This is a genomic window from Streptomyces sp. NPDC059355, assembly GCF_042752335.1.
Classification (GTDB): domain Bacteria; phylum Actinomycetota; class Actinomycetes; order Streptomycetales; family Streptomycetaceae; genus Streptomyces.
Genome location: NZ_JBHYXN010000020.1, coordinates 1 through 53,106 on the forward strand (window position 1 = coordinate 1; position 53,106 = coordinate 53,106).

Below are 53,106 nucleotides of genomic sequence, written 5' to 3' on the forward strand. Positions count from 1 at the left end.
AATCGACGCGGAGCGTCGGTGACCGACGACAACGCGGCGAGCGTGCGTGCCAGGCCCCGCCGGCCAGACGGGACTTTGACGACACGACCTAGGGCCCATGGTGGAGATTCCGGACGGGCTGGTGCGGGCGCAGATCGGGTACGAAGGGGACGCGGGGCGGGAGTTCATCGCCGCACTGCCCGCGCGGGCGGCGGAGTTCCTGGAGCGCTGGGACCTGCGGCGCACCGGGCCCGGGATGCACGGGGTGACGGCCCTGGTGCTGCCGGTGGAGCGGGCGGACGGGTCGGCGGCCGTGCTGAAGCTGGGGCGGGTGGACGAGGAGAGCGCCGGGGAGCCGCTCGCGCTCCGCGCGTGGGACGGGCGGGGCAGCGTACGGCTGTTGGCGCACGACGCGGCGACCGGCGCGCTGCTGCTGGAGCGGCTCGACGAGCGGCGGCCGCTGTCGGAGCTGGCGGAGCGGGATGCGCGGCAGGCGGTACGGGTGGTGGGGGAGTTGCTGGCGCGGCTCACACAGGTGCGGGCTCCGGCCGGAGTGCGGGGGCTCGGGGGTGTGGCCGCGGAAATGCTGGAGTCCGTACCGGCGGCGCTGGAGCGGGTGGCGCCGGGGCGGGAGCGGGGGCTGGTGGCGGACTGCGCGGCGGCGCTGGCGGAGGTGGCGGGCGAGCCGGGGGACCGCTTGCTGCACTGGGATCTGCACTACGGCAACGTCCTGGCGGGCGGGCGGGAGCCGTGGCTGGCCATCGACCCGAAGCCGCTGGCGGGCGATCCGGGTTTCGAGCTGCTTCCGGCGATCCGGAACGAGTTCGCGGTGAACGAGGTGCGGTGGCGTTTCGACGCCCTGACGGCGGCGCTCGCCCGGGACCGGGCCCGGGCCCGCGCGTGGACGCTGGGCCGGGTGCTGCAGAACTGCCTGTGGGACGTGGAGGAGGGGGAGCAGGAGCTGGACGAGGAGCAACTGCTGGTGGCGGAGGCCCTGCTGGGCCGCCGGTGACGCTGCGGGCCCGGCCTGATCGGCAATCACCCCCTAGGCTGCCGGCATGATCCGTAGCGCTGTCGTCGAAGACGTTCCCGTCATCCACGCCATGATCCGCGAGCTCGCGGAGTACGAGAAGGTGCCGCACGAGGCGCGGGCGACGCGGGAGCAGTTGAGGGAGGCGCTGTTCGGGGAGCGGCCGGCGGCGTTCGCGCACATCGCGCAGACGCAGGACGGGGAGGCCGTCGGGTTCTCGGTCTGGTTCCTGAACTTCTCGACGTGGCGCGGGGTGCACGGGATCTACCTGGAGGACCTGTACGTACGGCCCGGCGCGCGCGGCGGCGGGTACGGGAAGGCGCTGCTGGCGGAGCTGGCGCGGATCTGCGTGGAGCGCGGGTACGAGCGCCTGGAGTGGGCGGTCCTCGACTGGAATCTATCTGCCATCGACTTCTATCGATCAGTCGGAGCGGTGTCAATGGACGAGTGGACCGTGAACCGCCTGACGGACGACGCCCTCCGTAAGCTGGGCGGGGCGGAGTAGCCGCCTGACACCCGTCCGGGACCGCGAGACGGCGGCACCGGACGGGTGCGCCGTCCGGCTACCCGACGGCCGGGACCGGGTGCTCCGGGGAGTCGAGCCAGGCACGGGCGGTGCCGTTGGGGCTCACTGTGAGTCCGAACCGCTCGAAGTCCGGGCGGCCCCGGTCGTCCCACCAGGCATGGGCGGCCGTGAGTTCGCTCCACAACTCCCGCGGGCCGGACTGGTAGACCTCGAACTCCTCCGCGCCGGGAACGAAGTCGATCGACGCCCAGGAGGTGACCTGGGTGTCCCGGAGCCAGAGCGTGTAGCGCCCGCCGTCGAGTTTCTCCGGGTAAGGGAACATGCCTTCCGTCTGAAGCCCGATGGCGAACATGGGGAGCCAGCCGGCCGCATCCTCAGGGGAAAGGGAGGTGGTCGCCCGGCGGCCATCGGCCGGCCACGGCTCTCCGCCCAAGTATGTTTTCACGTGCCTCCGGTAAGCGCGTTGCTGCCGGAGCCGCATGAAGGCGGAGGACCCGACGAACGGGCCGGACACGCTTCCGTCCTCCTGGACGGTCAGGCGGACCACGGCCTCCCCGCCGTACTCCGTGGCGTACGGGGAGACGATGATCCCGCCGGGCCGGGTCTGCCGGATGATGTCCGCCGGGATGTCCCGCAGGGAAGCCGTGATCAGTACCCGGTCGTACGACGCGCACGCCGCCCAGCCCTGAGAGCCGTCACCGACCACGGCCACTGGGTTGTACCCGGCGGCGTCCAGGCGGGCTCGGGCCGTGGCCGCGTTCTCCGGGTCGAACTCGATGGTGGTGACGTTCTCCGAGCCGGCCCGTTCGGACAGCAGGGCCGCGTTCCAGCCGGTGCCCGTGCCTACTTCCAGGACCTTGGAGCCCGCCTGGACGTCCAGGGTCGCCAGCATGGAGAACACCATGGCGGGCTGGGAGTTGCTGCACGTCGGGATGTTCCCCCGCTCGGGGCCTGTGTGGCTTCCGTCGTCCCACTGGGTGGTCAGGGAGGTGTCCGAGTAGACCGCGCGGAACCACGCGTCCGGGTCGGTCCGGCGGTCGATGCTCGCCACAGGTCCGCCGTCGGCCGGGCCGACGCCGGGCCAGATCACATCCGGGACGAACGACTCCCGGAGCACCGCTCGGTACGCGGGGAGCCAGTCGGAGGTCAGGGCCCCGGAGTCCATGAGCCGGGAGGCCAGCCCCTGGGGGCGGGCCTCCGTCGTGGCGCGTTCGGTCACTTGGTGCTGCTGCCCTTCGTGTCGCTGTGACCGGAGTCCTGTCCCTCCGAGCCGCCTCCGCCGTGACCGGCGCCCGACTGGCCGTCGTCCTGCTGGCTTCCGCCCTGACCCGAGCCCGTGCCGCCGCCGTGCTGTCCGCCCATGAACGTGCTCCTTCTCGTGATGGATGAGTGGTGCTGTGGCTCGCTCCGGCCGAACGGTGTACCGGTCACCGCGGCGGAGTTAGTGAGGGTGGGGGCCAACCCGGCCCCGCCGTGCGCCGGCTTCATGGCGACGCCGGGGCGGACATTGCCCAGCCTCACCAGAGCCGGGCCGGGCGGTGGCGGGTCGATCCCCAGGGACGGGAGAACGATTCCGGCAGCCATCAGCGATTCGCGCAGCGACTCCACGACCGTTCCCGGGGTCACTGCCTCCAGTTCGTGCGAGCTGTCCATGAGAGGGACGCTAGGGCTGAGCACCTGGCTCTGTGGGGGCTGATTCGCCGGGATTCTCGGGCCGGTTCGTGATCTTCCGGGAGATTCTCAGGGGCTGTCGAGAGCCCGCCGGGCGCGGGCGATCACGCGGTGGGCGTCCGCACCGTAGACCGCGGAATCGCAGAGTGCCTGCCAGACCTTCCGGTAGACCCCCACGCTGTCCGCGTCGTCCAGCCAGAGTTCCGCGTGCCAGTCCTCCGCGATCACCAGACGGTCGTCGTACAGCCAGAACCCGTTGGCCGGCGGGATCTTCAGGGAGGCGCCGAACGGGACGATGCCCAAGTGGACGGTGTCCAGCCCGAGGACGCCCGCCAGGCGGTCGAGCTGGGCGGCCAGCACGAGAGGAGGGCACACGAGCGCCCGGAGCGCGGCCTCCCACATCACGATGTGGAACGTGCGCCCCGGCTCGTACAGCATCTCCTGGCGCTTCACGCGGGCCCGTACGGCTTCCTCGGTGTCCCGGAGGGACTGGTGGAGGTCGGCGTAGCGGGTGAAGACGTGGCGGGCGTACTCGGCGGTCTGGAGCATGCCGGCGACTATGGAGCTCTCCCAGCCCCGAACCGTCCTGGAGCGCTCGTACTCCGCAGTGAGCGTGTCCTGAACGGGCCTGTGGCCCGCGGCCAGTTGCCTGCGCCACGCACGGGAGCGGGACTCCAGACTCCGCAGCCTGGTGATCAGTTCCTCGGCTGCCCCAGGGTGCTCCGTGCCGCTGGCCCAGGCCAGCAGATCATCCGTCGTCGCCGTCTGCCGCCCGGTTTCCAGCTTGCTGACCTTGGACTGGGTCCAGCCGAGCCGAACCGCCAACTGGCGGCCCGTGAGACGCCGATCGGTGCGCAGCTCGCGAAGCCGCGCACCGAGGGCAATCCTTGCCTGTTGGAAGTCGGTGCTCACCCGGCGGACGGCATCTGGTCCGCGAAGGTGTCGTACGGAACCGCGTGATGCCAGGCGGCGTCCCGCACCTGGCAGGCACGCGAGACTTCGACGGGGTCGGTAATCAGCTCGACTTCGGTCAGCTGGTCCTCGTCGTCGAAGTGCAGATAGGCGATGACCCGGGAGTCGAACAGCCAGAAGTCGTCAGCCGGGAGCCGGAGACGCTCGGCATCGGATCGCCACAGGTTCCGAATGTCCTCCCCCACCGCGTTGTTCCGGCGCGCGTTGTCCAGCAGGTACCGCTGGCCGACCGTCGGCGGGTTGTCGACGATGCGCACACGCTCGAACCGTTTGCCCAGCGAAGTCTGTTCTCGGCGCGTCACGCACCAGGGGTCGTCCAGGTCCCAGGCGGGGTCTTCCCCGGTGATGAATCGCCGGTAGGTGTCGGTTTCCTCGTCGGAGGCATACCGGCGCCGGGATTCCAGCCGCCACGCGTTGTGCTCGCACGTCACGAACATGGTCTCGAACTCGTCGAAGCTGATCACCACGGGGGCCTTCTCCGCTTCCTTGGGAGCGAAATCCGCCAGCAGCACGCGCGGGACGATCACGAAGCCCTCCCCGTCCATGACGTTCCGAAGGTGGGCGATGTCGTCAGGATCGGTCACCACGTCGCCCTGTACGAGGACCTCCCCGCTGTCGAGGTCCTCGTACAGGGTCGGGCACCCGCTGTTGCCGGAGTTGGTACCGATGAACCGGAGTCGCCGCGCCATTGCCGTTCCCCTCCACCAGTGGACACGTTCCGACCAGGATGGGACGTGGGCAGCTTCCCTGTCCTGCATGATTCGCAATGATTCTCGGGACCGACGCAAACAGGCCCCTTACTCCCCGGCCCATGCCGAGGAGCAGGGGGCCAGGTCGATCAGACGTTTCCAGGGTGCGGACGCTCCGGCCGGCGGACGGACAGGGGGACCATGGCCGCTCCACCAGCAGGGTCTACGTCATGTTCCCCAGCCATTGCGCCAGCTCCGGAAGTCCACACAACCCCGACACTCACCCGGTGGCAGCTCCCGAATCGGTTCCACCCACCAACTGGTGCCAGGCGTGACCGCACCCGTCGGCGCAGAACCGCTCCCGGCGACGCTCGTCCGCCACCCCCAAGAGCGCGACCAACAGCCGAAATGACTTCACACGCTCGTCCTGCGGCAGATTGATGATCTTTCCCAGCTGCACGTTCAGCTGCCCACGCGTGATCAGCACCGCCGGGGTATACGTCGGCCGAAGACCGGCACGTCGCACGCTCCCCGGCCCGTCCTCCTCCGTTGCGCGGGCTTGCATGCAGTGTCCGCACAGATCCCGCAGAACCTCGAACTGGCTCTTGGCCGGTAGAGCTTCAAACCACTCGATGCCCTGCTCGATCGGACGCAACTCCTGGGCGAGCATGTTCAGCATGACCGCGCGCTCGTCCATCTGTGCCCTCCCTGCGATTCGGCCGAGGCGAGTCGCCCCCGTGGTCCATCCCCCATTGCAGTCCGCACAAGGCAGGTCAGGCGGTCCGTGTACCGGCTGGCGAACGAGGCGCTGAGGCGGCTCGGCTCGGGGTCGGACCCGGCACCGGAGTCGGCACTCGGCCCGGCGCGGGGCTGAGGTCGCTGCGCCGAGCCGGGGTGCGGCGTCAGACGGTGATCTTCGCCGTGAAGGAGTCGAGGTTGGCCCGGGTGCGCTCGATCTTCTCGGCGAGCGTGAGCGTCTCCTCGTACCGGCCCGCCCGCAGCTTCGGCTGCCGCTTGCCCCGGACGTAGAGGGAGCAGGCGAGGTCGGAGCAGACGTAGATGCCGACGGTGTTGCCCTCGCGGCCGCGGGCCCCGGCGAGGGGGGCGACCAGGAGGGAGACGCCGGAGGCGGCGTGCCCGGTGAGGCAGATCTGGCAGACGCTGGACTTGAGGGCGCTGGTGCGGCTCGTGCCCGGGACGCGCAGGCTGATGCCGAGGGGGGTGCCGTCGGCGTCCTGGCGTACGAGGTGGGCCCGCAGCGGCGCGCCGGGGTCGACCCAGCCGAGGAAGTCGAGCTCTTCCCAGGGGAGTTCGCCGAAGTCCAGCGGGAGCTTGAGGCGTGCCGCCTCGCCCTTCGTGCAGTTCACGAAGGACGAACGGATCTGTTTTTCGGTAAGCGGGTCCACGTCGGTGGACGGTACGTGGCGATACGGGCCGCTGTCATCCGGTATTCCCGGCAGGGGTCCGGCGCAGGCGGCGGCGTCCTTCAGGGTTCGAGGACGACCTTGCCGGTGGTGGCGCGGGTCTCCAGGGCGTGGTGGGCGGCGGCCGCGTCGGCGAGCGGGTAGCGCTGGAGGGCGGGCCGGAGCCGGCCGGCGGCGGCTTCGGCGAGGGCGCGGGTTTCGAGCAGGCGCAGGGGGTTCTCGCCGCCGGCCCGCCGGAGCATGGCCGGGCCGAGGACGTTCTCGGTGGTGACGCCGCGGGCGGCGAGGCGGGCGCGGTCGGCGTCGGTGAGCGGGATGGGGCCCCCGGACCAGCCGAAGACGAGGTGGAGGCCGCCGGGGGCGAGGAGGTCGAGGGCGGCGTGGGCGATGGGGCCGCCGACGGAGTCGAAGAGGACGGTGGCGCCGGCCGGGTGGCGTTCGCGTACGGCCTCCGGCCAGTCGGGGGCGGTGTAGTCGAGGGCGAGGTGGGCGCCGTTCGCGGCGGCCAGGGCCGTTTTGGCGGGGCCGCCGGCGAGGGCGACGACGGTGGCGCCGGCGTTCAGGGCGTACTGGACGAGCAGGGTGCCGATGCCGCCGGCGGCGGCGGGGACGAGGACGGTGGAGTCCGGGCCGAGGTCGGCGAACCGGAGGATCCCCAGGGTGGTGCGGCCGGTGCCGATCATGGCGACGGCCTGGGCGGGGTCGAGGCCGGCCGGTACGGGGTGCAGGCGGTCGGCGTCGGCGACGGCGTACTCGGCGTAGCCGCCGGGGGCGAAGCCGAGGTGGACGACGACCTGGCGGCCGAGCCAGGCGGGGTCGGTGCCGGGGCCGAGGGCGTCGACGGTGCCGGCGACCTCGCGGCCGGGGATCGTCGGGAGCTCGGGGAGGGCGTGGACGGGGCTCGGCACGCCCTGGCGCAGGGCGGTGTCGAGGAGGTGGACCCCGGCGGCGGCCACGGCGATGCGGACCTGGCCGGGTGCGGGGACGGGGATTTCGGTGCGTTCGGGGGTGAGGTTCCCGGCGGGGCCGAAGGCGTGGAGGCGGATGGCGCGCATCGTCTGCGGGGTCTGCGGGGTCTGCGGGCTCTGCGGGCTCTGTGCGGTCTGCAAGGTCTGCGTGGTGTCCATGGCGACAGGCTCTGACCTCAAGTGTGGTTGAGGTCAAGGCTCCGGCGGGCGATGTCAGTGGGGCGGGGGACGATGGGTGGATGGCAGCCAAGGGACAGCGGCGGGAGACGGTGAAGGCGGCGCGGCGGCCGGAGGTGCGGCTGCCGGAGCTGAGCGTGTGGGAGGGCGGTGAGCTGGAGCCGGACGGGGACTACGACGGGCTGGAGTTCGCGGACCTGGATCTGGTGGGGCAGGAGGGGATCGGGGCCCGGTTCATGGACTGCGCGCTGCGGCGGTGCGCGCTGGACGGGACGGGGCTGGCCAAGGCCCGGATCCTGGACTCGGTGCTGGAGGGGGTCCGGGGGGTGGGGACGGACCTGTCCGGGGCTTCGCTGCGGGACGTGGAGCTGGTGGAGGCACGGCTCGGCGGCGTGCAGCTGCACGGGGCCGTGCTGGAGCGGGTGGTGTTCCGCGGCGGCAAGATCGACTACCTGAACCTGCGGAAGGCGCGGCTCAAGGACGTGGTCTTCGACGGGTGCGTGCTGGTGGAGGCGGACTTCGCGGGAGCGGTGCTGGAGCGGGTGGAGTTCCGCGGGTGCGCGCTGCGGGGGGCCGATTTCACGGGGGCGCGGATGGCTGACGTGGACCTGCGGGGGGCCGCGGAGCTGGACATCGCGCGCGGGGTGGAAGCGCTGTCCGGTGCGGTGATCAGCCCGCCGCAGCTCTTCGACCTGGCCCCGGCCCTGGCGGCCCAGCTGGGCATCCGCGTGCTCTCGTAGCCTCCCGGAAGGGGCGCGTCCGGCCGCCGGGCTCGGCCCGGACCCGGCGGGCTACGCCGGGACTCGGGGGAAGCGGGACTGGAGGGTCCAGATGGTGGGGTTGTCCGCGAGGGCGTCGTGCATGTCGGTCAGGTCCGCGATCACGTCGTGCAGGAAGTCGCGGGCCTCGCGGCGCAGCAGGCGGTGGCTGAAGGTCAGCGGCTCCTCCTCCGCCGGCATCCAGTCGGCCTCGATGTCCACCCAGCCGAAGCGCCGCTCGAAGAGCATGCGGTCGGTGGACTCGGTGAAGTCGAGTTCGGCGTACTGGCGGTTGGCCGAGCGGCTGCCGCGCGGGTCCTGGTCGAGCTGCTCGACGATGTCGCAGAGCGCCCAGGCGAAGTCCAGTACGGGAACCCATCCCCAGCCTGTGGACACTTCCCGGTCCTTGACGGTGTCGGCGAGGTAGACGTCCCCGCAGAACAGGTCGTGGCGCAGGGAGTGGACGTCCGCCGAGCGGTAGTCGGTCTGCGGGGGGTCCGGGAAGCGCCGGGAGAGGGAGTAGCCGATGTCGAGCACGTACCCGATGGTGTCACGGGTGCGGCCCGACGGTGTCACCGGTGCGCGGCGGTCCCTGTCCCGGCGGTGGCCGTGCGGCCGCGTCAGCGGACGTTGACGGCGGTCCAGGCGGCGGCGACGCGCCCGTACTCCGCACTGGCCGGCCCGTAGAGGTCGGCGGCGGCCATGAGGGTGGCCGTGCGGGCGCGGGCGTAGTTGGTGGTGGAGGTCATGTAGGTGCTCAGGGCCCGGTACCAGATGCGGACGGCCTTGTCCTGGCCGATGCCGAGCAGCTTCGACCCGTCGTACGTGGGGGAGTCGTACGCGATCTTGTTGATCTCCTTGGGGCCGCTGCCCTCGGCGAGGAGGTAGAAGAAGTGCCGGGCGGGCCCGGAGGCGGCGTACGCGTCCAGCGTGCCGATGTCGCGTGACCAGTAGTCGCGGGAGTGGCCGTCGAGGCTGGGGTGGTCCATGCGGCGCAGGGGGCCGTCGGCGAAGACGCGCTCGCCGATGAAGTAGTCGCCGACGTCGGTGGTGTTGTCGGCGAAGAACTCGATCGCGGTGCCGAGGATGTCGGCGGAGCCCTCGTTGAGGCCGCCCGGCTCGCCGGCGGAGCCGAGGCCGGCGGTGGAGGCGATCACGCCGTGGGTGAGCTCGTGGCCGACGATGTCGAGGGTGGCGAGGGTCTTGCCGGTGACGGGGTCGTCGCCGTAGTTGGCGCAGAAGCAGCTCGGGTCGAAGAAGGCGTTGGGGTAGTTGCTGCCGTAGTGCACGCGCGAGGTGACGCCGGTGCCGTCGCCGCGGATGCCGTTGCGGCCGAGGACGCCCTTGTAGAAGTCCCAGGTGACGGCGGTGGCGTAGTGGGCGTCCACGCCCGCGGACTGGCGGTTGGCGGGGGTGCCGGTGCCGCCCCAGTCGTTGTCGGGGTCGGTGAAGAGGGTGCCGCCGCCGGTCTGGTTCATGGCGTCGAGGGTGCGCTGGTTGCCGCGGCCGGGGTCGCGGAGCTGGTAGGCGCTGCCGGTGAAGTAGGTGCTGAGGGGGACGGTGCCGGCGTGCTGGCTGTGGCCCGTGCCGGCGGCGGCGCCGGGACCGGGCCCGATTCCCGTCCCGATGCCGGCTCCGATGCCGGCTCCGGCGGTGTCGTACGGGGTCTCGGCCGCGGCCGTCGCCGGGGCTGTCACCGCCGTGGCCGTCAGGACGGCGGCCGTCCCGAGGAGGACGGCGAGGCGGGTGCGGCGAGAGGACGTGGGGTGGGTCACTCGGGCTCCTTCGCGGTGGCCGGGGTGGCGGCGCGAGAGAGCGTGACAGGGCGGGGGCCGGCTTTGGCAGGTCTACGACAAGGATTCCCGGGGATCCCGGCACGGTTGTCCGAACACGCCCCGCCCGGTGTCCGGATCCCGTCCCGCAGGCGCGGCGACAGCCCGCCCGGCCGTGTCGTGCGGATCACGGCGTGTCCGCCGGACGTGCCCTCGGGGGTGTCCGCGAAGTCCCGCCCGCCCCGCGACGCAGGACCGCCCTCCGGGCGGCCGGCGCTGCTGTGCGGACGTCCCTTACGGCAGGAGGCGCTGCTCCTTGGCCACCGAGACCGCGCCCGCCCGGGTGTCCACGCCGAGCTTGTCGTAGATGCGGCCCAGGTGGGTCTTGACCGTGGCCTCGCTGATGAACAGGGCCCGGGCGATGTCCCGGTTGCCCAGGCCCCGGGCCAGCTGGCCCAGGATGTCCAGCTCGCGGTCCGTCAGCGTCGGGCGCGAACCCCGCATGTGGGCCATCACGCGGCTCGCCACCGGCGGGGACAGCGTGGTGCGGCCCGCCGCCGCCGAGTGGATCGCGGCGAACAGCTCCTCCGGGCGCTCCGCCTTCAGCAGGTACCCCGTGGCGCCCGCCGCGATGGCCCGGGTGACGTCCGCGTCCGTGTCGTACGTCGTCAGGACCAGTACGTGCGGGGGCCCGGGCACCGCCGTGATGCGGCGGGTGGCCTCCACCCCGTCGATGCCCTCGCCCAGCTGGAGGTCCATGAGCACCACGTCCGGGCGCAGCTTCGCCGCCAGGGCCACGGCCTCCTCGCCGCTGCCCGCCTCGCCCAGCACCTCGATGTCGGGCGTGCTGCCGAGCAGCGCCAGCAGGCCGGCCCGGACCACCGCGTGGTCGTCGCAGAGCAGGATCGTCGTCGTCGGGCCGGGTCCGGTCGTCATGCGGGGGGCTCCAGGGGGATGGCCGCGGAGAGGACCGTGCCCTCGCCGGGGGTGGATTCGAGGGTCAGGGTGCCGCCGAGCTGGCGGACGCGGGCGCGCATCGCCGGGAGCCCGTGGCCGCGGTCGCCGGCCGCCTCCCGCGGCTCGGTGAAGCCCGCGCCGTCGTCCGCGACGTCCAGGACCACCTGATCGCCCAGGAAGCTCAGGGTCAGGGCCGCGGTCCGGGCGTGCGCGTGCTCCCGTACGTTGGCCAGCGCGCCCTGAGCGATCCGCAGCAGTGCCGACTGGACCCGGTCCGGGAGCGGGGCCGGCGTGCCCTCCAGGTGGAAGCGGACCTCGACGTCCGGGCCCGCGTCGAGCGCGCGCAGCGCGTCCGCGAGACCCCCGCCCCCTTCGAGCTCCGGCGGGGCCAGATCGTGGACCAGCCGCCGCGCCTCCGCCAGCCCGCGCGCCGCGATGCCGGTGGCGGTGCGCACGTGCGCGCGGGCGGTGGCCGGGTCGGTGTCCCAGGTGCGGTCCGCGGCCTGGAGCAGCATCTGCTGGCTGGACAGGTGCTGGGCGAGCGTGTCGTGGATCTCCATCGACAGCCGCTGCCGCTCGGCGAGGGTGCCCTCGCGGCGCTCGGTGGCGGCCAGTTCGCGGCGGGTGCGGATCAGGTCGTCGATCAGCGCGCGCTGGGACTCGGCCTGGCGCTCCATGTGGACGAAGACTGCCGTGGCCAGGGCCGCGATCGCGGGCGGGGCCAGCAGCAGGTTCGGGTCGAACTCGCGCGACAGCTTGAGCTGGGCCGCCACCACGAACACCGTCAGCAGGGCCACCAGGACGATCGCGGCGCGGGGCGGCAGGGTGCGCAGGGCGGTGAAGAAGAGCGGGACGGCGCACCAGGCGAAGCTGGGCGCCAGGACGACCAGGACCACCCAGACCGCCACCACCAGCCCGAGCCACAGCAGTCGGCGCACGGTGGGCGCGGCCCCGAGTGCGGGGCCGAGTACGTACAGCAGGGCCAGCGCGATGCTGAGGGCGATGATCCACGGGGTGCTGGGCGAGCCGGGGTGGCGCAGCAGGAAGCGGGCCACCGAGGCGCCGAGGAGCAGGAAGAAGGCCGTGTGCATGACCGCCGCCAGGGTCCGCGTGTCCGCCCTCCCCGGCGTACCCGCGGCCCCCGGCGCCGGCGGTGGTACGCGGCTCACGTGGCTCACAGCGGGCTCCCGGGTCGGTGTCTGGCTCCTCCATCGTGCCTGGTCGTACGCGATGGCGCCGACCATCCCATCCGTACTCGCACCCCGCCCGCATCCACCGATCGGTCGACCCCGGCGTCAACCGGTGCGGCAGCCGTCGCGAGCCGGTACGCGGACGGGTCGGCGCCGGGTACGGCCCCAGGCTTGGAGCAGCAGGACGAGCCGACGTACCCGACGGCCGCGACGTACTCAGCCGACGCACCCAGGAGCAGCAGAAATGAACACCCGCACCCGCGTTCTCACCGGTACCGCCCTCGCCGTCGCGCTCGGCGCCGGGACCTTCGGCGCGGTCAGCGCCAGCGCCGCGCAGGCCGGGACCGCCCCGGCCGCCGCCTCCGCGAAGAAGGACGGCGGGGCGAACGAGAAGAACTTCACCACCACGACGCACCTCACCGTCGACGCCGCCACCCGCGCCGCCCAGGCCGCGCTGGACGCCGCGCAGAAGGAGAACCAGAAGGTGACGGTCGCGGTCGTGGACCGGAGCGGCAACACCATCGTCACCCTGCGCGGCGACGGCGCGGGCCCGCAGTCCTACGAGTCGGCGCAGCGCAAGGCCTACACCGCCGTGTCCTGGAACGCCCCGACCTCGGTGCTCGCGGGCCGCCTCGCCCAGACCCCGAACCTGAAGGACATCCCCGGCACCCTCTTCCTCGGCGGCGGCACCCCGGTCCAGGCCAAGGGCGCCCCGGTCGCCGGCATCGGCGTGGCCGGCGCCCCGTCCGGCGACCTGGACGAGAAGTACGCCAAGGCCGGCGCCGACTCCCTCGAGAAGTAATCACCCCGAAGTACGACATCGGGCCCGCATAGGATCGGGCGCGTGCATCACCGCCGCGCTCTCTCCCGCCTCACCTCCGCCGCCCCCGCAGCCGCCGCTGCCGCCCTGCTCGCCCTCACCACGGCGTGTACGGCCGACACGGTGCAGGGGCGGCCCGGTGCGTCCGGGTTGCGCGATCCGTACTTCCCCAAGGCCGGCAACGGCGGCTACCAGGTCGAGCACTACGACCTGGACCTCGGCTACGACCCCGCCGACGGGGAGTTGAACGCCACCGCCGTCATCACCGCCCGTGCGGAGCAGGGGCTCAGCTCCTTCAACCTCGACCTCGCCGGCCTGGAGGTCGAGGGCGTCACCGTGCAGGGCGAGGGCGCCCGGTACAACCGGACCGGCCGGGAGCTGACGGTGCGCCCCGCCAAGGACCTCAAGAAGGGCGAGGTCTTCCGTACGGAGATCGACTACCGCGGCAAGCCGAAGCCCATCGAGGACGCGGACGGCTCCGAGGAGGGCTGGATCGCCACGGCCGACGGGGCCGTCGGGGTCGGCGAGCCGATCGGCTCGATGGCCTGGTTCCCCGGGAACCACCACCCCAGCGACAAGGCCACGTACGACATCACCCTGACCGTGCCCAAGGGCTACGAGGCGGTCTCGAACGGCGAGTTGACCTCCCGGACCGACACCGCCGACGGGCAGACCGCGTTCGTCTGGCACAACCCGGAGCCGATGGCGAGCTACCTGGCCACCGCCGCGATCGGGAAGTTCAAGGTGACCACCGGCCGGACCCCCTCCGGGGTCGCCCTGTACGAGGCCGTCGCGCCCGCCGAGGCGGCCGCCAGCGCCCCGGCGCTGGCGAAGCTGCCGGAGATCGTGGAGTGGGGCAGCCGCCGGTTCGGCCCCTACCCCTTCGGCACCGCCGGGGCCATCGTGCTGCCGGCCGAGTCCCTCACGTACGCGTTGGAGACGCAGACCAAACCCGTCTTCTCCGGCGCGCCCGACGAGAACCTCGTCCTGCACGAGACGGCCCACCAGTGGTTCGGCGACTCGGTGTCGCCGAAGTCCTGGAAGGACATGTGGCTCAACGAGGGCTTCGCGACCTACGCCGAATGGCTGTGGTCCGAGGACCACGGCGGGACCACCGCCCAGCAGCACTTCGACGCCTTCCTCACAGGCGACACCACGGTGGACAAGGCCGCCGGCTCCGACTGGGCCGCCTTCCCGCCCGCCGCCCCGCCCAGCGCCAAGGACATCTCCGAGACCCCGGTGTACGTGCGGGGCGCGATGGTGCTCCAGCGGATCCGGCAGGAGGTCGGCGACGAGAAGTTCTTCGCCCTGCTGCGCGGCTGGGCCACGGACCACAAGTACGGGAACGTGAACACGGCCGACTTCACGGCGTACGCGGAGCGGTCGACGGGGCACGACCTGAAGAAGGTCTGGGACGTCTGGCTGTACGGAGAGGGCCGGCCGAAGTAGTCAGTACGGCCCGCGTCAGTACGGCCCGCGTCCGTACGGGCCCGCCCGCCGCGCCCGCGCCTCCTACAGGGCCTTGCGCATCACGGTGCATTCGCGGCCGTGCTCGCGGTCCCGGGCGTGGCGCAGCGAGGTGTAGCCCCGGGACCGCCAGAACGCCAGGCCGGCCGGGTTGTCGTCGAGTACGGCGATCCGTACGCCGCTCCGCCCCGCGGCGCGGAAGCGGTCCTCGACGAGGCCGGCGACGGCCCGCCCGTACCCCGTGCGGTGCGCGGTGGCGTCGATGAGCAGCAGGCCGATCCACGGGTCCGGGTCGCCGGAGGCCGGATCGGGGTGGTGGGCGAGGGTGGCGGCCAGGCCGACCAGCCGGCCGGCGGAGCGGGCCAGGAGCACCTCGGCGCCTTCGTGGGCGAGTTCGTCGGCGAGGGCCGCGGCGACCTGTTCCACGGTGATGCGGCGTGGGTCGGGGAAATCCCCGCTGAGCTCGAAGAAGGCGTGGTTGGTCGCGTAGAGCGCGGCGATCTCGGTGAGGACGGGGCCCGGCAGTGCGCCGTCCACGGGCACGAGCGGTTGCAGGATCACCTGCCGAACCGTAGCGAAGCCCCCTCCCCGGACGGCCGGGAGGGGGCTTCGGCCACTGCTGCCGTCAGCCGCTCAGGCTCAGGCTCAGGCGCTGCCTCGGACTCAGACGTTGACGCCGAAGTCCTGGGCGATGCCGGTCAGGCCGGAGGCGTACCCCTGGCCGACCGCGCGGAACTTCCACTCGGCGCCGTTGCGGTAGAGCTCGCCGAAGACCATGGCGGTCTCGGTGGCCGCGTCCTCGGAGAGGTCGTAGCGGGCGATCTCGGCGCCGCCGGCCTGGTTCACGACGCGGATGTACGCGTTGCGGACCTGGCCGAAGTTCTGGCTGCGGGCCTCGGCGTCGTAGATCGAGACCGGGAAGACGATCTTGTCGACATCGGCCGAGAGGGTGGCGAGGTTGACATTGATGGACTCGTCGTCGCCGGAGCCCTCGCCGGTGCGGTTGTCACCGGTGTGGACGATGCTCTGGTCCGGGGTGGACTTGTTGTTGAAGAAGACGAAGTGACCGTCGGAGACGACCTTGCCCATCGTGTTGACCGCGATGGCGGAGGCGTCCAGGTCGAAGTCGACACCGGTCGTCGTACGGACGTCCCAGCCGAGGCCGACCGTGACGGCGCTGAGGCCGGGGGCCTCCTTCGTGAGCGAGACGTTGCCGCCCTTGGACAGGCTTACTGCCATTTTGACTGGTGTCCCTTCGTCTTCAGATGGCCGCGAGATCGTGGCCAAGGTACCGCTGACCTTCATAACGCGGCGAGGGGGCCGGTAGGTTCCGCGCGTCTGAACACCGTGACGAACACGATGACGGAATCCGGCGGCGAAATACGGGTGACGGGCATCGCGCGGGGCTGGATCATAGGGGGCATGCCTGGTCCCCATGTCATCCGCGGTTCGGTCGTGCTCCCCGAGGCGGAGCTCGCCTGGCGCTTCTCGCGATCCTCCGGGCCGGGCGGCCAGCACGTGAACACGTCGGACTCGCGCGTGGAGCTGCTATTCGATGTGGCGGCGACCAAGGCCCTGCCGGACGTGTGGAAGGAGCGGGCGCTGGAGCGGCTCGCGTCCCGGCTGGTGGACGGGGTGCTGACCGTACGGGCCTCTGAGCACCGGTCGCAGTTCCGCAACCGGGAGATGGCGCTGGTCCGGATGGCGTCCGTGCTCGCGGAGGCCACCGCCCCGCCGCCGAGGGCGCGCCGCGCCACGAAGATCCCGCGGGGGATCAACGAGCGGCGCCTGCGCGAGAAGAAGGCCCGGGCGGAGACGAAGCGCGGCCGCACCGGCCGCGACTGGTAGCGACCGGCGGCGCTGCCGGGACCTCAGCCCGCCAGATGGCGGTAGCGGCCCCGGAAGTACGCCAGCGGCGGGGAGTCCGGGGACGGGAGTGTTGCGGTCAGGACGCGGCCGATGACCAGGGTGTGGTCGCCCGCCTCGACGCGGTTCTCCGTACGGCATTCGAGGGTGGCCAGCGCGCCCGTCAGCAGCGGGGCCCCCGAGACCTCGCCGCGCCCGTGGGGCAGGTCCGCGAAGAGCAGCCGGTCGCTGATGCGGTTCTTCATCGAGAAGCGGCTCGCCACCTGCACCTGGTGGTCGGCGAGCACCGAGACCGCCCACAGCGGCTGCTCCGCGAGCAGGTCGTCCATTCGGGAGCCCTCGCGCAGGCTCACCAGCACCAGCGGCGGGTCCAGGGACACGGACATGAAGGCGGTCGCCGTCATGCCGACGTCCTCGCCGTCCGGGCCGGTCGGCGTCAGCGGCGGCTCGTGCGCGGTGATCAGGCACACGCCCGCCGCCAGTCGGGACATCGCGGCACGGAACTCGTCGTTGCTCACGCCCTCAGGATGAAGGGTGGCGGGGATCGGCACGGGTACAGGGGTCGTCTTCGGCACGTTGGGAACGCTAGTCTCGCCCTCCCGCGTCACGCATCGGGCCCGAGTCCGAGCCGCGTCCCCGCCCCTTGGCCTAGGCCCGGGCGTATCGTTTGCTCGCGGGAAGGCGGGGGAGCGCTCCCAGGTGACACGACCCCCATCGCCCACCTTTATTCATCTCATGTGACTTGAGTCACAGAGGGCAAGATTTGTTGACCCTGTGTACCGGCGGCACAGCTCACTGTGATTCAGTGGACGGGACACCGCAACGAAACGCCGATGACAAACCTGGAGTTGCTGTCGAGGTCTCGGGGAGAGCGAGCAATGGAGACCGAGTCGGAGCCGTACGTCCGTCTTGCGACCCTGCGGCAGCTTCATCAGGTGGTGGCCGAGCTCAACACGGCCAGGAGCCTGGCGGACACCCTGCAGACCGTCGTGGACGGCATCGTCGTGGGCCTCGGCTACGAACTCGCCTGTGTCAACCTCGTACGCCCTGACGGGGATCTCGTCGTCGCCGCCTTCGCCGGCGACCCCGCCGCCGAGGCGCTCATCACCGGCCGCGTCGGCTCCCGCGCCTCCTGGGAGCGCCGTCTGACGATGGGTGAGAGCTGGGACGGGCTCCGCTTCATCCCGCACACCGAGGGCTGGGTCCTCCTCGAGGACGACGTGCCCCAGTGGCACACGGACGGCCCCGATCCGCGCTTCGCGGACGAGTGGCACCCCGAGGACCGGCTCTACGCCCCCATGTACGCGTCCGGCGGGGAACTTCTGGGTGTCATTTCGGTGGACAGACCGCGCAACGGGCGCCGCCCGGGCGCGTGGGGCCGCGAAGCGCTCCAGATGTACGCCTTCCAAGCGGCGATTGCGATCAGCAACGCACGCCTGCGCGCGAACATGCAGCGGGCCCTGGTCCGGCTGGAGCGCGAACAGCAGGCGCTGCGCGCGAGCGAGGAGTCCTTCCGGCAGGCCTTCGAGTACGCGCCCAGCGGCATGGCGATCGCCGAGATGGGCGGGGACCAGCACGGGCGGCTGCTGCGGACCAACGACGCGCTGTGCCGGCTGCTGGGCCGGCCCGCCTCCGTGCTGCGCCGGTACTCCTTCTCCGACCTGGTCCACCCGGAGGACATCGGGACCCTGCTGCGGACCTCCGCCGAGGGCGGCCGGGCCGAGCTGCGGCTCGGGCGGCGCGACGGCACGTACGTATGGGTCTCGCTGCGCAACTCCGTCGTCGCGGACGCCGCCGACGGGCCGCGCTTCCTGCTCACGCACGTCGAGGACATCGAGGAGCGCAAGCGCCACGAGCTCCAGCTCGCCCACCGGGCCAGCCACGACTCGCTGACCGGCCTCCCCAACAGCGCCGAGCTCCGCTCCCGCCTCGGGGCGCGGCTGTGCCGCAGGCCCCAGTCGGTCCGGGCCACCGCCGTGGAGGCGCTCGACGCCGCGTACGAGGGGCACGGTGCGCACGGCGGCCACGGGGCCCACAACGGGCACGCGGCGCACGCGGGCGGCGGGATCGAGGCGGGTGGTGCCGTCGGGGGGCACGGCTTTCGGCCGGACGCGTACCCCGAGCCCTTCGAGTACCCGGGCGCCCCGGCCGTGCCCGGTACCGGCACCCCGGGGGTGCCCGGGCCGGGCGGACCCGGCGCGGGCCCGGGGCCGTACGAGCACCACGTGCACACGGTGGCGCCCGCGAGCGACGCCGACGACGGGACGAAGGGGCTCGCGGTCCTCTTCTGCGACCTCGACGGGTTCAAGTCGATCAACGACCGGTTCGGCCACCACACGGGTGACGCGGTCCTCATCGAGGTGGCCCGGCGGCTGACGACGGGCGTCAGGGACGGTGACACCGTCGCTCGGCTGGGTGGTGACGAATTCGTCGTCCTCGCGGACGGACTGGGCGCGGCCGACGCCGCCGACCTGGCCGTCCGGCTGCGCAACGCGATCATCCCGCCGATCCGGGTGGACGGCCGCGCGGTCCGTGTGGGCGCGAGTTTCGGCATCGGATGGGCCAGCTGCGGGATGTCGGCGGACGAGGTGCTGCGCTCCGCCGACCAGCGGATGTACATCGAGAAAAGGTCCCGCTCCAAGGCCCACCGCCGGGCCGGATGAGGCGATCGGCCGCCCGTGGGTGCACGTGTTCGGGGTAGGCTCCCGTGGGTCGAAAGGAGTGACCTGCGATGACGACGCCCGCGAACCACGGCCCGAACAGTGGGGCGAACAAGCCCGAGGACGACGATCCGTTCGGCTATCTCTACGCGGACGGCCAGGCCGCCGGAGCCACCCCGCCCCCACCGGGCGGTGGATACGGCTACCCCGGCCCGACGGTCGGTGGTCAGCCCGGCGTGCAGCCCGGTGTCCCCCGTACCTCGTACAACCAGGTGCGCACGGTCGGTGAGCGGACGTACGGCGGCCAGCGCGGCGCCCAGGTTCCGCAACAGCAGCAGCCGCCGGGCTACCAGGCCCAGTACCAGGCCCCGGAAGCCCTCCAGGCGGGCGGCTACGGGGTTCCGCCGCAGCAGGGGCAGACCACGGCGACGATCCCCGCGCCGGGCGGCCACGGCGGCAACGGCGGAGGCGGCGGTTCCAGCCGCAAGGGCATGCTCATCGCGGCGGTCGCGGTGGTCGCCGCGGTCGCGATCGGCATCGGCGCGGCCGTGACCTTCGGTGACAAGGACAAGGACAAGAACGGCAAGGGCAACACGGCGGGCGGGCAGCAGTCCGCGCAGCCGCAGAACTCCTCGTCGTCCCAGCCGAGCCCGTCGCAGTCCGCGGAGGCCCCGCTGCCCAAGGCGGACGCCTCGGGCGCGGGCATGTCCCTCACGGGCGGCGCACACCTGGAGGGCACCGTCCCGGGCGCGAAGAGCGCGGGCGGCCAGTACGTGGGCGGCCTGAACGCCGGCGGTGCGGCGGCGACTTGGACCGTCGACGTGGCCAAGGCGGGCCAGTACAAGCTGAAGATGGTCTACGGGGTGCCGGGCAAGGACGCCAGCACCACGCTGACCATCAACGGCGAGGCGCAGTCCCGGCCGATCAACATGAAGAACTTTTCCGGGGCCAAGCCGGGGGAGTGGGACAAAGGCTGGACCAACACCTGGTCGCTCGTGACGCTCAAGCAGGGCACGAACACGGTCAAGATCTCGTGCGAGGCCGGGAACCAGTGCGAGGTCAATCTCGACCAGCTCTGGCTCGAGAAGGGCTGATCGGCCCTTCCCGCGCCGGCCGGCCCCAGGCCCCCTAGCAGGCCGTCAGCTTCACCGACCCCCGTACCTCCTCGTAGGTGCGGGGGTCGAAGTCTCCCGCCGTCGGGGCGTGGACCGTGGCCGCGGAGAGGGCCACCGCGCGGGTCAGGCGGGCCGGCCAGTCCAGGCCCTCCGCCAGGGCCGACAGCAGGCCCGCCACCGCGGAGTCGCCGGCTCCGGTCGGGTTGCCCGTCAGGGCGCGCGGCGGGGCCGCCTGCCAGGTGCCCTGGGCGGTGGCCGCCAGCAGCCCGTCCGGGCCGAGCGAGGTCACCACGGCGTGCGCGCCGCGGCGGCGGGCGTCGCGGGTGGCCTGGAGCGGTTCGCGGGAGCCGGTCAGCTCGGCGAGCTCGGCGGCGTTCGGTTTGATCATCTCGGGCCGGGCGGCGACCCCGCGGCGCAGGGCCTCTCCGCTGGTGTCCAGGAGGACCGGGACCCCGGCCGCGCGGGCGGCCCGTACGAGCACCGCGTACGCGCCCACCGGCACGCCCGGCGGGAGGCTGCCGCACAGGGCCACCGCGGTGGCCCCGGCCAGCAGCTCCTCGTAGCGGTCGAGGAAGGCGGCCCATTCCGCGGAACCGATCTGCGGGCCCGGCTCGTTGAACTGCGTGGTGTCTCCCGAGGCCCCGTCGACCACGGCCAGGGTGCGCCGGGTGGTGCCCGCGCAGGGGACCAGAGCGTCCGTCACCCGCGGTGAGCCGGCGAGCAGTTCGCGTACGGCGGCGCCGGTGCGGCCGCCCGCGAAGCCGGTCGCGGTGACCTCGTGGCCGAGTGCGGCCAGCACCCGGGCGACGTTGAGTCCCTTGCCGCCGGGCCGTTCGGTCACGGCGCCGACCCGGTGCGAGGCGTGCGGAATCAGCTTCGGTACATGGTGGGTGACGTCGAGTGCGGTGTTGAGCGTCACGGTGAGGATCATGGCAGGCCCCGGTCTCGGTGTGTGCCGGGATCATGCCAAACACCAGTACGGGCGGCCCAGTCCCACGGGCCGCCCGCTGCTTCCGATACCCGCTCAGACCAGCGGATTCACGATCCATTCGCCGCGCCGCATGACGCCCTTGACCTCGAACTCGGCGTCCAGGACGACCAGGTCGGCGTACTTGCCGGGCTCCAGCGAGCCGACCTCGTCGTACAGTCCGATCAGCTTGGCGGGATTGGCCGAGATCGCCTGCACCACGGACTCGACGGGCAGCTTGTCCAGGGTCACGGACCGCTTGAACGCGGTGTCCAGCGTCAGCGTGGAGCCGGCGATCGAACCCCCTTCGACGAGGCGTGCCACGCCCTCCTTGACCTCGACCTCCAGGGGCCCCAGGTGGTAGATCCCGTCGCCGAAGCCCGCCGCGTCCATCGCGTCGGTGATCAGCGCCACGCGGTGCGCGCCCGCGTGGTGGAAGGCCAGCTCCAGCATCGCCGGGTGCAGGTGGGTGCCGTCGTTGATCAGCTCGACGGTGACCCGTTCGTCCTCCAGCAGCGCGGCGATGGGGCCGGGGGCGCGGTGCTCCATGCCGGGCATCGCGTTGTAGAGGTGGGTGGCCACGGTGGCACCGGCGTCGATGGCCTGGCGGGTCTGCTCGTAGGTGGAGTCGGTGTGGCCGATCGCGGCGATGACCCCGTGCTCGGCCAGCAGCCGTACGGAGTCCAGCCCGCCCGGGAGCTCGGTGGCGAGGGTGAACATCCGGGCGGCGCCGTGCGCGGCGTCGATCAGCTTGCGGACCTCGGCCGGGTCGGGGTCGCGGAGCAGGTCCTCCTTGTGCGCGCCCTTGCGGCAGGGGTTGATGAACGGCCCCTCGAAGTGGATTCCGGCGATCTCGCCCGCTTGCGTCAGCTCGGCGAGGAGCCCGGCGCGGCGGGCCAGTTCGTCCAGGTCGCCGGTGACGGTGGAGGCGACGAGCGTGGTCGTGCCGTGCTCGCGGTGGGTCCGTACGCCCTTGAGGACCTCCTCGGCGGTGCCGGAGGTGAAGGAGGCGCCGCCGCCGCCGTGGTTGTGCATGTCCACGAAGCCGGGGACGAGCCAGTGCCCGGACAGGTCGACGGTCCGCGCGCCCTCGCCGGCGCTGCCGGCGATGCGCTCGCCGTCGACGATGACGCGGCCGCCCGCCACGGTCCCGGTGGGCAGGACCACCCTGGCGCCGGAGAGAACGGTGCTGTGTGCGCTTCCGGACATCAGGCAGGTACCTCCGTGGCGAGTAGGTCCCAGGCGAGCAGCCCTGCGCCCAGGCATCCGGCGGTGTCCCCGAGGGCCGCCGGAACGATGTCGGGCAGCCGCTGGAACGTCACGCGCTCCTCGACGGCCGTCCGCAGTGGTGTGAACAAGGTTTCCCCCGCTTCGGCGAGCCCGCCACCGATGATCAGCGTGCGCGGGTCCAGCAGGGTGATCGCCGTGACCAGGCCGTCGGCGAGGGCGCCGACCGCGGCCAGCCACACCTCGTGGGCGCGGTCGTCGCCGGATTCGACGGCCTTGGCGCAGTCCGCGGCGTCCGCCGCCGGGTCGCCGGAGGCGGCCGCCCAGGCGCGGCTGACGGCGGAGGCGGAGGCGAGGGTCTCCAGGCAGCCGTACTGTCCGCAGCCGCAGGCGGGTCCGCCGGGGCGGACCACGATGTGGCCGATCTCTCCGGCGTAGCCGTGGGCACCGGCCTCGATGCGGCCGGCGATGCCGATGGCGCCGGCGATGCCGGTGCCGAGGGGGACGAACAGGAAGCGGTCGGCTCCCCGGCCGGCGCCGATGCGGCCTTCGGCGAGTCCGCCCGTGCGGACGTCGTGGCCCAGGGCCACCGGGATGCCGCCGAGCCGTCTGCTGAGCAGCTCGCGCATGGGTACGTCGCGCCAGCCCAGGTTCGCCGCGTAGACGGCGATCCCGTTTTCGGCGTCGACGATGCCGGGGACGGCGACGCCGGCCGCGGAGGCGGGCACGCCGAAGCGCTCGAGGCCGAGCCCGGACAGCTCGGCGGCGAACTCCAGGATCGTCTCGACGACGGCGTCCGGGCCCCGGTCGCGGCCGGTGGCGCGGCGTGCTTCGTGGAGCAGTGTGCCGTCGTCGGCGATGAGGGCGGCCTTCATCCCGGTGCCGCCCACATCGAGGGCGATGACGTGCTTCACGGCGTGTTTCACGGGTTTCACAGGTGACAGTCTCGCGTGCTCGGCGGGGAAAGGTCTAGTCCATTGAAGGGGATTGTTGAGCGGCCATACAAAATCGAAGACCTTGGCCGGGCGACCAAACGGACACTGTGCGTTCCGGATGTGGACGAGCCGCCAAAGTGGTGTAGACCTTACGTGGATCGTACGTACAACAAGGGGTGGATCGAGAACTGTGAAGGGCCGTTACCTGAGCCTGGCCGCGACCGGCGCCGCGCTGAGCCTGACCGCCGCGGCACTCACCGGCTGCGGAGCCGTGGGGAGCATCACCGGGGACAACGAGGTGACCCTGCGGGTCGTGGCGGCCGACTACGGGGACAATCCGCAGAACTCCTCCGCGGGCTACTGGAAGGACCTCGCCGCCGGCTTCCAGAAGGACCATCCGGGCGTGAAGGTCGAGGTCAGCGTCTACTCCTGGTCCGAGGTCGACGCCAAGGTCGCGGAGATGGTCAAGGCCGGCAAGGCCCCCGACATCGCGCAGATCGGCGCGTACGCCGACTACGCGGCCGCGGGCAAGCTGTACACGGCGGAGGAGCTGCTCTCCGTCAGCACCGAGGCCGACTTCCTGGCGCCGCTCGCGGACGCCGGCAAGGTCCGGCGGGTCCAGTACGGGATGCCCTTCGTGGCCAGCACCCGCCTGCTCTTCTACAACGAGAAGCTGCTGACGGACGCCGGGGTCGTGCCGAAGGACACCAAGGGCGGGTGGCAGCCGAAGAGCTGGGCCGACCTGGAGGCCGCCGCGAAGAAGCTCAAGACGGCGGGTGTGGCGACGCCGTTCGCGCTGCCGCTGGGCCGCGAGGAGGCGCAGGCCGAGTCGATGATGTGGATGCTCGCGGGCGGTGGCGGCTACACCGACAACGAAGAGGCGTACGCGATCGACTCCGCGGACAACGTCAAGACGTTCGAGTTCCTGCGCGACAAGATGGTCGGCCAGGGGCTGACCGGAGCGCTGGAACCGTCGAAGACCGACCGGCAGACGGCCTTCGACGCCTTCATGCGGGGCGAGGTCGGCATGCTCAACGGCCACCCCACGCTGCTGAAGCAGGCGGCGGAGAAGGGCGTGAAGTTCGGCATGGTGGCCATGCCGACCGCCGACGGGACCGAGCACCCGACGATGGGCGTCGCGGACTGGGTCATGGCCTTCAAGAACGGCCACCGCAAGGAGTCCGGGAAGTTCCTGGACTACCTGTACGAGGCGAAGAACGTGACGGCCTTCACCAACAAGTACGACCTGCTGCCGGTCACCACGACCGGCTACCGGGCGATGGACGCCAGCACGGGCGGCTCGGCCACGCAGCTGAAGACGTTCCTGCAGGCGCTGCCGAACGCACGGCTCTACCCGGTCGGCAAGAAGTCCTGGGCCGGGGTCAGCGAGGACGTCAAGCAGAACATCGGCAAGAGCGTGCAGCCGGGCGGGCAGCCGGCGAAGGTCCTGGAGGACATCGCCGAGTCGGCGCGCAAGGCGGACGCGCACTGACGCGACGCCGGCCGAGGGGCGTGCCCCTCGGCGGCCGCCCCTCGGCGGCCGGACCCGGGGGCCTGGGCCGGGTGGGTGTCACAGGGCGGCGTTAATCTGGCGGTATGACGGACGACGTGGGGCTGACGGCCACCGAGGCCGCGGTGCTCGCGTACGAGGGACGCACCTGGCCCGGTCCCGGGGCCAAGGAGCGGGCGATAAGGGAAGGGCTGGGGATGACCCCGGTCCGCTACTACCAGCTGCTCAACGTGCTGATGGACGACCCGCGGGCGCTGGCCCACGCCCCGGGTACCGTCAACCGGCTCCGCCGCATCCGCGAGGCGCAGCGGGCCCGGCGCTGACACCGCCCCGGCAAGCGGGCGCCGGAGCCCCGCGCCGCGCCGTAGCCGTGGCCCGGAAGGGCCGTTAGGGTCGTCCCCATGGGGAGCCATCCGCACAGCATGCCGATGCCCGTCACCGCCGCCGGACGGGAGGGACTCGAAGCCCTCCTCCGGGTGCCCCGCCGATCCGTGGTCGCGCTCGACTTCGACGGCACCCTCGCCGAGATCGTCCCGGACCCGGACCAGGCGCGCGCCCACCCGGGAGCCGTCCCGGCGCTGTCCGCCCTGGCCCCGGAGGTCGCCTCGGTGGCCGTGATCACCGGCCGGCCGGCGGGGGTCGCGGTCCGCTACGGGGGATTCGCCGGCGCCCCGGGCCTGGAGCACCTGGTGGTCCTCGGCCACTACGGGGCCGAGCGCTGGGACGCCGTGACCGGCATCGTGCACGCCCCGGCCGAGCACCCCGGGGTCGCCGCCGTACGGGCGGAGCTGCCCGGGTTCCTGGACTCCATCGGCGCCTGGCGCGGTACGTGGATCGAGGAGAAGGGCCGGGCCCTGGCCGTGCACACCCGGCGGGCGGCCGACCCGGACGCGGCGTTCGCCGCGCTGCGCGAGCCGCTGGCCGAGCTGGCGGCGCGCCACGGGCTGATGGTGGAGCCGGGGCGGGCGGTGCTGGAGCTGCGGCCGCCGGGCATGGACAAGGGAGTGGCCCTGACCGAGTACCTCGCGGAGACGGGCGCCGAGGCCGTCCTGTACGCGGGGGACGACCTGGGCGACCTCGCGGCGTACGCGGCCGTGGAGAAGCTCCGTACCGACGGCATGCCGGGGCTCCTGGTGGCCAGCGGCTCGGCCGAGGTCCCCGAACTCGCCGCCCGGGCCGACCTGGTCCTGCACGGCCCCGCGGACGTGGTGGCCTTCCTGGCCGCGCTGGCCGGAGCCATCCGCGGCTGACGCCCGGGTGCCGGCACGCGGTACCCGTGTACCCAGCAGGTCTTTGAGTACGAACGCTCATGATCCGCCGCCCGGGCCACTCCTATCGTCACGTGCATGGACACGGACCCGACCCCCGACACGGCGACCACCACGAGCTCCCGCGGCTTCACCGGCTGCGCGGTGGCGCTGCTCGTCGTCGCCGTGCTGGTGCTGCTGGGAGCCGCGGCGCTGGCCGGGATGGAGAAGAGCCTGCAGGGCGGCGGGCACCTCGACAACGACAGCCCCTCCGCCAGCGTGGTGGACCCGCTCGCCCCCGGCGCGACCGCCCGGTACGTCGACGACCTCAAGGTCACGGTCGGCCGGCCCCGCCGCGAGGACGACGGGGCCTACCGCTTCACCATCACCTACGCCAACGGCACCGACGAGGCACTGAACCCGGGCGGTGAGTCGAAGAAGACCGGCGTCAGCACGATCGCCGACGCCCCCGTCGTGGTGCGGGCGGGCAAGTCCTCCGATCACTACCCGACCGGCTCCACGCTGACCTGGCTCAACGAGGACGAGGCGGCCTCGGCCCTGATGCCGCCCCTGCGCAAGGGCGGCAAGCGGACCGTCCAGGTGAGGATCGCGCCCGGCCCGCAGGGGACCCCGGTCACGGTCGAGGTCCACCCGCCGTCCGCGAACTACCGCGAGACCGCGTACTGGCAGTTCGACCCGGACGACCTGGATTGACCACCCGCCCGCCGGGCCTACGCCTCGCGGAGCGCGTCCAGCTGGGCCGTGAACCAGGCCGTCGGGGGGAGGGCGGTGGCGGCGGCGGCCAGGCGCTTGGTGCGCTCCAGCCGCTCGTCCGCCGGCATGGACAGCGCCGCGTGCAAAGCCTCCGCCGTCGCCGACACGTCGTACGGGTTCACCGTCAGCGCGTCCTCGCGGAGCTCCCCGTACGCCCCCGCCCCCGTCGACAGCACCAGCGCGCACCCCGCGTCCGACACCACCGGGATCTCCTTCGCCACCAGGTTCATCCCGTCCCGGACCGGGTTCACCAGCGCCACGTCGGCCAGCCGGTACGCCGCCAGGGAGCGGGCGAAGTCGTCCTTCACCGACACATGCACCGGCTGCCAGTCCGGCGCGCCGAACTCCTCGTTGATCCGCTCCGCCAGCTCCCGTACCGCCTCCGTGTAGGACCGGTACACCGCCAGGTCCTGCCGGGAGGGGTACGCCGAGGCCAGGTGGACCACCCGCCCGCGCCATTCGGGGTGCACCGTCAGCAGCTCCCGGTACGCCAGCAGCCCGCGCACGATGTTCTTCGACAGCTCCGTCCGGTCCACCCGGACGATCGTCTTGCGGTCCCCGACCTCCGCGCGCAGCGCCGCCAGCTTGTCGTTCACCTCGGGCCGGTGCGCCAGCGCACGCAGCTCGTCCGCGTCCACACCCAGCGGGTACACGGCCACGTCCGTGTACCGGATGCGCGCGCCCCTCCCCTGGTGCTGCACCCTGCGCTGCGGGTCCCCGATCGCGCGGGCGGTGCCGCTCGCGTCGTCGATGTGCGCGCCGGCCATGAAGCCGTTCGCCCATGCCCAGGTGTGGAAGCCCACGACGTCCGCCCCGAGCATCCCCCGCACCAGCTGAAGGCGGATGTCGTCGGGGAGCATCCCCAGGAACTCCGGCGAGGCCCACGGGGTGTGCGTGAAGTGGCTGATCTTCAGATCGGGCCGCAGCTCCCGCAGCTCACCGGGGACCAGCGCCAGGTGGTAGTCCTGTACGAGCACGGCCGCGCCCTCGCCCGCCTCCTCGGCCAGCGCCACCGCGAAGGCATGGTTGTACGCGACGTACGAATCCCACCGTCGGCGGAACTCCGCGTCGAAGACCGGCTCGCGCGGGATGTCGTAGAGGTGGTGGTGGGTGAACCACAGCACCGAGTTTGCGATGCCGTTGTACGCGTCGTCGTACGTCGTGGGATCGATGTCCAGCATCCGGACGCCGGGCTCGGAGACGCCCCGGCGGACCGCCTCCCGGTCCGCGTCCGATAGCGCCGCGCAGATCCACAGCGCCTCCGGCTGGCGGGCGAGGGCGGCGGAGAGGCCGGAGACGAGTCCGCCCCCGCCGCGCCGGGCCGTGAGGGTGCCGTCGTCGCCGAGATCGTAGGAGAGCGGGCCGCGGTTCGCTGCAACGAGTACCTGGGAAGCCATGCGGCGAACCTAGCCCGGGGCCCGCCTGCTCAAACGTCAGTTCCCTCACGCCACCCGGCGGCCGGAGTACTCCTCGACCCCGGCCATCGGCGGCCGCTCCTCGGTGTCCACGGGGTACGTCCGCGGCACGAACCCTTCGGGGCCGCGCACGAACTGCGTCAGCTCGGGCCGTACGAGATGCCCGCGCGAGAGCCGCAGCTGCGCCGTCCGGTAGATCGCCGCGGCCATACGGCCGAGTGCCTGGCCGTCCTGGTGGCGGTGGAGCCGTACGCCCACGTCCACCTGGGCCAGCGCGTCCAGTCCGACGGTGTGCAGCGCGTCCACGAGCAGGCCGAGCTCGACCCCGTACCCGACGGGGAAGGGCAGTCGTTCCAGCAGGGCGCGGCGCACGGCGTACTCACCGCCCAGCGGCTGGACGAAGCCGGCCAGCTGCGGCCAGTGGAGATTGAGGAGGGGGCGGGCGACGAGCTCGGTGACCCGGCCGCCCTGGCCGTGGGTCTTGCCGGAGGCGAGCGGATCGAAGGGAGTGCCGGAGGCGAGCGGATCGGAGGGAGTGCCGGAGGCGAGCCCGTCGAATTCCGTGCCGAGCGGGCGGTCGTACATCGCCTTGACGAACTGCACGTCCGGCTCGGTCAGCAGCGGGCCCACGATCCCGGACACGAAGGCGGAGGAGAAGTCCCGAAGGTCCGCGTCCACGAAGCAGACGATGTCCCCGGTGGTCGCCAGCAGGGAGCGCCACAGCACCTCGCCCTTGCCGTGCACGGCCGGGATCCGCGGCAGGATGTCGTCGCGGTGCACCACCCGGGCGCCGGCCTTCGCGGCCACCTCGGCGGTCCGGTCGGTGGAGCCCGAGTCGATCACGACCAGTTCGTCGACCAGCGGCAGCGGCAGCCCGTCGATCAGATCGCGCCGGATCACCTCGACGATCGCGCCGACCGTCTCCTCCTCGTCGAGCGCGGGCAGGACGACGCTGACCGTGGTGCCGGCCGCCCGTTTGGCGGCCAGCAGCTGGTCGAGCGGTCGGTCGGCCGCGGACCAGGAGCGGTCCGCGAACCAGCGCTCCACCTCTTCCAGCACGTTCAGTACTCCCTGCTCGTCCGTCGGTCGTCCGTCGCCCCTCGGCGGTTTCGGCCGAAAAGTGATCCATCTCGCGGTTCGGACGACTGTCTCAACCGTCCGGGCCTTCGGTTACAGTCTTGAACAACGCGAAGGACCACCGCATGCCGGGGGTCCCCGCGCACAAATGCCCGGACGCGCCGCAGAGCGCGCGCACCGGTGCCATACCGCTCATCCAGAGGGGCAGAGGGACACGGCCCGTTGAAGCCCCGGCAACCCTCCAGTCGGTTCTCGCGCTTGCTTGCAGCAGCGAGGTCCCCGGCTAGGGAAGGTGCCAATTCCGTCTCATGGCGAAGTGCGCCATGGGGAAGATGAGGAGAAAGGGCCTCGCCATCATGGCTGCACAGACTGTCGCCACCTCTGTCGATCTCGGACCTGCCACCGGCCTCTCGTGTCGTGAGTGCGGTACCCGTTTCGAGCTCGGACCCATCTTCGCCTGCGTCGAGTGTTTCGGTCCGCTGGAAGTCGCCTACGACCTTCCCACCGGAGACCCCGAAGCGCTGCGCGCCGCGATCGAGGCCGGACCGAACAACATCTGGCGCTACGCCCCCCTGCTGCCCGTCCCCGCGGACGTGGCCTCCAAGCCCAGCCTGAACCCCGGCTTCACCAAGCTCGTGGACGCGGCCAACCTGGCCAAGGAGCTCGGCTTCACCGGCAAGCTGTACGTCAAGGACGACTCCGGCAACCCGACGCACTCCTTCAAGGACCGCGTCGTGGCCATCGCCGTCGAGGCCGCCCGCGCCTTCGGCTTCACCACCCTGTCCTGCTCCTCCACCGGCAACCTGGCCGGCGCCGTCGGCGCCGCGGCCGCCCGGGCCGGCTTCCGCTCCTGCGTGTTCATCCCGCACGACCTGGAGCAGGGCAAGGTCGTCATGGCCGGTGTGTACGGCGGCGACCTCGTCGGCATCGAGGGCAACTACGACGACGTCAACCGCTTCTGCTCCGAGCTCATCGGCGACCCGCTGGGCGAGGGCTGGGGATTCGTCAACGTCAACCTGCGTCCTTACTACGGCGAGGGCTCCAAGACCCTCGCCTACGAGATCTGCGAGCAGCTCGGCTGGCAGCTGCCCGACCAGATCGTGATCCCGATCGCGTCCGGCTCGCAGCTGACGAAGATCGACAAGGGTCTGCAGGAGCTGATCAAGCTCGGGCTCGTCGAGGACAAGCCGTACAAGATCTTCGGTGCGCAGGCCGAGGGCTGCTCCCCGGTCTCCACGGCCTTCAAGGCCGGCCACGACGTGGTCCGCCCGCAGAAGCCGAACACCATCGCCAAGTCGCTGGCCATCGGCAACCCGGCCGACGGCCCGTACGTCCTGGACATCGCCCGCCGTACGGGCGGCTACGTCGAGGACGTCACCGACGAGCAGGTCGTCGAGGCCATCAAGATCCTCGCGCAGACCGAGGGCATCTTCGCCGAGACCGCGGGCGGTGTGACCGTCGGCGTGACGAAGAAGCTCATCGAGAACGGGCAGCTCGACCCGGCTCTGACCACGGTGGTCCTCAACACCGGTGACGGCCTCAAGACCCTGGAGGCGGTGGCCGCGGACAGCGGGCAGACGGCGACCATCCGCCCGAGCCTGGACGCGTTCCGCGCCGCCGGCCTGGTCTAGGCGGTCCGGCCCTGATCCGCCGGACACCCCCTCCCCCCCTTGAACCCCGGAAAGGCAGTAGCGCCATGAGCGTCAACGTCCGCATCCCCACCATCCTGCGCACCTACACCGGCGGCCAGGCGGAGGTCTCCGCCGAGGGCGCGACCCTCTCCGAGGTCATCGCCTCCCTGGAGGCGAACCACCCGGGCATCTCCGCCCGTGTCCTGGACGACCAGGGCAAGCTGCGCCGCTTCGTGAACGTCTACGTCAACGACGACGACGTGCGCTTCGAGGGCGGTCTGGACGCGGTGACGCCGGACGGCGCGGGCGTCTCGATCATTCCCGCCGTCGCGGGCGGCTGCTGATACGCGAAAGCCCAGAATTACCCCTTCCGGTAAAAGCGGAGGGGGTAATTCTGCTTGGTTGGGCGCGGTAGAGTTGGGGAAGTCCCCTCCGCTGTACTTGCCCGCCGCATATGAGCGGGTCGCGTGATGGTTGACATTGAGTCAATGTGCGAGTGCGGTATGGGGCTTTGGCGAGATATGCCGGGTCCGAGTTGCCCGAGAATCTGCCAACTTTTCACTCTATTTCAATGTATCCCCGTGTCCAGAATTCTCGTCGGATTGACCTGTTGCAGACAGCAGCGGTGCGGATACATTCAGCCCCGGTCGAGGCGTTCCGGCGCAAGTTCTGACCCGGGACCGCGAAGTGCGGTCCTGCGCAAGGGCCAGTAATAGGGGAGTTAGGCATGGCTCAGGGCACCGTCAAGTGGTTCAACGCGGAGAAGGGCTACGGCTTCATCGCGGTCGACGGTGGTGCGGATGTGTTCGTCCACTACAGCGCCATCCAGATGGACGGGTACCGCACCCTTGAAGAGGGTCAGCGGGTCGAGTTCGAGATCTCGCAGGGCCAGAAGGGTCCGCAGGCGGACATGGTCAAGCTCGCCGTCTAGTCCCGGCGCGATCGACCACCGACGCATACACACGAAGGGCCCGCACCTCGGAGGAGGGGTACGGGCCCTTCGTGCTGCCCGCCGCGCCGGGGGCCGGGCGGGGGCGGGGCGTTCACCCAAGCCGCTTGCACTCGGAGGGGTCGAGTGCTAATCATTGGCGTTAGCACTCTCCTGGTGAGAGTGCTACTACACAGGACCGGGTCGGTGAGGCCCGCAGGGTCCGGCGGGAAGGAACCGCCGGGCACGCAGGCCGTCCGTCGCGGGCGCGGGCGCGGTCCGGAGCAATCCAACCCTCCCCATCGTGCCGACGGCGCAGGGGGAACCCCAGTCCTGGAGGACCACTTCAGATGGCCAAGATCATTGCGTTCGACGAGGAGGCCCGGCGCGGTCTCGAGCGCGGGATGAACCAGCTCGCCGACGCCGTCAAGGTCACCCTTGGCCCCAAGGGTCGCAACGTCGTCCTTGAGAAGAAGTGGGGCGCCCCCACGATCACCAACGATGGTGTCTCCATCGCCAAGGAGATCGAGCTCGAGGACCCGTACGAGAAGATCGGCGCCGAGCTGGTCAAGGAAGTCGCCAAGAAGACGGACGACGTCGCGGGCGACGGTACGACCACCGCCACCGTGCTCGCCCAGGCGCTCGTCCGCGAGGGCCTGCGCAACGTGGCCGCCGGCGCCAACCCGATGGCCCTCAAGCGCGGCATCGAGAAGGCCGTCGAGGCCGTCTCCGGCGCCCTGCTGGAGCAGGCGAAGGATGTCGAGACCAAGGAGCAGATCGCTTCCACGGCCTCCATCTCCGCCGCCGACACCCAGATCGGCGAGCTCATCGCCGAGGCCATGGACAAGGTCGGCAAGGAAGGCGTCATCACGGTCGAGGAGTCCCAGACCTTCGGTCTGGAGCTCGAGCTCACCGAGGGCATGCGCTTCGACAAGGGCTACATCTCGGCGTACTTCGCCACCGACATGGAGCGTATGGAGGCGTCGCTCGACGACCCGTACATCCTGATCGTCAACTCGAAGATCGGCTCGGTCAAGGACCTGCTGCCGCTCCTCGAGAAGGTCATGCAGTCCGGCAAGCCGCTGCTGATCATCGCCGAGGACGTCGAGGGCGAGGCCCTGTCGACCCTGGTCGTCAACAAGATCCGCGGCACCTTCAAGTCCGTCGCCGTCAAGGCCCCGGGCTTCGGCGACCGCCGCAAGGCCATGCTCGGCGACATCGCCATCCTCACGGGCGGCACGGTCATCTCCGAGGAGGTCGGCCTCAAGCTCGAGAACGCCGGCCTGGACCTGCTCGGCCGCGCCCGCAAGGTCGTCATCACCAAGGACGAGACCACGATCGTCGACGGCTCCGGTGACAGCGACCAGGTTCAGGGTCGCGTCAACCAGATCCGCGCCGAGATCGAGAACTCCGACTCGGACTACGACCGCGAGAAGCTCCAGGAGCGCCTCGCGAAGCTGGCCGGCGGCGTGGCCGTCATCAAGGCCGGCGCCGCGACCGAGGTGGAGCTCAAGGAGCGCAAGCACCGCATCGAGGACGCCGTTCGCAACGCGAAGGCGGCCGTCGAGGAGGGCATCGTCGCCGGTGGTGGCGTGGCCCTGCTCCAGGCCTCCGCGGTCTTCGAGAAGCTCGAGCTCACGGGTGACGAGGCCACCGGCGCCAACGCCGTGAAGCTCGCCCTGGAGGCCCCGCTCAAGCAGATCGCCGTCAACGGTGGTCTCGAGGGTGGCGTCGTCGTGGAGAAGGTCCGCAACCTGACGGTCGGCTGGGGTCTGAACGCCGCGACCGGCGAGTACGTGGACATGATCGCCGAGGGCATCATCGACCCGGCGAAGGTCACCCGCTCCGCGCTGCAGAACGCGGCGTCGATCGCGGCCCTCTTCCTCACCACCGAGGCCGTCATCGCCGACAAGCCCGAGAAGGCCGGCGCCCCGGCCGGCGGCGGCATGCCGGGCGGTGACATGGACTTCTGATCGGCCCCTGGCTGATCGGCTGTTCTTCGACCGAGGGCGGCACTCCCCACACGGGGGGTGCCGCCCTCGGGCGTTCTCCGGGCCCGTCAGAAGCCGGTGGTGTCGAGTGCGAAGCCGAACGGTTCCGGGAGGGGCAAGGCTTCACCGAAGGCGACGGTCTTGCGGGTTCGGTAACCCTGCGGAGAGGGGTCGGCGAAGCAGGTGATCTCGGAACCCTGCATGTCCACGACCAGGTAGACGGGCACGATCCGGCCGTACACCTCCAGCTTCTCCTCCCAGTCGGCGTCCTTGGTGGACACGGAGGTGAACTCGCCGACGAGGGACAAGGCGGCGCCGTCCGCGTGGCGGCCTTCCTCCTCGAACGCGGCCTCGTCCGCCACGTACAGGTCGGGCCCGTAGCCGCGTTCCACCGACGGGAACCGGAAGAGGAAGGGGGAGGTGTCCGCGAAGTGGCCCTCGGGAAGGTGTGCCTGAAGCTGCTCGCGCAGCACCCGCATGCGACGGGAGTAGCGAAGCTTGGACCACGGTGACACGACGATCTTCCCCCGGATGAGCTCGGCCTTGTAGCCGTCAGGTGTGTCCATCTCCTCGACCGTGCGCAGGAGCGTCTCGAATGTCGGTGGTGCCGCCTGCTCTATCGGTGTGGCCCGTTCGATCATGATCGTCACCGTTGTCTTCCGCGTGGCGTGCTGTGCACGGGGCGTGAGCCCCGTTCCAGGCTAGCGGCGCGAGGGCGGCCGCGCCCGGGTGCCGAGACGGATCACCGCTCAACAGGGCGGTTTGGTTGACTGGGGGGATGAGCGAGCTGTTCGTGAAGATCTGCGGGTTGAAGACGGGGCCGGACGTCGACGTGGCCGTGGCGGCAGGGGCCGATGCCGTCGGGTTCGTCTTCGCCGCCGGGAGCCCCCGTACGATCGGCGCCGCCGCGGCGCGGGAGCTCGCCGCGCTGGTGCCGGACTCGGTGCTGACCGTCGGGGTGTTCCGGGGGCAGCCGGTCGACGAGGTGCGGCGGCTCACCGAGGAGAGCGGCGTACGGGGGGTCCAGCTCCACGGGGACGAGGGGCCCGAGTACTACGGGGCGCTGCGGGCCGAGGGCCGGACCCTGCTGCGGGCCACCGCCGAGCACGTCGAGCGCTGCGGGGAGTACGGCGAGGACCTGCTGCTGCTCGACGCGCCCGACCCCGGCTCCGGCAAGCCGTGGAACTGGGGTTCGGCCGAGTTCTCCGCGCCGGAGGGCCGCTGGCTGCTGGCCGGCGGGCTGACCCCGGGGAACGTCCGGGAGGCCGTGGAGACCACCGGCGCCTGGGGCGTGGACGTGTCCAGCGGGGTGGAGCGGGAGCGCGGGGTGAAGGACCCCGCCCTGATCCGCGCCTTCATCGAGGCCGCCCGGGGCTGACCCCCCGCCGGGCGGGCCGTCGTCAGGCCGCGCGCCAGACCGTCATGTCCGCGGAGATCCAGTCGGACAGGTCGGGCAGACGGTGGACCGACTTGATCTGGATCACGAGCAGCGCGATGTCCCCCGAGGGGTGCCGGACACAGATCTCGGTGCCGGGCGCCACCGCGGCCATCGGGAGCGTGTGCTGGGTGGAGGCCTTCGTGAGGAGGCCGCACGTGTCGAGGTTGCCGGTGCCGGGGGCGGCGTACAGCTGGGTGAGCACGATCGTGTCGCTCGCCAGCTCACAGCTCTTCTTCTCGCAGTCCAGGCGGATGTCCCCGGTGCGGTCCTGCCGCTCGACCGGGTCCTTGATGCCGATCGAGGTCTTCTCGTCCAGCCGGACCTGGGGGTAGGGGACGGCCGCGGGCGGCTTGGAGGCCTTGGGCGTACTCGGCGCGGATCCGCCGGCTCCGGACGCCCCGGCTGCCCCGGTGGCCTTGCCGCCGCTCGGGGTTCCGGAGGACGCGGCCGCGGCCGCGCTCCGTTCGCGCGCCCGGTCCGCCGCGTCCATGACCTTCCAGGCCAGCCCGGTCAACAGGACGGCCGACACCGTCACCACCGCGGCGGCGATCACGGCGGTACGCCGCCTGCGCACCCGCCGCTCCTCCGGCGTGAGCGGCGTCGCCGTCGGCGGCTGCCAGGCCATCGGGGACGGCTGCGGCGGCTGTGACGGCTGTGACGGCTGCGGGTCCAAGGCCCGGGTGTGGACCGAGGTGGGGTGCGGGATCGGAGCCGGGACCACCGGCTCCGGCCCCGCCACCTCCCGCCAGACGGCCGGACCGCCGCCCGCGTCCGCGTCCTTGCCCAGCCGCTGCCTGCACCACGCCAAGATCTCCGCCGGGGTGGCGCGGTCGTCCGGATCGGCTGCCAGGCACCGGGCGATCAGCGGGCGCAGCGACTCCGGCAGCCGGGACAGGTCGGGGTCGGAGTGGACGATCCGGAACAGCACGCTGACGGAGGGGCCGTCTCCGTACAACGGCTCGCCCAGTGCGGCGAACGCCGCCGTCTGGCCGAGTGCGAAGACATCGGTGGCCGCCGTGGTCTCGCCGGCCAGCGCCTGTTCGGGGGCCATGTACTGGGGCGTGCCGATGGCGCTGCCCGTGGCGGTGGGCGAGGTCGTGCCGGACGCCAGCGAGATGCCGAAGTCGATGACCCGCGGTCCGTCGGCGGCCAGCAGTACGTTCGACGGCTTCAGATCGCGGTGCACGATCCCCGCGCCGTGGATGACCTCCAGGGCCTCGGCCACCCCCGCCACCAGCCACAGCACCGCGGGGACCGGCAGCGGTCCGCGCCGGGCCACGGCCTCCGACAGCGAGGGCCCCGGCACGTACACGGTGGCCAGCCAGGGCGGCACCCCGTCCACGTCGGCGTCGATCAGCTCGGCCGTGTACGCGCCCCGGACCCGCCGGGCCGCCTCCACCTCGCGGCGGAACCGGCGCAGGAACGTCGGGTCCTCGGCCAGTTCCGGCCGAACCACCTTGATGGCCACCGGCCGGCCGCCCGGGGTGTGCGACAGGTAGACCCGGCCCATGCCGCCCGCGCCGAGCCGGGCCGCGAGGCGGTAGCCGGCGACGGTCTGCGGATCGTCCTCCCGCAGCGGCTGGAACACCTCGGTCGCGCTGTTCATCGGTCTCCCCCCGACTCCCCCGATCAACCGCTGAGTTGATCGTCCTCACCCTAAGTGGCGGGCGGGGAGGGGGAACGGCCGGGCGCCCGTCAGTCGGCCGAGGCCGTGCCGTCCTGCTCGATGGTCTCGACGCCCGGCAGTGCGTGCAGGGCCACGAGCTGGGCTGGGCTGAGCGGGGCGGCGAAGCCGTGCAGGGTGTGGTCGTAGACGTGGACCGGGGTGGCACCGACCCGCCGCGCCACGTCGGCCGGGTCGAGGTCCCGGCTCACGGTGACGATGTACGTGGGGTGGTCGGCGGGGGCCGCGTACGGGGCCGGTGCGCGCACGGCGGCCGTGGCCGTCGACGCGGGCAGTGCGGAGAAGGCGGCCAGTACGACGACGGCTGCGGGCAGGGCCCGGCTCAGACGGGTGCGCATGGGGTGAGGCCATCACGTACGACGCCGCAGGTCAACGAGGTGCGGGGTGGCGGCGGAGGCACCGGGGCGCACCGGTCGTGCGCTCGCTGGTGTGGGGGCGGGCCGTACGGGTGATCTTGTTGGAGGGTCCCGGGCCGGGACAGCGCGCGGCACGGCCTTGACGGCACAGGGGGATAACCCTTTCTGCAGCTTGTGCGACAGGACGTACGGGTGTGGGCGGCGGGCGATCGGCCGGGCGGGCGGTGGTGGTTCATGACGCGCCGGGGTGGCACCGATGGAAGGGAAGGCCGCCCCCGCAGACGCATTCGTCCTGGCCGGGGCGGCTCATTCATGCCGGTCCTCCGTCCCGCCCCTCAGAGAGTTACTTCCATGCGCCTGCTCGCACGCCTGGCCGCCGCCACCCTCCTCACCGTGCCCGCGGTCGCGGCCGGTACGGCCGCCGCCGACACCCCGGAGCCGACGCCGGTTCCGCTGCACACTTCCGCGAACGCGGTGCCCGGCAAGTACATCGTGACGCTGGAGAAGGGGGTGGACGCGGCGAAGGCCGCGACGAAGCTGGGCCTGAAGCCGACGTTCGTCTACACCTCGGCGATCAACGGCTTTGCCGTCCCGCTGACCCCGCTCCAGCTGCAGATCGTCCGGGTGAGCCTCGGGGTGAAGTCGGTCGAGGAGGACGCCGCGGTCCAGTCCGTGCCGCAGCCGTCCCGGACGCCGGGTACGCGGGCGCCGTCCTCGACGTGGGGCCTGGACCGGATCGACCAGAAGGAGCTGCCGCTCGACAGCACCTTCACCACCCAGGGCAACGGCGCCGGGGTGACCGCGTACATCCTCGACACCGGCATCGACTACGCGCACGACGAGTTCGGAGGGCGTGCCACCTTCGGCTACGACGCCATCGGCGACGGGCGGCTCGGCGCGGACTGCCAGGGTCACGGCACGCACGTCGCGGGCACGGTCGCGGGCAAGACGTACGGGGTCGCGCGCAAGGCGAGCCTGGTCAGCGTCCGCGTGCTCGGCTGCGATGGCAAGGGCACCTGGTCCGGGATCATCGCGGGCATGGACTGGGTGGCGAAGAACGCCAAGCAGCCGGCCGTCATGAACGGCTCCCTGGGCGGGGACCTGTCGCAAGCCGTCAACGACGCGGCCACTGCCCTGTCCGACGCCGGTGTGCTGCCGGTCATCGCGGCGGGCAACTCCGCGAAGGACGCCTGCTCCGTCTCGCCCGCGTCCGCCCAGCGCGTGGTCACGGTCGCGGCGAGCAACCAGTACGACGAGGAGACCTCCTTCTCCAACTGGGGTACCTGCGTCGAGCTCTACGCGCCCGGGGAGGCCATCGTCTCCGCGAAGCTGGGCGGTGGCAGCGTGGCCCTGGACGGCACGTCGATGGCCTCGCCGCACGTCGCCGGTGTCGCCGTCCTCTACAAGCAGGCGCACCCGACCGCGGAGCCGGCGGAGATCGCCGACTTCCTGGAATCGGAGTCCACCAAAGACGTCCTGACCAGCGTCAGCAAGAGCTCGCCCAACAATCTGCTGTTCACCGCCGGTCTCTGACCGCCGGAGGGTCCTGACGAACCAGGCCCGCAGCCCGTTCGGGGATAGGCTGCGGGCCGGGGGGATCATGGACACGCCACTGCCGCTCCCGAAGCGGCTCAGGAACCACGTACGGCTGGCCGCGGCCTGCACCTTCAGCGCGGTCGCGGTGCTGTACGCCGTCCTGTGCGCGAAGTTGACCGCCGTCGACATGACCGACGGCGTGTGCGACTACGGCGGCTGCCCGCGCGGGCTGGATTCGCTGCTGTGGTGGACACTGCTCGCCGGGCTCGCGGCGGGCGGACTGTGGTGGTCGGTCGTGAAGGGCCGCGCCTACCGCTCCGGCATCGGCTGGACCATGGCCGTCGCCGTTGCGCTCTTCGCGCTGTGGCCCGGCTGGCTCGGCTTCTCCTGGCTGCGCGGCCCGCACATGGACCTCTTCTCGTTCCAGGTTCCGGACGGCCCGGGCGCGGCCAAGCCGCTCGGCTCATGGGCGGGGAACCCGGACGCGGGGTTCGTGATCCGGGCCCGTGCGGACGGCGTGACCGGCTACAACGGGGAGGGCCGCCACGGCTGGAGTCTGCCCGCCCCGGCCGGCGGCGCGGTGTGCGCGATGAGTACGGACACCCCCTCCGACATCGGCCTGCTCACCTTGACCACCGCGGGGAGCGGCTGCGGCAACCGCCTGGTCGCGGTGGACGTCACGTCCGGCAAGCAGCTCTGGACCAAGGACGTCCCGAAGCTCGTCGGCAAGCCGTCCGCGGGCGGCTCGCTGGCCGTGACCGCGACCGCGGACGCCGTACTCGCCCACGACCTGGTCACCGGCGGCGAGCTGTGGCGCTTCCCGCTTCCCGCGGGCGCCGCCGCCATGGAGGTCGCCGCCGACGCGGACCGGGTCCTGCTCATGGCCCGGACCGACGCGGGAGTCGAGCTGTTCGCACTCGGCGCCCGCACCGGCGCCGTCGCCTGGCGCTTCCCGATGCCGGTCGGGTACGAGTCCCCGCGCATCGTGTCGGCGTCCCCGGCCGCCGCCGTCGGTGACGGCCGCCTGATGGTGTTCGACGAGGCGGGCCGCGTGCGCGCGCAGTCGCAGGAGCCGTACGTCCCGACCACGGGCGAGACGGAGTGGCTGGTCGTCGGCGACGTGCTGTACGCGTCGGTCCCGGAGCGGGAGAAGCGGGAACTGCTGGCGGCGTTCTCCCTGAAGGACGGCCGGCACCTGTGGACCCGCGCCTTCGAGAACGACTGGCGGGTCCGGGCCCTGGCCGCCGATGGCCGGTACGGGCGGATCGCCGTGGTCACGGAGGGTGCGTACCACCACCTCTGGCACCTCGACCCGCGAACCGGGAAGCCGGACGGAGAGTCGACGGTCCTGCGGGGCCTCAGGCTGGGCGAGTCGTTCGCCCTCCACGGGAGGACGTTCGTCAACCTCGACGACGATGGCCACCTCCCGCCGATCTTCGACGTGGTCTCGACTACCGGTTGGTGAGGGGCTGGGCGTCGAGGGTGATGCCCACGGGGTCGGGGATCTCGACGGCCGCGACGTACGGGAAGGCGGGGTCGAGGCGGTAGGTGTCGCCTTCGGGCTCGCTGTGGACGGTCAGGGTGTCCTGGTCCCGGTCGATGGGAAGGAAGACCGGGATACCGGCTGCGGCGTATCCGTCCCGCTTCTGGCGACGGATCCGCTGGTTGGCGACGGGGTCGCGGGAGGTCACCTCCATCACCATCAGCACCCCTGCGGGAGCGGACCACTCGCCGTGACCGGCGAAAGTCCCGAGGGGCGCCAGAGCGCCGTCCGCCCTCACCCGGCCGGCCCGATCCCGCTCGACCACCAGCCTTCCCCCGATGAATTCGAGCGTTACGGTTTCGGGCGCGCCGTGCTCAAGCGCCTCGAACTCGTCGAGGGTCATCTCCATGTACGGCTCTGTTCAGCCGAGGCTGGTGATGAACGCCGTCCAGGCCGGGCCGTTGAAGGTGAGATGGGGGCCGTCCGGGACCTTGGAGTCCCGGACGGGGACGAGGTCGGGGTGGCCGTCGGCGACTTCGAGGCAGTTGCCGCCGTCGCCGCCGCTGTGGGTGGACTTGCGCCAGGTGGCCATCTCCAGGCAGTCGCCGCCGGTGCCATCGCTGTAGCTGGACTTGCGCCAGGTGGCCGTCGACAGGTCGTACTCACGAGTGCTGGTCATGCTCGTAATCCTCCGCCGCGGACTCGATCACGGCCAGTGATTGAGTGGGTGACAGCGCGCTGGCCGTGAGGAGATCGTAGGTCAGCGAGTGGCGGGTCACGGTGGCGGGATCGTCCAGCAACACGCCTATGGCGTTGCCTTGGACATAGGCGAGCGGGGGAGCAGCCTCGAAAGTCATCAGCTTCAGAGTGCCTCCCATCGAGGAGTGTGCGCCTGCGCTGAACGGCAGTACCTGCACGAAGATCCGCCGCTTGCGGATCAGGGCCGTGATGTGGCGTAGGGCCTCTGCCATCACCGTCCTGCCTCCAACGGTTCTCCGGAGGACAGTCTCGTCAAGAACGCACCACAACAGGGGGGTTGTTGGATCAGATAGCAGCTTGGCGCGGTCCAGACGGTTCGCTACCAGCTCGGCGATGACTTCCTCTGTGGCCGTCGGCTGGTACGCGACGAAGACTTCGCGGGCGTATGCCTCCGTCTGGAGCATCCCCGGCAGCGCCAGGGGGGCGTACTCGCGGATGGTCTTGGCCTCCGCCTCCGCTTCTGCAGCCTCGGCAAAGTGGTTCGGGTACTTGGACTTGGCCAGAGCCCCGCAGTTGCGGGCGAAGAAGCCGCCGGTGCCGAGGATGTCGTCGATCTGTCGGGCGAATTCGATGTGCATCCGCCGCGTGCCGGCTTCGAGCTGGCCGATGAACGAGCCGCTGACGAAGAGAGGTTCGCCCAGCTCGGCCTGGCTGAGGCCCGCACGGTCGCGGGCCACGCGCAGTTCGGCTCCGAGCAGGGCGCGGGGTGACGAGGACGGGTCCAGGTTCTTACCTGCCATGGCAACTCCCCCGGCAACACGTGCCGTTGTTGCGGTTTCCGTGTTGAAAGGCTATCGAGCACGTCGCCACTCTGTGTGTCGAAGCTGAATACTCAGAGTGGAAAGGTGACATGTCATGGTGCTCACGGCCAAGGAGCGGATGCAGGCGGCGGAGGAGGCCGTCCGGCAGCTGAAGGAGTCCCTCGCCGGGGTCGGGGTCACACTTCCCTCGCTGGACGTGGACGGGGTCTCGGCGGCGGGGACGTACGGGCTGCCGTTGATCGACCTCGGCCGCTGCAACGTCACCACCGCGCTCCGGCTGGCCGTCGTCCTGCACGAGAGGGCCCGTCCCGCGTGAACGAGGCCGCCCTGGAGGGGTGCCTCGCGGCCGCGCGGGCGTGGGAGTTCGAGCTGGCCTGGAAGCTGTGCTGGCTGGAGAAGGGGCTGGCAGGGCCCGGGCGGAGGAGGAGAGGGATGGGGCTCCAGGTGCGGGTGGAGCTGCACGAGGCCAGTGGGCTGTGGACGGCGGTCGGCGACGACGGGGAGCGGCGGATCGGCCGGACGGCCGAGACGGCGGACGAGGCGACGGCACTCGTCCACGAGGCGTTCGGGCTGAAGGCGTGGCGGCCGCAGCCGCCTCCGCCACCCGGCTGGCACCGGTTCACGCTGGTCCACTGTCCCGTGGGCCGGGCGCCCGGTTACGCGGACCCGCGCTACGACGCGATCAAGGCCGGACCGCCCGTGGGGTGCTTGCCCGAGGACTTCGACGGGTACTTCGGACTGCGCTGCGAGCGGCCGGGGGCGCGGCTGCTGGATGCCGTCGCCGATCTGTGCGGCGAGATCCGGTCCGGACACGGGCTGCTCATGACCGACCTCGGGATCGAGAAGCTGTGGGAGTGGTCGGCGGACGGGCCGGACGGCTGGGGTGCGGAGATCGTGGGCCAGCTGCTCCTGATGGCCGCCGAGCGGGGCCCGCACCTCGGCTACTCCGTGGACGACCTCGCCCGCTTCCTGGGCGGGGTCGCCTGGGCTGACTGCCCCCCTCAGAGGGCCTCCTCGTGACCAGGCCGCAGGGCGGCCCTGGCGGTATGATGGCATACAGATCTGCCGAATCTGTATGCCTGGAGGGCGCGATGTCACGCACCATGGTGGACCTGGATGATGTACTCCTTGCCGAGGCGGCGGAAATACTGGGGACGACGACCAAGCGGGCGACGATCAACGGAGCACTGGCGGAATTCGTGGCAGCGGCTCGGCGACGACGCTTCGTGGAACTCATGGACGAGGGTGTGTTCGACGACCTGCGCGACCCGGAAGTGATGCGTGAGGCATGGCGGTGAGGTATCTGGTCGACAAGAGCGCGTGGGCCCGGATGCATCTGCCGACCGTCAGGGACAGGCTGATGCCGCTTCTGGAGCGTGGTCTGCTCGCCACATGCGCGGTCGTCGATCTGGAGGTCCTCTACAGCACGCGCAACGCCGAGGACCACGCGCGCGGGCGTTCCGTACGCCGAGGTTTCGAGTGGCTTCCCCTGACCGATGAGATCGGGGAGCGGGCCATCGACGTCCAGGGCCTGCTGGCGCAGAGCGGTGACCATCGGCGCGCCTCACTGGCAGACCTGCTGATCGCGGCCACGGCGGAGCGCCACGGGGCGGTGGTCCTCCACTACGACGCGGACTATGACGGGATCGCAAAAGTCACGGGACAACCGGTGGAGTGGGTCGTGGAACAGGGCTCGGTGCCTTAACGGCGATTCGGCGCGTTGGGCCGTATCACGTCAGTCCGTGCGCAGGCGGGCGTGGAGGTGTTCGTCGTGCCAGCCGTCCGCGTGCAGGAGGGCGCCGCGCATGGTGCCCTCCAGGGGGAAGCCGGCCTTCTCCGCGATGCGGCAGGAGGCCGGGTTGGCCACGGAGTGGGTGATGCGCAGGCGGTGCAGGCCGAGCTCCTCGAAGGCCCAGCGGCCGGCCCGGTCCGTGGCCGCGGCCATCACGCCGCTCCCGCGGGCCGCGGGCAGCAGCCAGTACAGGATCTCGCCGCTCCCGCCCGCCAGATCGAGGTCGGCCAGGCCGATCAGGCCGGCGGCCGGTACGCCGGCGGCGGGGGCGACCGCCCAGATCGCGGCCTTCTCTGCCTCCCAGTTGGCGCGGTAACGCGCGATGCGCTCCTCGGCCCGGGCCTCGGTGAACCGGCCCGTGCGGTTCCAGTGCTGGATGTCCGGGTCCGTGCCGGAGGCGACCAGCGAGGGGGCGTCGTACGGCTCCCAGGGCCGCAGGAGCCACCCGCCCGGGAGGCCGAGCACGGTCCGGGGCAGCGCGCTCATCCGGCCGGGCGGGACGACGGGGGTATCTCCATGCCGGAGAGTATGCCGAGACTCCGGCTCAAGAGCCCAGTGCGTCCTCGATGTTCTGCTGCCAGTACGTGACCGTCAGCGAGCTGTCGTAGTAGACGCCCTTGGCCGGCAGGGACGGGGTGGCGGACGCGCCGCCGCTGCTGTTGGGCGTGCGGCCCTGGAAGACGATCGTGAGCTTCTGTCCGGTCGTTCCGCCCTCGCCGCTGCCGTCGGCCGCCGCCAGCATGGCCGCCGCGTGGCCCGACTGGCCGGGCGCGAGGGACACCACGGCCTGGGGGCGGGTCTCCTGCCGCGGGGCCGGGGCCCACTGCATCTCGTCGAAGCGGAGGACCGGGTAGTACGTCAGGTCGCAGGACTTCGAGCCGGTGTTCTTCACCGAGATCAGCATGTGGTTGAGCGGTCGGGCGACCGGCTGGACGGTCACCTCGGTGTTGGAGCCGTTGCACAGGACGCGGTTGCCCGCGGCGGCGGCCGGGTCCGACGAGCCGCCCTTCGCGTCTCCGGAGCCGGTGCCGGTGCCGGTGCCGGAGCCGGAGCCGGAGCCGGAGCCGGTGCCCTTGCCCGTGCCGGTACCGGTCTGCGTGGAGCCCGGGGCGGGGGTGCCCGGGGCGGGGCTCGTGGCGCCCGTCGGCGAGGGGGTCGCCGTGGCGGAGTCCGAGGCGGTCGCGGCTCCTCCGTCCTTGAGGCCCGTGCCGTTCTGGCACGCGGTGAGGGCGAGCGCGGCGAGGGCGACGGCGGCGGCACCGGCGAGACGTCGGGTCGTACGGGTGGTGCGGAGCGCGGTCATGGCTGATTGCCTTTCATATGGCCCGGCAGGGGCGGCGGTCCGTCGGGACCGGAGCCGGGAGCCGTGTGCTTGGATGACCTCAGCCTGTGCGGTGATCCGTCCCAGCCGCGGCACCCGAGGGGCGATCAGGGACGCTGGGATGCTGGAACAGGCTCTGAGCTGCTGAAACAGCCTGTTGCTGGGATGCGTGACGGGACACGGGGTGGGAGGAACAGTGTCGGAAGACACTGCTGATGCCGGGTTCGCCCGGCTTCTGCGAGAGCTGAAGGACCGGTCCGGGCTCAGCTACGGAACGCTCGCCAAACGGCTGCACATGAGTACGTCGACCTTGCACCGTTACTGCATCGGCGACGTGGTCCCCGCGGACTACGCACCGGTCGAACGGCTCGCCCGCCTCTGCAAGGCATCGCCCGAGGAACTCGTCGAACTGCACCGGGCCTGGGTGCTGGCGGACGCCAACCGCCCGCGCAAGGGCGGTGAGCCGGGCGCCAGAACACCGAGCGCGGAGGCGCCCGCAGAGACGCTTCCGGCGGAGTCGCAGGACCCGGCCGACTCGGCGGACCCGGCCGAGCCGCTTGCCGAGCTTGCCGGTCCTTCCGGTCCGCCCGCGCCGAACGGGCGCCGCCGGATCCGCACGGCCGTCCTCGCGGGGATCGCCGCGGCCGTCGTGGCCGGGGCGGTGGCGCTCACCGTGTATCTGCCGACACGAGACGGCGACGTCCGGGAGCGCCCCGCCGGTGCCGTGTCCCTCGCGGACGGCGCGGGGCAGCGTACGGGCGGCGGGACGACGGGGGCGCCCGAGGCGGCACGGTCGGGAGCCTCGCCCTCGCCCTCGCCCTCGGACTCCGCGCCGGCGGCCGGCACCGCCCCCACCGCCCCCACCGCGAGCCCGTCCCCCGCCGGTCGCGGCGGCGACACCGCGTCCGGTACGCCGGTGAAGGTGACCACCCAGCCCTACACCTGGGAAAACCCGTGCGACCAGCACTATCTGATCGAGAGGCCTCCGGCCCAGGTGGCCCCGCCGCCCCTGGAACGGGACACGCCCGCGTGGGTGGGGGCGGTCGGAGCGGTGTCCGCGGGCAAGCAGTACGTCACGCTGACCCTCCAGGGCACCGGCAAGGACACCGTGGTCCTGGAGAGCCTGACCGTCCGTATGGCGGGCAAGCGTGCGCCGCTCGCCTGGAACGACTACGCCATGGGCTACCCGGGCGTCGGCTGCGGCGCCGGGGTGCCGACGCGCTCCTTCACCGTCGCCCTCGACGCCGTGCGCCCGGCCGTCGTACCCGAGGCGGGGCAGCCGAACTTCCCGTTCAAGGTGAGCGAGTCCGAACCGGAGGTGTTCTACGTCAGGGCCGACGCCTCCGCGTACGACGTGAGCTGGTACCTGGAGCTTGCCTGGTCGAGCGGGTCCCGCCACGGCACCGTCACGATCGACAACAGCGGAAAGCCCTTCCGTACCAGCGGTCACAACGGGCGTCCCGGCTACGAGTTCCCCCTCGGCGGCGACGGCTGGGTCCCGGCGGGAACGACTTCCTGACCGGCCGGACCGCCACGTCGGACGAGGGCGCAGGGTAGGCCCCGCGCCGTCAGGTCATCGCCGGTTCCTTGTCGGCGTCCGCGGTCGGGGCGGCGTCCGCCACGGGCTGCCGGTCGGTGTTGAGGTCCGTCAGCATCTGGCGGGTGAAGCCGAAGAACCAGGTGGCGGCGAAGCCCACCAGGTAGCCGACCGCGAGGCCGCCCGCGTAGACGGCGATGGTGACGCCCGCGCCGGATCCGCCGTCCAGCAGGGGGAACAGGGCCCAGCCCGAGGGGCCGATGGCGGTCGAGCCGAAGGCGACGCCCAGCTGGTTGAAGAGCCCGACGAACGCCCCGCCCGCCGCGCCGCCCACGCAGGCGGTGACGAAGGGGCGCCCGAGCGGCAGCGAGACCCCGTAGATCAGCGGCTCGCCGACGCCCAGGAAACCGGCCGGGAGCGCGGACTTGATGGTGGTGCGCAGGGACCGGTTGCGCGGCAGCCGGCAGTAGACCGCGAGCGCCGCGCCGACCTGGCCCGCGCCCGCCATGGCGAGGATCGGCAGGAGGGCGGTGTGGCCGGTCTGCTCGATGAGGGTGGTGTGGATCGGGATCAGGGCCTGGTGCAGGCCCAGCATCACCAGCGGCAGGAACAGTCCGCCGAGGACCAGCCCCGCGAAGGCGCCGCCGCCGGCGAGCATCCAGGTGGCGAAGGAGCCGATGGCGGTGGCGACCTCACCGGCGAGGAACATCAGGCCGAAGATCGTCACCAGCCCGGAGGTCAGGACGGTGAGGGTGGGGGTGACCAGCGCGTCCACCGACTCCGGCACCCACCTGCGGCACAGCTTCTCCACCCGTACGGCGAGGAACGCGGCGGCCAGCGCCCCGAGGACGCCGCCCTGGCCGGGGGAGAGGTGCTGACCGAAGGCGTCGATCTTCGCGACGCCGGGGAAGACGATGATGGCGGCGACGGCGCCGCCCAGGATCGGCGTGCCGCCGAACTCCTTGGCCGTGTTGTAGCCGACGAAGACCGCGATCAGAGACATGAACCCGGAGGCGATCGCGGCGAGCGCGGGGACCACGGCCGGCAGCCGGCCGGTGTTGAGCAGCACGCCGTTCAGGCCCGCGATGATGCCGCAGCCGATGAGCGCCGGGATCAGCGGGACGAAGACGTTCGCGATCCGGCGCAGGAACAGTTTCACCGGGGTGCTGTTGCGGGCCTTCTGCGCCTGCTTCAACGCGGCGCCCCGGTCGGCCAGTTCCCCGGCGGTGACGGGGGCCGCGGCGGTACGGGGGGAGCGGCCCTCCTCGACCAGTGCCTCGAACTCCGGGGTCACCCGGGCGACCGCCCCCGGCCCGAGCACGATCTGGTACGTGTCGTCCTCGACGACGCCCAGTACCGCGGGCAGCGCCCGCAGCGCCTCGTCGTCGACCAGCGAGCGGTCGTGCAGGGCGATGCGCAGCCGGGTCATGCAGTGCGCGATCGAGCCGATGTTGTCCGGGCCGCCGACCAGGGGGAGGATCGCGGCGGCGGTGGCGCGGTTCTTGTCAGTGGACATGTGGTGATCGCCTTGCGTCGGGGAAACGGGGCAGTCAGCAGGTCAGGGAGCCGAGGCCATGGCCAGGGCCTCGCGGAGGTGGCCGCGCGCGGCCGCGAGCAGTTCGGCGGCCGCCGGGCCGTCCACGCCGCCGAGCAGCACGAGCACGGCCTGCTTGACCTCGCCGCCGGTGGCGTCGAGCGCGGCCTCGATCTCCTCGTCCGGCGCGCCCGTGGCCAGCGCCACGATCCGGCGCGAGCGGGCCCGCAGCTTCTCGTTGGAGGCGCGCAGGTCGACCATCAGGTTCCCGTACGTCTTGCCCAGCCGGATCATGGTGATGGTCGAGACGAGGTTCAGTACGAGCTTCTGCGCGGTGCCGGCCTTCAGGCGGGTGGACCCGGTCAGCAGCTCGGGCCCGACGACGACCTCGATGCCGTGCTCGGCGGCCGCGGCCAGAGCCGAGCCGGCGTTGCAGGAGAGGCCGACGGTCAGCGCCCCGCGCGTACGGGCGAACTCGACGGCGCCGATCGCGTACGGGGTGCGGCCGGAGGCGGAGACGCCGATGACGGTGTCGTCCGGTCCGATGTCCAGGGCGGCCAGGTCTGCGGCGGCCTGCTCCTTCGAGTCCTCGGCGCCCTCGACGGACCGGACCATGGCGCCGGGCCCGCCCGCGATCAGGCCCACGACCTGCGCCGGGTCGGTGTTGAAGGTGGGCGGGCACTCGCTGGCGTCCAGGACGCCCATGCGGCCGGCCGTGCCGGCGCCCGCGTACACGAGCCGCCCGCCACGGGCCATCCGCAGAGCGATGGCGTCGATCGCGGCGGCGATCCGCGGCAGCTGCGCGGCGACGGCGGCCGGGACGCCGGCGTCCTCGGCGTTCATGGTGCGGGCGATGTCCAGGGTGGACAGCCGGTCGATCTCGGCGAGTTCGGGGCGGAAGGCCTCGGTGGTCAGGGTGTCGAGCTGGGCGCGGAGTGCGGCGTACGAGCCGTCGGCGTACGGGCCGGTCATGGGCGGGGGCTCCTGGCGGATCGGCGGGGGGCGAGCGCCTCGTACGAGGCGGCGAGCGCGGGGGCGGCACTCTCGTACGTCCGCTGCGCGACGGCGACGAACAGGCAGTCGACGACGAGGAGTTGGCTGGTCCGGCTGGACATGGCGGCCGGGCGCAGCCGGGTCTCGCGGGCGGCGGAGGTGGCCAGTACGAGGTCGGCGTAGTGGGAGACGGGGGCGTTCGGCCGGCCGGTGAGCGCGATGGTGGTGGCGCCGCGCTCGAAGGCCGTACGGAGGGGGTCGATCACGTCGCCGGTGGCGCCGGAGTGGGTGATCGCGACGGCGGCGTCGCCGGGGCGCAGCTGGACTGCGCCGGTGACGGCCAGGTGGGGGTCGCCGTGGGCGTGGGCGACGAGGCCGATGCGCAGCAGCTTCTGGGCGAGGTCCTGGCCGACGAGTGCGGAGGCGCCGACGCCGTAGATGTCGATCCGGCGGGCGGTCGCCAGTGCGGTGACGGCGGCGGCGAGCGCGGTCAGGTCGAGTCCGGCGGCGGTGTCGGCGAGGGTCTGGGCCTCCTCGTGGGCCAGTTTGGCGACGACGTCGGCGAGGGGGTCGTCGACGGCTATGTCGGCGGCGAGGGCGGGGGCCGCGCCGGATTCCTGCTGCGCGGCGAGCGCGGCGAGGGCGAGGCGCAGGTCGCGGTAGCCGGGGTAGCCGAGGAGGCGGGCGGCGCGGACGACGGTGGCCTCGCTGGTGCCGGTGCGTGCGGCGAGCGCGCCGACGGTGAGGCGGGAGCAGCCGGCGGGGTCGGCGGCGACGGTTTCGGCGACGGCCCGGACGGAGCGGGTCATGGAGGGGTCGAGCGCCCGGATCCGGGCCCGCAGGGCGCCGGGGGCGGGGGCATCGGCGGCCGGGGCCGGGGTGCTGGAAGTTTCCTTCACGTCGCCGCTCACACCTGAAAGCTATTTTCGGCCGTGGGGGCCGTCAAGGCGCCATGAGCCGCTGTGACGAAATGACCTTCGTCAGCGTGGGCCATACGGGTCCACAATGGGCGCATGGACCACGCGACCCCCCTGGAACAGGCGCTGCACGTCGCCCGTGCACTTGTTCTCGCCGATCTCGCTGCCGGCGAGGTCGCCGACGCCGATGTCGTCTCCCTCGTCGAGGACTCGGTCACGCACCGCCGGTGGTGGGTGGAGCAGTGGCCCGAGGGGGTCGACTACCTCTCCGGACTCGTCGCCCAGGACGTGCAGGACGCGCTGCTGGAGAAGTACGGGCGCTGGCCGCTGTGCCCGGTCTGCTCGCACGGCGATCCGCACGCGCTGGACGTGGAGCCGGAGTTGGGGCCGGACCCGCACTGGGTGTGCGGCAAGGCCGGGGTGAAGGTCGCCGCGGTGGGAGCCCTCGGCCCCGTGTTCGGCGCCGGCCGGTGAGCCGCCGGTGACGCTCTACATCGATCCGCCGACCTGGCCGGGCCACGGCCGCATGTGGTCGCACCTGGTGAGCGACGTCTCGTACGAGGAACTGCACGCCTTCGCGGCGTCGGTCGGCTGTCCGGCGAAGGCGTTCGAGCGGGACCACTACGACGTGCCGTCGCACCGCTACGCGGACGCGGTGGGCGCGGGCGCGGTGGAGATCGGCAGCAAGGAACTGGTCCGCCGCCTGACGGCCGCGGGCCTGCGCCGCCCGAAGGGCCGCCCGGCGGCGTAGCGCCCGGCAGGGCGGGGTCAGCGGGTGGCGGCCGGCTCGGCTGCGGCCGGGGCCGAGGAGGCGATCACGCGGGTCGGGGGCTGGGGCGCGCGGGTGTGCAGGCGCAGGGCGACCGCGCCCAGGGCGATGGCCGTCACCGTCATCGCCGCGCCCGCCCAGGCGGGGGCGGCGAAGCCGCGGCCGGCGTCGATGACCGTGCCGCCGAGCCAGGGGCCGCCCGTGTTGCCCAGGTTGAACGCGGCCGTCGTGGTGGCTCCGGCCAGGGTCGGGGCGGCGCCCGCCACGTTGAACATGCGGGCGTTGAGGGCCGGCGCCGTGGCGAACGCCGAGACGCCGATCAGGAACGACAGTCCCACCGCTGCCGCCGCCGAGGACGCGAACAGGGCCAGCGCGACGAGGAAGACCGTCGAGGCGGTGATCCCCCACAGCATCACGCCGAACAGGTGCGCGTCCGCGATCCGCCCACCGATCGTCGTGCCGACGAGCGCGCCGATCCCGAACAGCGCGAGCACCCACGGCACCCAGCCGGCGTCCAGTCCGGCGACATCCGTGAGCAGCGGCGACAGGTAGCTGAAGGCGCAGAAGACCCCGCCCGCGGCCAGCGCCGTGACGCCGATCGACAGCCACACCTGGCGGTCGCGGTAGATGCGCAGCTCCCGCGCGAGGGTGGGGCGTACGGCGGGCCGCGGGATGTCCGGGATCAGCGTCAGGATGCCGGCGAGGGCGACCGCCGAGGCCGCGCCGACCGACCAGAACGCGGACCGCCAGCCCAGGTGCTCCCCGAGGAAGGCGCCGGCGGGGACGCCGAGGACGTTGGCGATGGACAGGCCGCCGATCATGACGGCCATGGCGCGGGCCCGCTGGTCCGTCTCCACCATCGCGATGGCGACGGCGGCGCCGACCGCCCAGAAGCCGGCGCAGGCGAGCGCGGAGACGACGCGGGAGGCGAAGAGGAGCTCGTACGAGGGGGCCAGCGCGCCCGCGACCTGCCCGAGGCCGAAGAGGCTGATGAGGGCAATGAGGGTGGTGCGGCGCGGGAGCCGCAGGGTGGCCACCGCCAGCAGCGGCGCCCCGACGACCATGCCGATCGCGAAGGCCGATATCAGCAGGCCGGCCTGCGGGATGGTGACGTCCATGTCCTGCGCGATGGGCGGCAGCAGCCCCGAGAGCATGAACTCGCTGGTCCCGAGCGCGAACACGGACAGGCCGAGGACGTAGACGGCGACGGGCATGCGGGAGCGTGCTGCGGCGGAGGGCATGCTCTGCACAAACCGCCGCGAAGCGGATCTCATTCCCGGGCGGCGGGACCGGTGCTCAGATCGGCGAGCTCGGCGGCCAGGTTGCGGCGGGCCGGGGCCTCCCAGTGCGCGGTCCCGTACGGGGTGCGGAAGAGCCGGGGCAGGCCGATCAGCTGGCGCAGTACGGCGGCCCGGCCGGCGCGGAAGGCTTCCTCGGGGACGAAGCCGTACTCGGCGCGGACGGCGGCGACGTACGCCGCGTACGCGTCGGGCGCGCCCGCGAGCACGGCCAGGTCGGCGTCGCAGAGCACCTCGCCGTTGGTGTCGCCGGGGGCGGGGTCGTGGGTGACGGTGAGCCGGACCAGCCGGGCCACCTCGGCGGTGCGGGCAGCGTCGATGCCGAGCTCGGGCAGGGCGCGCTCGGCGAGGGCGGCGCTGCGCTCCTCGTTCTCGGAGCGGTCGGGGCGGTAGACGGCGTCGTGGAACCAGGCGGCGAGCTCGACGGCGGCGGGGTCGGCGGCGTGCGCGGCGAGCACGTCCATCCGCGCGAGTACGTCGGCCAGGTGCGCGGTGGTGTGGTACCGGCGCTGGGGCTCCGCCCAGGCGGCGAGGAGCCGGTCGGCGTACGGGTCGGGATCGTGTCCGGCGGCCGCGCCGGCCGCGGTGGTGGTCGCGTGCCAGCGGGCGCGGAGCGGGGCGGTGTCCATGCGGTCCATGCGCACATTGTGCGGGTGGCGTGATTGTGCTGGTGGAGGGTGGGCGGAGGCCCGTACTCTGGATATTGGACTAGACCTATTTTCCATACCAGCAGCTTTCCGGAGGAGTGGGGCCCAATGAGCAACCGTGCAGTCCTGGAGGTGATCGCCCTCGACGCGGAGGACGCGGTCGCGGCCCAGGAGGGTGGGGCGGACCGCCTCGAACTGGTCACCGACATGGCCGCCGACGGGCTCACCCCGCCGCGCGAGACCTTCGCGGCGATCAGGGCGGCGGTCGACATCCCGCTGCGCGTGATGCTCCGTACGGCCGACGGCTTCGCGGCGGGCTCGGCCGCGGACGTGGAGCTGCTGGCCGCGCGGGCGCGGGCGCTGAGGGCGGAGGGGGCGGACGAGTTCGTCCTCGGGTTCCTGGCCCCGGACGGCAGCCCGGACCTGGCCGCGATCGAGGCGGTCGTGGCGGAGCTGGGCGGCTGCAAGTGGACCTTCCACCGGGCCATCGACCGGGCCGCGGACCGGGACCAGCTGCGCAAGGCGCTCGCGGAGCTGC

Annotated in this window: 59 protein-coding genes and 1 riboswitch (1 of these 60 only partly in view); of the genes, 27 read left to right on the top strand and 32 right to left on the bottom strand. The window is 72.3% G+C overall.

The features are described from left to right. The first annotated feature begins 97 nt into the window (after positions 1-97). Together ACFXGI_RS19995 and ACFXGI_RS20000 are read left to right on the top strand one after the other, a co-directional pair. Positions 98-991, top strand: coding sequence for an aminoglycoside phosphotransferase family protein (locus ACFXGI_RS19995; RefSeq protein ID WP_384708128.1), 894 nt, complete (start codon positions 98-100; stop codon positions 989-991). Positions 992-1,037: 46 nt separating this feature from the next. Next, positions 1,038-1,514 carry a GNAT family N-acetyltransferase gene (locus tag ACFXGI_RS20000; protein ID WP_384708131.1) on the top strand — a complete coding sequence of 159 codons (477 nt, stop codon included), beginning with the start codon at positions 1,038-1,040 and terminating at the stop codon, positions 1,512-1,514. Between the two features lie 58 nt (positions 1,515-1,572). Here ACFXGI_RS20000 and ACFXGI_RS20005 read toward each other — a convergent pair whose 3' ends face one another. From ACFXGI_RS20005 to ACFXGI_RS20035, 7 genes are all read right to left on the bottom strand, one after another. Further along, positions 1,573-2,754: a methyltransferase domain-containing protein gene (locus ACFXGI_RS20005; RefSeq protein ID WP_384708134.1), complete on the bottom strand. Its 1,182-nt coding sequence runs from the start codon at positions 2,752-2,754 to the stop codon at positions 1,573-1,575. Then, positions 2,751-3,188, bottom strand: a complete 438-nt coding sequence (locus tag ACFXGI_RS20010; protein WP_384708137.1) for a hypothetical protein — start codon at positions 3,186-3,188, stop codon at positions 2,751-2,753. Before ACFXGI_RS20010 ends, ACFXGI_RS20005 begins: the two co-directional genes overlap by 4 nt. Before the next feature lie 87 nt (positions 3,189-3,275). Continuing rightward, positions 3,276-4,118, bottom strand: a complete 843-nt coding sequence (locus tag ACFXGI_RS20015; RefSeq protein ID WP_384708140.1) for a helix-turn-helix domain-containing protein — start codon at positions 4,116-4,118, stop codon at positions 3,276-3,278. Then, positions 4,115-4,867, bottom strand: coding sequence for a DUF6879 family protein (locus ACFXGI_RS20020; RefSeq protein WP_384708143.1), 753 nt, complete (start codon positions 4,865-4,867; stop codon positions 4,115-4,117). The genes ACFXGI_RS20015 and ACFXGI_RS20020 overlap by 4 nt, the downstream gene beginning before the upstream one ends. A gap of 280 nt (positions 4,868-5,147) precedes the next feature. Then, positions 5,148-5,564 carry a DUF5958 family protein gene (locus ACFXGI_RS20025; RefSeq protein WP_384708145.1) on the bottom strand — a complete coding sequence of 139 codons (417 nt, stop codon included), beginning with the start codon at positions 5,562-5,564 and terminating at the stop codon, positions 5,148-5,150. 205 nt (positions 5,565-5,769) lie between these two features. Further along, on the bottom strand, positions 5,770-6,273 hold the full coding sequence (locus tag ACFXGI_RS20030; RefSeq protein WP_384708148.1) for an FBP domain-containing protein: 504 nt from the start codon (positions 6,271-6,273) through the stop codon (positions 5,770-5,772). An 80-nt stretch (positions 6,274-6,353) separates the two neighbouring features. Next, positions 6,354-7,346: a zinc-binding dehydrogenase gene (locus ACFXGI_RS20035; protein ID WP_384708463.1), complete on the bottom strand. Its 993-nt coding sequence runs from the start codon at positions 7,344-7,346 to the stop codon at positions 6,354-6,356. A gap of 152 nt (positions 7,347-7,498) precedes the next feature. Here ACFXGI_RS20035 and ACFXGI_RS20040 point away from each other — a divergent pair, with 152 nt between their 5' ends. Next, positions 7,499-8,176 (top strand): pentapeptide repeat-containing protein, encoded by a 678-nt coding sequence (locus ACFXGI_RS20040; protein WP_384708151.1) that lies wholly within the window; start codon positions 7,499-7,501, stop codon positions 8,174-8,176. A gap of 51 nt (positions 8,177-8,227) precedes the next feature. On the opposite strand, the gene ACFXGI_RS20045 is transcribed toward ACFXGI_RS20040, so the two are convergent. The 4 genes from ACFXGI_RS20045 to ACFXGI_RS20060 form a co-directional block, all read right to left on the bottom strand. Continuing rightward, positions 8,228-8,731, bottom strand: a complete 504-nt coding sequence (locus ACFXGI_RS20045) for a hypothetical protein (RefSeq protein WP_384708466.1) — start codon at positions 8,729-8,731, stop codon at positions 8,228-8,230. A gap of 83 nt (positions 8,732-8,814) precedes the next feature. Then, positions 8,815-9,969, bottom strand: a complete 1,155-nt coding sequence (locus ACFXGI_RS20050) for a M4 family metallopeptidase (protein WP_384708154.1) — start codon at positions 9,967-9,969, stop codon at positions 8,815-8,817. A gap of 291 nt (positions 9,970-10,260) precedes the next feature. Next, positions 10,261-10,902, bottom strand: coding sequence for a response regulator (locus ACFXGI_RS20055; RefSeq protein WP_384708157.1), 642 nt, complete (start codon positions 10,900-10,902; stop codon positions 10,261-10,263). After that, positions 10,899-12,014: a sensor histidine kinase gene (locus tag ACFXGI_RS20060; RefSeq protein WP_384708469.1), complete on the bottom strand. Its 1,116-nt coding sequence runs from the start codon at positions 12,012-12,014 to the stop codon at positions 10,899-10,901. The genes ACFXGI_RS20055 and ACFXGI_RS20060 overlap by 4 nt, the downstream gene beginning before the upstream one ends. 343 nt (positions 12,015-12,357) lie before the next feature. Between ACFXGI_RS20060 and ACFXGI_RS20065 the strand changes: the two genes are divergently transcribed. Together ACFXGI_RS20065 and ACFXGI_RS20070 are read left to right on the top strand one after the other, a co-directional pair. Continuing rightward, positions 12,358-12,915, top strand: a complete 558-nt coding sequence (locus tag ACFXGI_RS20065; protein WP_384708160.1) for a heme-binding protein — start codon at positions 12,358-12,360, stop codon at positions 12,913-12,915. 42 nt (positions 12,916-12,957) lie between these two features. After that, the gene (locus tag ACFXGI_RS20070; RefSeq protein WP_384708163.1) at positions 12,958-14,382 is read left to right on the top strand and encodes a M1 family metallopeptidase; all 1,425 of its coding nucleotides are present in this window, start codon (positions 12,958-12,960) and stop codon (positions 14,380-14,382) included. A 63-nt stretch (positions 14,383-14,445) separates the two neighbouring features. Here ACFXGI_RS20070 and ACFXGI_RS20075 read toward each other — a convergent pair whose 3' ends face one another. Both ACFXGI_RS20075 and ACFXGI_RS20080 read right to left on the bottom strand, forming a co-directional pair. Continuing rightward, positions 14,446-14,961, bottom strand: coding sequence for a GNAT family N-acetyltransferase (locus tag ACFXGI_RS20075; protein ID WP_384708166.1), 516 nt, complete (start codon positions 14,959-14,961; stop codon positions 14,446-14,448). Between the two features lie 102 nt (positions 14,962-15,063). After that, positions 15,064-15,639, bottom strand: coding sequence for a TerD family protein (locus ACFXGI_RS20080; RefSeq protein ID WP_384708169.1), 576 nt, complete (start codon positions 15,637-15,639; stop codon positions 15,064-15,066). A gap of 183 nt (positions 15,640-15,822) precedes the next feature. Between ACFXGI_RS20080 and arfB the strand changes: the two genes are divergently transcribed. Further along, on the top strand, positions 15,823-16,248 hold the full coding sequence (arfB, locus tag ACFXGI_RS20085) for an alternative ribosome rescue aminoacyl-tRNA hydrolase ArfB (protein WP_384708172.1): 426 nt from the start codon (positions 15,823-15,825) through the stop codon (positions 16,246-16,248). Positions 16,249-16,271: 23 nt separating this feature from the next. Here arfB and ACFXGI_RS20090 read toward each other — a convergent pair whose 3' ends face one another. Then, a complete protein-coding gene (locus tag ACFXGI_RS20090; RefSeq protein ID WP_384708175.1) occupies positions 16,272-16,841 on the bottom strand; it encodes a flavin reductase family protein in 570 nt (189 codons plus the stop codon). Between the two features lie 303 nt (positions 16,842-17,144). Here ACFXGI_RS20090 and cdgB point away from each other — a divergent pair, with 303 nt between their 5' ends. Together cdgB and ACFXGI_RS20100 are read left to right on the top strand one after the other, a co-directional pair. Continuing rightward, a complete protein-coding gene (gene cdgB / locus ACFXGI_RS20095; RefSeq protein WP_384708178.1) occupies positions 17,145-18,929 on the top strand; it encodes a diguanylate cyclase CdgB in 1,785 nt (594 codons plus the stop codon). Positions 18,930-18,997: 68 nt separating this feature from the next. Beyond that, positions 18,998-20,020 carry a carbohydrate-binding protein gene (locus ACFXGI_RS20100; protein WP_384708181.1) on the top strand — a complete coding sequence of 341 codons (1,023 nt, stop codon included), beginning with the start codon at positions 18,998-19,000 and terminating at the stop codon, positions 20,018-20,020. Positions 20,021-20,054: 34 nt separating this feature from the next. Here ACFXGI_RS20100 and ACFXGI_RS20105 read toward each other — a convergent pair whose 3' ends face one another. The 3 genes from ACFXGI_RS20105 to ACFXGI_RS20115 all read right to left on the bottom strand — a co-directional run bounded on the left by ACFXGI_RS20105 (position 20,055) and on the right by ACFXGI_RS20115 (position 23,149). Further along, a complete protein-coding gene (locus tag ACFXGI_RS20105) occupies positions 20,055-20,972 on the bottom strand; it encodes a 1-phosphofructokinase family hexose kinase (protein ID WP_384708184.1) in 918 nt (305 codons plus the stop codon). Positions 20,973-21,065: 93 nt separating this feature from the next. Further along, positions 21,066-22,217 (bottom strand): N-acetylglucosamine-6-phosphate deacetylase, encoded by a 1,152-nt coding sequence (nagA, locus tag ACFXGI_RS20110; protein ID WP_384708187.1) that lies wholly within the window; start codon positions 22,215-22,217, stop codon positions 21,066-21,068. Further along, on the bottom strand, positions 22,217-23,149 hold the full coding sequence (locus tag ACFXGI_RS20115) for an ROK family protein (RefSeq protein ID WP_384708472.1): 933 nt from the start codon (positions 23,147-23,149) through the stop codon (positions 22,217-22,219). The genes nagA and ACFXGI_RS20115 overlap by 1 nt, the downstream gene beginning before the upstream one ends. Before the next feature lie 211 nt (positions 23,150-23,360). Between ACFXGI_RS20115 and ACFXGI_RS20120 the strand changes: the two genes are divergently transcribed. The 4 genes from ACFXGI_RS20120 to ACFXGI_RS20135 all read left to right on the top strand — a co-directional run bounded on the left by ACFXGI_RS20120 (position 23,361) and on the right by ACFXGI_RS20135 (position 26,641). Further along, on the top strand, positions 23,361-24,662 hold the full coding sequence (locus ACFXGI_RS20120; RefSeq protein WP_384708190.1) for an extracellular solute-binding protein: 1,302 nt from the start codon (positions 23,361-23,363) through the stop codon (positions 24,660-24,662). Between the two features lie 104 nt (positions 24,663-24,766). Continuing rightward, positions 24,767-25,003 (top strand): DUF3263 domain-containing protein, encoded by a 237-nt coding sequence (locus tag ACFXGI_RS20125; protein ID WP_030156982.1) that lies wholly within the window; start codon positions 24,767-24,769, stop codon positions 25,001-25,003. A gap of 78 nt (positions 25,004-25,081) precedes the next feature. Then, on the top strand, positions 25,082-25,930 hold the full coding sequence (gene otsB, locus ACFXGI_RS20130) for a trehalose-phosphatase (protein ID WP_384708193.1): 849 nt from the start codon (positions 25,082-25,084) through the stop codon (positions 25,928-25,930). A gap of 96 nt (positions 25,931-26,026) precedes the next feature. After that, positions 26,027-26,641 carry a hypothetical protein gene (locus ACFXGI_RS20135; protein ID WP_384708196.1) on the top strand — a complete coding sequence of 205 codons (615 nt, stop codon included), beginning with the start codon at positions 26,027-26,029 and terminating at the stop codon, positions 26,639-26,641. Between the two features lie 17 nt (positions 26,642-26,658). On the opposite strand, the gene ACFXGI_RS20140 is transcribed toward ACFXGI_RS20135, so the two are convergent. Together ACFXGI_RS20140 and ACFXGI_RS20145 are read right to left on the bottom strand one after the other, a co-directional pair. Continuing rightward, positions 26,659-28,098 carry a trehalose-6-phosphate synthase gene (locus ACFXGI_RS20140; protein ID WP_384708199.1) on the bottom strand — a complete coding sequence of 480 codons (1,440 nt, stop codon included), beginning with the start codon at positions 28,096-28,098 and terminating at the stop codon, positions 26,659-26,661. A gap of 45 nt (positions 28,099-28,143) precedes the next feature. After that, positions 28,144-29,175 (bottom strand): glucosyl-3-phosphoglycerate synthase, encoded by a 1,032-nt coding sequence (locus ACFXGI_RS20145; RefSeq protein WP_384708201.1) that lies wholly within the window; start codon positions 29,173-29,175, stop codon positions 28,144-28,146. 207 nt (positions 29,176-29,382) lie between these two features. Continuing rightward, positions 29,383-29,532: riboswitch (SAM riboswitch) on the top strand. 17 nt (positions 29,533-29,549) lie between these two features. Here ACFXGI_RS20145 and thrC point away from each other — a divergent pair. The 4 genes from thrC to groL all read left to right on the top strand — a co-directional run bounded on the left by thrC (position 29,550) and on the right by groL (position 33,725). Beyond that, on the top strand, positions 29,550-30,824 hold the full coding sequence (gene thrC / locus ACFXGI_RS20150; protein WP_266628118.1) for a threonine synthase: 1,275 nt from the start codon (positions 29,550-29,552) through the stop codon (positions 30,822-30,824). 65 nt (positions 30,825-30,889) lie between these two features. Beyond that, entirely contained in the window at positions 30,890-31,168 is a 279-nt protein-coding gene (locus tag ACFXGI_RS20155) for a MoaD/ThiS family protein (protein WP_030858544.1), read from the top strand. Positions 31,169-31,551: 383 nt separating this feature from the next. Beyond that, positions 31,552-31,755, top strand: coding sequence for a cold-shock protein (locus ACFXGI_RS20160; protein WP_005315736.1), 204 nt, complete (start codon positions 31,552-31,554; stop codon positions 31,753-31,755). Positions 31,756-32,102: 347 nt separating this feature from the next. Next, the gene (groL, locus tag ACFXGI_RS20165) at positions 32,103-33,725 is read left to right on the top strand and encodes a chaperonin GroEL (RefSeq protein WP_384708205.1); all 1,623 of its coding nucleotides are present in this window, start codon (positions 32,103-32,105) and stop codon (positions 33,723-33,725) included. 86 nt (positions 33,726-33,811) lie between these two features. On the opposite strand, the gene ACFXGI_RS20170 is transcribed toward groL, so the two are convergent. After that, positions 33,812-34,384 carry a Uma2 family endonuclease gene (locus ACFXGI_RS20170; protein WP_384708475.1) on the bottom strand — a complete coding sequence of 191 codons (573 nt, stop codon included), beginning with the start codon at positions 34,382-34,384 and terminating at the stop codon, positions 33,812-33,814. 137 nt (positions 34,385-34,521) lie between these two features. Between ACFXGI_RS20170 and ACFXGI_RS20175 the strand changes: the two genes are divergently transcribed. Then, positions 34,522-35,121 carry a phosphoribosylanthranilate isomerase gene (locus ACFXGI_RS20175; RefSeq protein ID WP_384708208.1) on the top strand — a complete coding sequence of 200 codons (600 nt, stop codon included), beginning with the start codon at positions 34,522-34,524 and terminating at the stop codon, positions 35,119-35,121. 22 nt (positions 35,122-35,143) lie between these two features. On the opposite strand, the gene ACFXGI_RS20180 is transcribed toward ACFXGI_RS20175, so the two are convergent. After that, positions 35,144-36,787: a serine/threonine-protein kinase gene (locus tag ACFXGI_RS20180; RefSeq protein WP_384708211.1), complete on the bottom strand. Its 1,644-nt coding sequence runs from the start codon at positions 36,785-36,787 to the stop codon at positions 35,144-35,146. Positions 36,788-36,876: 89 nt separating this feature from the next. Then, positions 36,877-37,203 carry a protease inhibitor I9 family protein gene (locus tag ACFXGI_RS20185; RefSeq protein ID WP_384708214.1) on the bottom strand — a complete coding sequence of 109 codons (327 nt, stop codon included), beginning with the start codon at positions 37,201-37,203 and terminating at the stop codon, positions 36,877-36,879. 369 nt (positions 37,204-37,572) lie between these two features. Between ACFXGI_RS20185 and ACFXGI_RS20190 the strand changes: the two genes are divergently transcribed. Beyond that, positions 37,573-38,754 carry a S8 family peptidase gene (locus tag ACFXGI_RS20190; RefSeq protein WP_384708217.1) on the top strand — a complete coding sequence of 394 codons (1,182 nt, stop codon included), beginning with the start codon at positions 37,573-37,575 and terminating at the stop codon, positions 38,752-38,754. Positions 38,755-38,821: 67 nt separating this feature from the next. Beyond that, positions 38,822-40,222, top strand: coding sequence for a PQQ-binding-like beta-propeller repeat protein (locus ACFXGI_RS20195; protein WP_384708219.1), 1,401 nt, complete (start codon positions 38,822-38,824; stop codon positions 40,220-40,222). Here the strand turns inward: ACFXGI_RS20195 and ACFXGI_RS20200 are convergent. From ACFXGI_RS20200 to ACFXGI_RS20210, 3 genes are read right to left on the bottom strand one after another with little or no spacing between them, the layout of a single operon-like run. Further along, the gene (locus tag ACFXGI_RS20200) at positions 40,209-40,649 is read right to left on the bottom strand and encodes a Uma2 family endonuclease (protein WP_384708222.1); all 441 of its coding nucleotides are present in this window, start codon (positions 40,647-40,649) and stop codon (positions 40,209-40,211) included. The two genes, ACFXGI_RS20195 and ACFXGI_RS20200, sit on opposite strands and share 14 nt — an antisense overlap. A gap of 12 nt (positions 40,650-40,661) precedes the next feature. After that, positions 40,662-40,919 (bottom strand): DUF397 domain-containing protein, encoded by a 258-nt coding sequence (locus ACFXGI_RS20205; protein WP_384708225.1) that lies wholly within the window; start codon positions 40,917-40,919, stop codon positions 40,662-40,664. After that, positions 40,903-41,739 carry a Scr1 family TA system antitoxin-like transcriptional regulator gene (locus ACFXGI_RS20210; protein WP_384708228.1) on the bottom strand — a complete coding sequence of 279 codons (837 nt, stop codon included), beginning with the start codon at positions 41,737-41,739 and terminating at the stop codon, positions 40,903-40,905. Before ACFXGI_RS20210 ends, ACFXGI_RS20205 begins: the two co-directional genes overlap by 17 nt. Positions 41,740-41,854: 115 nt before the next feature. Between ACFXGI_RS20210 and ACFXGI_RS20215 the strand changes: the two genes are divergently transcribed. The 4 genes from ACFXGI_RS20215 (at position 41,855) to ACFXGI_RS20230 (ending at position 43,465) form a co-directional block, all read left to right on the top strand. Beyond that, the gene (locus ACFXGI_RS20215; RefSeq protein WP_030858527.1) at positions 41,855-42,076 is read left to right on the top strand and encodes a hypothetical protein; all 222 of its coding nucleotides are present in this window, start codon (positions 41,855-41,857) and stop codon (positions 42,074-42,076) included. Further along, on the top strand, positions 42,073-42,780 hold the full coding sequence (locus ACFXGI_RS20220; RefSeq protein ID WP_384708232.1) for a hypothetical protein: 708 nt from the start codon (positions 42,073-42,075) through the stop codon (positions 42,778-42,780). The genes ACFXGI_RS20215 and ACFXGI_RS20220 overlap by 4 nt, the downstream gene beginning before the upstream one ends. A 71-nt stretch (positions 42,781-42,851) precedes the next feature. Then, a complete protein-coding gene (locus ACFXGI_RS20225; protein ID WP_383342827.1) occupies positions 42,852-43,058 on the top strand; it encodes a type II toxin-antitoxin system VapB family antitoxin in 207 nt (68 codons plus the stop codon). Beyond that, the gene (locus tag ACFXGI_RS20230) at positions 43,049-43,465 is read left to right on the top strand and encodes a PIN domain nuclease (protein WP_384708235.1); all 417 of its coding nucleotides are present in this window, start codon (positions 43,049-43,051) and stop codon (positions 43,463-43,465) included. The genes ACFXGI_RS20225 and ACFXGI_RS20230 overlap by 10 nt, the downstream gene beginning before the upstream one ends. 30 nt (positions 43,466-43,495) lie before the next feature. On the opposite strand, the gene ACFXGI_RS20235 is transcribed toward ACFXGI_RS20230, so the two are convergent. Continuing rightward, the gene (locus ACFXGI_RS20235; protein WP_384708238.1) at positions 43,496-44,038 is read right to left on the bottom strand and encodes a GNAT family N-acetyltransferase; all 543 of its coding nucleotides are present in this window, start codon (positions 44,036-44,038) and stop codon (positions 43,496-43,498) included. Between the two features lie 58 nt (positions 44,039-44,096). Next, a complete protein-coding gene (locus tag ACFXGI_RS20240) occupies positions 44,097-44,855 on the bottom strand; it encodes a DUF4232 domain-containing protein (protein ID WP_384708241.1) in 759 nt (252 codons plus the stop codon). A gap of 214 nt (positions 44,856-45,069) precedes the next feature. On the opposite strand from ACFXGI_RS20240, the gene ACFXGI_RS20245 reads away from it, so the two are divergent. Next, positions 45,070-46,392, top strand: a complete 1,323-nt coding sequence (locus ACFXGI_RS20245) for a helix-turn-helix domain-containing protein (RefSeq protein ID WP_384708244.1) — start codon at positions 45,070-45,072, stop codon at positions 46,390-46,392. Positions 46,393-46,441: 49 nt separating this feature from the next. Here the strand turns inward: ACFXGI_RS20245 and ACFXGI_RS20250 are convergent, their stop codons facing one another. Genes ACFXGI_RS20250 through ACFXGI_RS20260 form a run of 3 tightly spaced genes read right to left on the bottom strand, consistent with a single transcriptional unit; the run spans position 46,442 to position 49,848 of the window. Continuing rightward, positions 46,442-47,926 (bottom strand): PTS transporter subunit EIIC, encoded by a 1,485-nt coding sequence (locus tag ACFXGI_RS20250; RefSeq protein ID WP_384708247.1) that lies wholly within the window; start codon positions 47,924-47,926, stop codon positions 46,442-46,444. 42 nt (positions 47,927-47,968) lie between these two features. Further along, positions 47,969-48,916, bottom strand: coding sequence for an N-acetylmuramic acid 6-phosphate etherase (gene murQ / locus ACFXGI_RS20255; RefSeq protein WP_384708250.1), 948 nt, complete (start codon positions 48,914-48,916; stop codon positions 47,969-47,971). After that, entirely contained in the window at positions 48,913-49,848 is a 936-nt protein-coding gene (locus ACFXGI_RS20260) for a MurR/RpiR family transcriptional regulator (protein WP_384708253.1), read from the bottom strand. The genes murQ and ACFXGI_RS20260 overlap by 4 nt, the downstream gene beginning before the upstream one ends. A gap of 102 nt (positions 49,849-49,950) precedes the next feature. Between ACFXGI_RS20260 and ACFXGI_RS20265 the strand changes: the two genes are divergently transcribed. Beyond that, positions 49,951-50,328, top strand: coding sequence for a hypothetical protein (locus tag ACFXGI_RS20265; protein ID WP_384708256.1), 378 nt, complete (start codon positions 49,951-49,953; stop codon positions 50,326-50,328). 7 nt (positions 50,329-50,335) lie between these two features. Further along, entirely contained in the window at positions 50,336-50,605 is a 270-nt protein-coding gene (locus ACFXGI_RS20270; RefSeq protein ID WP_384708259.1) for a DUF4031 domain-containing protein, read from the top strand. 17 nt (positions 50,606-50,622) lie between these two features. On the opposite strand, the gene ACFXGI_RS20275 is transcribed toward ACFXGI_RS20270, so the two are convergent. Beyond that, the gene (locus tag ACFXGI_RS20275) at positions 50,623-51,837 is read right to left on the bottom strand and encodes a Cmx/CmrA family chloramphenicol efflux MFS transporter (protein WP_384708262.1); all 1,215 of its coding nucleotides are present in this window, start codon (positions 51,835-51,837) and stop codon (positions 50,623-50,625) included. A gap of 56 nt (positions 51,838-51,893) precedes the next feature. After that, positions 51,894-52,559 (bottom strand): hypothetical protein, encoded by a 666-nt coding sequence (locus ACFXGI_RS20280; RefSeq protein WP_384708265.1) that lies wholly within the window; start codon positions 52,557-52,559, stop codon positions 51,894-51,896. A 117-nt stretch (positions 52,560-52,676) separates the two neighbouring features. On the opposite strand from ACFXGI_RS20280, the gene ACFXGI_RS20285 reads away from it, so the two are divergent. Next, positions 52,677-53,106, top strand: partial view of a copper homeostasis protein CutC gene (locus ACFXGI_RS20285; RefSeq protein ID WP_384708268.1) — the 5' portion only. 275 nt of this gene lie beyond the right edge of the window; only the first 430 of its 705 coding nucleotides appear in the window; its start codon is at positions 52,677-52,679; its stop codon lies beyond the right edge, outside the window.

What these genes read in the sequence shown, in the direction of transcription:
- ACFXGI_RS20190 (WP_384708217.1), top strand. Translation starts at nt 37,573, where the DNA reads ATGCGCCTGCTCGCACGCCTGGCCGCCGCCACCCTCCTCACCGTGCCC.
- ACFXGI_RS20265 (WP_384708256.1), top strand. Translation starts at nt 49,951, where the DNA reads ATGGACCACGCGACCCCCCTGGAACAGGCGCTGCACGTCGCCCGTGCA.
- arfB (WP_384708172.1), top strand. Translation starts at nt 15,823, where the DNA reads ATGCCTGGTCCCCATGTCATCCGCGGTTCGGTCGTGCTCCCCGAGGCG.
- ACFXGI_RS20060 (WP_384708469.1), bottom strand. Translation starts at nt 12,014, where the DNA reads ATGCACACGGCCTTCTTCCTGCTCCTCGGCGCCTCGGTGGCCCGCTTC.
- ACFXGI_RS20250 (WP_384708247.1), bottom strand. Translation starts at nt 47,926, where the DNA reads ATGTCCACTGACAAGAACCGCGCCACCGCCGCCGCGATCCTCCCCCTG.
- nagA (WP_384708187.1), bottom strand. Translation starts at nt 22,217, where the DNA reads ATGTCCGGAAGCGCACACAGCACCGTTCTCTCCGGCGCCAGGGTGGTC.
- ACFXGI_RS20235 (WP_384708238.1), bottom strand. Translation starts at nt 44,038, where the DNA reads ATGAGCGCGCTGCCCCGGACCGTGCTCGGCCTCCCGGGCGGGTGGCTC.
- ACFXGI_RS19995 (WP_384708128.1), top strand. Translation starts at nt 98, where the DNA reads ATGGTGGAGATTCCGGACGGGCTGGTGCGGGCGCAGATCGGGTACGAA.
- ACFXGI_RS20205 (WP_384708225.1), bottom strand. Translation starts at nt 40,919, where the DNA reads ATGACCAGCACTCGTGAGTACGACCTGTCGACGGCCACCTGGCGCAAG.
- ACFXGI_RS20035 (WP_384708463.1), bottom strand. Translation starts at nt 7,346, where the DNA reads ATGCGCGCCATCCGCCTCCACGCCTTCGGCCCCGCCGGGAACCTCACC.
- ACFXGI_RS20170 (WP_384708475.1), bottom strand. Translation starts at nt 34,384, where the DNA reads ATGATCGAACGGGCCACACCGATAGAGCAGGCGGCACCACCGACATTC.
- ACFXGI_RS20055 (WP_384708157.1), bottom strand. Translation starts at nt 10,902, where the DNA reads ATGACGACCGGACCCGGCCCGACGACGACGATCCTGCTCTGCGACGAC.
- groL (WP_384708205.1), top strand. Translation starts at nt 32,103, where the DNA reads ATGGCCAAGATCATTGCGTTCGACGAGGAGGCCCGGCGCGGTCTCGAG.
- ACFXGI_RS20080 (WP_384708169.1), bottom strand. Translation starts at nt 15,639, where the DNA reads ATGGCAGTAAGCCTGTCCAAGGGCGGCAACGTCTCGCTCACGAAGGAG.
- ACFXGI_RS20065 (WP_384708160.1), top strand. Translation starts at nt 12,358, where the DNA reads ATGAACACCCGCACCCGCGTTCTCACCGGTACCGCCCTCGCCGTCGCG.
- ACFXGI_RS20140 (WP_384708199.1), bottom strand. Translation starts at nt 28,098, where the DNA reads ATGGCTTCCCAGGTACTCGTTGCAGCGAACCGCGGCCCGCTCTCCTAC.
- ACFXGI_RS20225 (WP_383342827.1), top strand. Translation starts at nt 42,852, where the DNA reads ATGTCACGCACCATGGTGGACCTGGATGATGTACTCCTTGCCGAGGCG.
- ACFXGI_RS20020 (WP_384708143.1), bottom strand. Translation starts at nt 4,867, where the DNA reads ATGGCGCGGCGACTCCGGTTCATCGGTACCAACTCCGGCAACAGCGGG.
- otsB (WP_384708193.1), top strand. Translation starts at nt 25,082, where the DNA reads ATGGGGAGCCATCCGCACAGCATGCCGATGCCCGTCACCGCCGCCGGA.
- ACFXGI_RS20105 (WP_384708184.1), bottom strand. Translation starts at nt 20,972, where the DNA reads ATGATCCTCACCGTGACGCTCAACACCGCACTCGACGTCACCCACCAT.
- ACFXGI_RS20100 (WP_384708181.1), top strand. Translation starts at nt 18,998, where the DNA reads ATGACGACGCCCGCGAACCACGGCCCGAACAGTGGGGCGAACAAGCCC.
- murQ (WP_384708250.1), bottom strand. Translation starts at nt 48,916, where the DNA reads ATGACCGGCCCGTACGCCGACGGCTCGTACGCCGCACTCCGCGCCCAG.
- ACFXGI_RS20215 (WP_030858527.1), top strand. Translation starts at nt 41,855, where the DNA reads ATGGTGCTCACGGCCAAGGAGCGGATGCAGGCGGCGGAGGAGGCCGTC.
- ACFXGI_RS20155 (WP_030858544.1), top strand. Translation starts at nt 30,890, where the DNA reads ATGAGCGTCAACGTCCGCATCCCCACCATCCTGCGCACCTACACCGGC.
- ACFXGI_RS20175 (WP_384708208.1), top strand. Translation starts at nt 34,522, where the DNA reads ATGAGCGAGCTGTTCGTGAAGATCTGCGGGTTGAAGACGGGGCCGGAC.
- ACFXGI_RS20185 (WP_384708214.1), bottom strand. Translation starts at nt 37,203, where the DNA reads ATGCGCACCCGTCTGAGCCGGGCCCTGCCCGCAGCCGTCGTCGTACTG.
- ACFXGI_RS20230 (WP_384708235.1), top strand. Translation starts at nt 43,049, where the DNA reads ATGGCGGTGAGGTATCTGGTCGACAAGAGCGCGTGGGCCCGGATGCAT.
- ACFXGI_RS20135 (WP_384708196.1), top strand. Translation starts at nt 26,027, where the DNA reads ATGGACACGGACCCGACCCCCGACACGGCGACCACCACGAGCTCCCGC.
- ACFXGI_RS20240 (WP_384708241.1), bottom strand. Translation starts at nt 44,855, where the DNA reads ATGACCGCGCTCCGCACCACCCGTACGACCCGACGTCTCGCCGGTGCC.
- ACFXGI_RS20280 (WP_384708265.1), bottom strand. Translation starts at nt 52,559, where the DNA reads ATGGACCGCATGGACACCGCCCCGCTCCGCGCCCGCTGGCACGCGACC.
- ACFXGI_RS20025 (WP_384708145.1), bottom strand. Translation starts at nt 5,564, where the DNA reads ATGGACGAGCGCGCGGTCATGCTGAACATGCTCGCCCAGGAGTTGCGT.
- cdgB (WP_384708178.1), top strand. Translation starts at nt 17,145, where the DNA reads ATGGAGACCGAGTCGGAGCCGTACGTCCGTCTTGCGACCCTGCGGCAG.
- ACFXGI_RS20195 (WP_384708219.1), top strand. Translation starts at nt 38,822, where the DNA reads ATGGACACGCCACTGCCGCTCCCGAAGCGGCTCAGGAACCACGTACGG.
- ACFXGI_RS20125 (WP_030156982.1), top strand. Translation starts at nt 24,767, where the DNA reads ATGACGGACGACGTGGGGCTGACGGCCACCGAGGCCGCGGTGCTCGCG.
- ACFXGI_RS20040 (WP_384708151.1), top strand. Translation starts at nt 7,499, where the DNA reads ATGGCAGCCAAGGGACAGCGGCGGGAGACGGTGAAGGCGGCGCGGCGG.
- ACFXGI_RS20210 (WP_384708228.1), bottom strand. Translation starts at nt 41,739, where the DNA reads ATGGCAGGTAAGAACCTGGACCCGTCCTCGTCACCCCGCGCCCTGCTC.
- ACFXGI_RS20180 (WP_384708211.1), bottom strand. Translation starts at nt 36,787, where the DNA reads ATGAACAGCGCGACCGAGGTGTTCCAGCCGCTGCGGGAGGACGATCCG.
- ACFXGI_RS20275 (WP_384708262.1), bottom strand. Translation starts at nt 51,837, where the DNA reads ATGCCCGTCGCCGTCTACGTCCTCGGCCTGTCCGTGTTCGCGCTCGGG.
- ACFXGI_RS20010 (WP_384708137.1), bottom strand. Translation starts at nt 3,188, where the DNA reads ATGGACAGCTCGCACGAACTGGAGGCAGTGACCCCGGGAACGGTCGTG.
- ACFXGI_RS20160 (WP_005315736.1), top strand. Translation starts at nt 31,552, where the DNA reads ATGGCTCAGGGCACCGTCAAGTGGTTCAACGCGGAGAAGGGCTACGGC.
- ACFXGI_RS20000 (WP_384708131.1), top strand. Translation starts at nt 1,038, where the DNA reads ATGATCCGTAGCGCTGTCGTCGAAGACGTTCCCGTCATCCACGCCATG.
- thrC (WP_266628118.1), top strand. Translation starts at nt 29,550, where the DNA reads ATGGCTGCACAGACTGTCGCCACCTCTGTCGATCTCGGACCTGCCACC.
- ACFXGI_RS20200 (WP_384708222.1), bottom strand. Translation starts at nt 40,649, where the DNA reads ATGGAGATGACCCTCGACGAGTTCGAGGCGCTTGAGCACGGCGCGCCC.